52 protein-coding genes and 1 pseudogene (2 of these 53 running past the window's edge) are annotated in these 57,671 nt (G+C 47.9%); 31 read left to right on the top strand and 22 right to left on the bottom strand.

Features of this window, described 5'->3' with window-relative positions; translation table 11 throughout:
* Positions 1 to 651, bottom strand: a pseudogene (locus tag KNV97_RS04975) (LysR substrate-binding domain-containing protein) (it extends 235 nt beyond the left edge of the window).
* 183 nt (positions 652 to 834) lie between these two features.
* Here KNV97_RS04975 and hisC point away from each other — a divergent pair.
* The 9 genes from hisC (at position 835) to nhaD (ending at position 10,962) form a co-directional block, all read left to right on the top strand.
* Positions 835 to 1,908: a histidinol-phosphate transaminase gene (gene hisC, locus KNV97_RS04970; RefSeq protein ID WP_136487046.1), complete on the top strand. Its 1,074-nt coding sequence runs from the start codon at positions 835 to 837 to the stop codon at positions 1,906 to 1,908.
* Positions 1,909 to 1,931: 23 nt separating this feature from the next.
* On the top strand, positions 1,932 to 2,705 hold the full coding sequence (locus KNV97_RS04965; RefSeq protein ID WP_218561683.1) for an ABC transporter substrate-binding protein: 774 nt from the start codon (positions 1,932 to 1,934) through the stop codon (positions 2,703 to 2,705).
* Positions 2,706 to 2,979: 274 nt separating this feature from the next.
* A complete protein-coding gene (slyA, locus tag KNV97_RS04960; protein WP_136487044.1) occupies positions 2,980 to 3,456 on the top strand; it encodes a transcriptional regulator SlyA in 477 nt (158 codons plus the stop codon).
* Positions 3,457 to 3,471: 15 nt separating this feature from the next.
* A complete protein-coding gene (locus tag KNV97_RS04955) occupies positions 3,472 to 4,533 on the top strand; it encodes an HlyD family secretion protein (protein WP_218561682.1) in 1,062 nt (353 codons plus the stop codon).
* Positions 4,534 to 4,545: 12 nt separating this feature from the next.
* Complete coding sequence (locus KNV97_RS04950) at positions 4,546 to 5,589, top strand: DUF2955 domain-containing protein (RefSeq protein WP_218561681.1); 1,044 nt, start codon at positions 4,546 to 4,548, stop codon at positions 5,587 to 5,589.
* A gap of 169 nt (positions 5,590 to 5,758) precedes the next feature.
* Entirely contained in the window at positions 5,759 to 7,072 is a 1,314-nt protein-coding gene (locus tag KNV97_RS04945; protein WP_218561680.1) for an alpha/beta fold hydrolase, read from the top strand.
* Between the two features lie 229 nt (positions 7,073 to 7,301).
* A complete protein-coding gene (locus tag KNV97_RS04940; protein WP_218561679.1) occupies positions 7,302 to 7,631 on the top strand; it encodes a hypothetical protein in 330 nt (109 codons plus the stop codon).
* A 449-nt stretch (positions 7,632 to 8,080) separates the two neighbouring features.
* Complete coding sequence (locus KNV97_RS04935) at positions 8,081 to 9,379, top strand: dicarboxylate/amino acid:cation symporter (RefSeq protein WP_218561678.1); 1,299 nt, start codon at positions 8,081 to 8,083, stop codon at positions 9,377 to 9,379.
* 143 nt (positions 9,380 to 9,522) lie between these two features.
* The gene (gene nhaD / locus KNV97_RS04930) at positions 9,523 to 10,962 is read left to right on the top strand and encodes a sodium:proton antiporter NhaD (protein WP_218561677.1); all 1,440 of its coding nucleotides are present in this window, start codon (positions 9,523 to 9,525) and stop codon (positions 10,960 to 10,962) included.
* Here the strand turns inward: nhaD and KNV97_RS04925 are convergent.
* Together KNV97_RS04925 and KNV97_RS04920 are read right to left on the bottom strand one after the other, a co-directional pair.
* Positions 10,933 to 11,457, bottom strand: a complete 525-nt coding sequence (locus KNV97_RS04925) for a methylated-DNA--[protein]-cysteine S-methyltransferase (protein WP_218561676.1) — start codon at positions 11,455 to 11,457, stop codon at positions 10,933 to 10,935. The genes nhaD and KNV97_RS04925 overlap by 30 nt on opposite strands.
* A gap of 34 nt (positions 11,458 to 11,491) precedes the next feature.
* The gene (locus KNV97_RS04920; RefSeq protein ID WP_218561675.1) at positions 11,492 to 12,862 is read right to left on the bottom strand and encodes an AlkA N-terminal domain-containing protein; all 1,371 of its coding nucleotides are present in this window, start codon (positions 12,860 to 12,862) and stop codon (positions 11,492 to 11,494) included.
* A 271-nt stretch (positions 12,863 to 13,133) separates the two neighbouring features.
* Between KNV97_RS04920 and KNV97_RS04915 the strand changes: the two genes are divergently transcribed.
* Positions 13,134 to 13,571 (top strand): DoxX family protein, encoded by a 438-nt coding sequence (locus tag KNV97_RS04915; protein WP_136487028.1) that lies wholly within the window; start codon positions 13,134 to 13,136, stop codon positions 13,569 to 13,571.
* A gap of 141 nt (positions 13,572 to 13,712) precedes the next feature.
* On the opposite strand, the gene KNV97_RS04910 is transcribed toward KNV97_RS04915, so the two are convergent.
* Entirely contained in the window at positions 13,713 to 14,597 is an 885-nt protein-coding gene (locus KNV97_RS04910) for a LysR family transcriptional regulator (protein ID WP_168797045.1), read from the bottom strand.
* 150 nt (positions 14,598 to 14,747) lie between these two features.
* On the opposite strand from KNV97_RS04910, the gene KNV97_RS04905 reads away from it, so the two are divergent.
* Positions 14,748 to 15,107 carry a DUF413 domain-containing protein gene (locus KNV97_RS04905; protein WP_218561674.1) on the top strand — a complete coding sequence of 120 codons (360 nt, stop codon included), beginning with the start codon at positions 14,748 to 14,750 and terminating at the stop codon, positions 15,105 to 15,107.
* Positions 15,108 to 15,192: 85 nt separating this feature from the next.
* A complete protein-coding gene (locus tag KNV97_RS04900) occupies positions 15,193 to 17,184 on the top strand; it encodes a flavohemoglobin expression-modulating QEGLA motif protein (protein WP_218561673.1) in 1,992 nt (663 codons plus the stop codon).
* Positions 17,185 to 17,353: 169 nt separating this feature from the next.
* Here KNV97_RS04900 and KNV97_RS04895 read toward each other — a convergent pair whose 3' ends face one another.
* A complete protein-coding gene (locus KNV97_RS04895; protein ID WP_136487019.1) occupies positions 17,354 to 17,605 on the bottom strand; it encodes a DUF3081 domain-containing protein in 252 nt (83 codons plus the stop codon).
* A gap of 320 nt (positions 17,606 to 17,925) precedes the next feature.
* Between KNV97_RS04895 and nagB the strand changes: the two genes are divergently transcribed.
* A complete protein-coding gene (gene nagB / locus KNV97_RS04890; protein ID WP_218561672.1) occupies positions 17,926 to 18,726 on the top strand; it encodes a glucosamine-6-phosphate deaminase in 801 nt (266 codons plus the stop codon).
* Positions 18,727 to 18,778: 52 nt separating this feature from the next.
* Here the strand turns inward: nagB and KNV97_RS04885 are convergent, their stop codons facing one another.
* Together KNV97_RS04885 and KNV97_RS04880 are read right to left on the bottom strand one after the other, a co-directional pair.
* Positions 18,779 to 19,189 carry a bactofilin family protein gene (locus tag KNV97_RS04885; RefSeq protein ID WP_136487015.1) on the bottom strand — a complete coding sequence of 137 codons (411 nt, stop codon included), beginning with the start codon at positions 19,187 to 19,189 and terminating at the stop codon, positions 18,779 to 18,781.
* The gene (locus tag KNV97_RS04880; protein WP_218561671.1) at positions 19,093 to 20,040 is read right to left on the bottom strand and encodes a M23 family metallopeptidase; all 948 of its coding nucleotides are present in this window, start codon (positions 20,038 to 20,040) and stop codon (positions 19,093 to 19,095) included. Before KNV97_RS04880 ends, KNV97_RS04885 begins: the two co-directional genes overlap by 97 nt.
* Before the next feature lie 922 nt (positions 20,041 to 20,962).
* Between KNV97_RS04880 and KNV97_RS04875 the strand changes: the two genes are divergently transcribed.
* From KNV97_RS04875 to KNV97_RS04845, 7 genes are all read left to right on the top strand, one after another.
* On the top strand, positions 20,963 to 22,855 hold the full coding sequence (locus KNV97_RS04875; RefSeq protein WP_218561670.1) for a PTS mannitol transporter subunit IICBA: 1,893 nt from the start codon (positions 20,963 to 20,965) through the stop codon (positions 22,853 to 22,855).
* 97 nt (positions 22,856 to 22,952) lie between these two features.
* Positions 22,953 to 24,098, top strand: coding sequence for a mannitol-1-phosphate 5-dehydrogenase (locus KNV97_RS04870; protein ID WP_136487009.1), 1,146 nt, complete (start codon positions 22,953 to 22,955; stop codon positions 24,096 to 24,098).
* A 61-nt stretch (positions 24,099 to 24,159) separates the two neighbouring features.
* Complete coding sequence (locus tag KNV97_RS04865; protein WP_136487007.1) at positions 24,160 to 24,693, top strand: MltR family transcriptional regulator; 534 nt, start codon at positions 24,160 to 24,162, stop codon at positions 24,691 to 24,693.
* 222 nt (positions 24,694 to 24,915) lie between these two features.
* Positions 24,916 to 25,845, top strand: a complete 930-nt coding sequence (locus tag KNV97_RS04860; RefSeq protein WP_218561669.1) for a Gfo/Idh/MocA family protein — start codon at positions 24,916 to 24,918, stop codon at positions 25,843 to 25,845.
* Between the two features lie 122 nt (positions 25,846 to 25,967).
* A complete protein-coding gene (locus KNV97_RS04855) occupies positions 25,968 to 26,147 on the top strand; it encodes a hypothetical protein (protein ID WP_218561668.1) in 180 nt (59 codons plus the stop codon).
* Between the two features lie 230 nt (positions 26,148 to 26,377).
* Positions 26,378 to 27,553, top strand: coding sequence for a M20 aminoacylase family protein (locus KNV97_RS04850; protein ID WP_218561667.1), 1,176 nt, complete (start codon positions 26,378 to 26,380; stop codon positions 27,551 to 27,553).
* A gap of 109 nt (positions 27,554 to 27,662) precedes the next feature.
* Positions 27,663 to 29,174 (top strand): AbgT family transporter, encoded by a 1,512-nt coding sequence (locus tag KNV97_RS04845; RefSeq protein ID WP_218561666.1) that lies wholly within the window; start codon positions 27,663 to 27,665, stop codon positions 29,172 to 29,174.
* Positions 29,175 to 29,200: 26 nt separating this feature from the next.
* Here KNV97_RS04845 and KNV97_RS04840 read toward each other — a convergent pair whose 3' ends face one another.
* Positions 29,201 to 30,145, bottom strand: coding sequence for a LysR family transcriptional regulator (locus tag KNV97_RS04840; RefSeq protein ID WP_218561665.1), 945 nt, complete (start codon positions 30,143 to 30,145; stop codon positions 29,201 to 29,203).
* A 463-nt stretch (positions 30,146 to 30,608) separates the two neighbouring features.
* Between KNV97_RS04840 and KNV97_RS04835 the strand changes: the two genes are divergently transcribed.
* Positions 30,609 to 31,247, top strand: a complete 639-nt coding sequence (locus KNV97_RS04835; protein WP_218561664.1) for a hypothetical protein — start codon at positions 30,609 to 30,611, stop codon at positions 31,245 to 31,247.
* Positions 31,248 to 31,383: 136 nt separating this feature from the next.
* Entirely contained in the window at positions 31,384 to 31,941 is a 558-nt protein-coding gene (locus tag KNV97_RS04830) for a nucleotidyltransferase domain-containing protein (protein ID WP_045610712.1), read from the top strand.
* A 110-nt stretch (positions 31,942 to 32,051) separates the two neighbouring features.
* Here the strand turns inward: KNV97_RS04830 and KNV97_RS04825 are convergent, their stop codons facing one another.
* Positions 32,052 to 33,251, bottom strand: a complete 1,200-nt coding sequence (locus tag KNV97_RS04825; protein ID WP_218561663.1) for an IS4 family transposase — start codon at positions 33,249 to 33,251, stop codon at positions 32,052 to 32,054.
* A gap of 150 nt (positions 33,252 to 33,401) precedes the next feature.
* Here KNV97_RS04825 and KNV97_RS04820 point away from each other — a divergent pair, with 150 nt between their 5' ends.
* From KNV97_RS04820 to KNV97_RS04800, 3 genes are all read left to right on the top strand, one after another.
* Positions 33,402 to 33,782 (top strand): nuclear transport factor 2 family protein, encoded by a 381-nt coding sequence (locus KNV97_RS04820; RefSeq protein ID WP_168797044.1) that lies wholly within the window; start codon positions 33,402 to 33,404, stop codon positions 33,780 to 33,782.
* Between the two features lie 129 nt (positions 33,783 to 33,911).
* Positions 33,912 to 34,367, top strand: a complete 456-nt coding sequence (locus tag KNV97_RS04810; protein WP_218561662.1) for a GNAT family N-acetyltransferase — start codon at positions 33,912 to 33,914, stop codon at positions 34,365 to 34,367.
* A 713-nt stretch (positions 34,368 to 35,080) separates the two neighbouring features.
* Entirely contained in the window at positions 35,081 to 35,611 is a 531-nt protein-coding gene (locus KNV97_RS04800) for a hypothetical protein (protein WP_136486989.1), read from the top strand.
* Positions 35,612 to 36,108: 497 nt separating this feature from the next.
* On the opposite strand, the gene KNV97_RS04795 is transcribed toward KNV97_RS04800, so the two are convergent.
* Both KNV97_RS04795 and yegD read right to left on the bottom strand, forming a co-directional pair.
* Positions 36,109 to 36,594: an aminoacyl-tRNA deacylase gene (locus tag KNV97_RS04795; RefSeq protein ID WP_136486987.1), complete on the bottom strand. Its 486-nt coding sequence runs from the start codon at positions 36,592 to 36,594 to the stop codon at positions 36,109 to 36,111.
* A gap of 177 nt (positions 36,595 to 36,771) precedes the next feature.
* Positions 36,772 to 38,124 carry a molecular chaperone gene (gene yegD, locus KNV97_RS04790; protein ID WP_218561660.1) on the bottom strand — a complete coding sequence of 451 codons (1,353 nt, stop codon included), beginning with the start codon at positions 38,122 to 38,124 and terminating at the stop codon, positions 36,772 to 36,774.
* 309 nt (positions 38,125 to 38,433) lie between these two features.
* Here yegD and KNV97_RS04785 point away from each other — a divergent pair, with 309 nt between their 5' ends.
* Together KNV97_RS04785 and nadE are read left to right on the top strand one after the other, a co-directional pair.
* On the top strand, positions 38,434 to 38,751 hold the full coding sequence (locus tag KNV97_RS04785) for an NIPSNAP family protein (RefSeq protein ID WP_136486983.1): 318 nt from the start codon (positions 38,434 to 38,436) through the stop codon (positions 38,749 to 38,751).
* A gap of 90 nt (positions 38,752 to 38,841) precedes the next feature.
* Positions 38,842 to 40,950 carry an NAD(+) synthase gene (nadE, locus tag KNV97_RS04780; RefSeq protein WP_218561659.1) on the top strand — a complete coding sequence of 703 codons (2,109 nt, stop codon included), beginning with the start codon at positions 38,842 to 38,844 and terminating at the stop codon, positions 40,948 to 40,950.
* Positions 40,951 to 41,014: 64 nt separating this feature from the next.
* On the opposite strand, the gene KNV97_RS04775 is transcribed toward nadE, so the two are convergent.
* Entirely contained in the window at positions 41,015 to 41,284 is a 270-nt protein-coding gene (locus KNV97_RS04775; RefSeq protein WP_136486979.1) for a D-fructose-6-phosphate amidotransferase, read from the bottom strand.
* A gap of 308 nt (positions 41,285 to 41,592) precedes the next feature.
* Here KNV97_RS04775 and KNV97_RS04770 point away from each other — a divergent pair, with 308 nt between their 5' ends.
* Positions 41,593 to 42,072, top strand: a complete 480-nt coding sequence (locus tag KNV97_RS04770; RefSeq protein ID WP_136486978.1) for a phosphate-starvation-inducible protein PsiE — start codon at positions 41,593 to 41,595, stop codon at positions 42,070 to 42,072.
* A 176-nt stretch (positions 42,073 to 42,248) separates the two neighbouring features.
* Here KNV97_RS04770 and KNV97_RS04765 read toward each other — a convergent pair whose 3' ends face one another.
* Positions 42,249 to 44,255 (bottom strand): methyl-accepting chemotaxis protein, encoded by a 2,007-nt coding sequence (locus KNV97_RS04765; RefSeq protein WP_136486977.1) that lies wholly within the window; start codon positions 44,253 to 44,255, stop codon positions 42,249 to 42,251.
* Positions 44,256 to 44,484: 229 nt separating this feature from the next.
* Between KNV97_RS04765 and KNV97_RS04760 the strand changes: the two genes are divergently transcribed.
* On the top strand, positions 44,485 to 45,117 hold the full coding sequence (locus KNV97_RS04760; RefSeq protein WP_136486976.1) for a 3'-5' exonuclease: 633 nt from the start codon (positions 44,485 to 44,487) through the stop codon (positions 45,115 to 45,117).
* A 138-nt stretch (positions 45,118 to 45,255) separates the two neighbouring features.
* On the opposite strand, the gene KNV97_RS04755 is transcribed toward KNV97_RS04760, so the two are convergent.
* On the bottom strand, positions 45,256 to 46,371 hold the full coding sequence (locus KNV97_RS04755; protein ID WP_136486975.1) for a hypothetical protein: 1,116 nt from the start codon (positions 46,369 to 46,371) through the stop codon (positions 45,256 to 45,258).
* A gap of 187 nt (positions 46,372 to 46,558) precedes the next feature.
* Here KNV97_RS04755 and KNV97_RS04750 point away from each other — a divergent pair, with 187 nt between their 5' ends.
* Complete coding sequence (locus tag KNV97_RS04750) at positions 46,559 to 47,425, top strand: glycerol kinase (protein WP_136486974.1); 867 nt, start codon at positions 46,559 to 46,561, stop codon at positions 47,423 to 47,425.
* A 19-nt stretch (positions 47,426 to 47,444) separates the two neighbouring features.
* Here KNV97_RS04750 and KNV97_RS04745 read toward each other — a convergent pair whose 3' ends face one another.
* From KNV97_RS04745 to KNV97_RS04710, 8 genes are all read right to left on the bottom strand, one after another.
* Positions 47,445 to 47,879, bottom strand: coding sequence for a YccF domain-containing protein (locus KNV97_RS04745; protein ID WP_136486973.1), 435 nt, complete (start codon positions 47,877 to 47,879; stop codon positions 47,445 to 47,447).
* A gap of 122 nt (positions 47,880 to 48,001) precedes the next feature.
* On the bottom strand, positions 48,002 to 48,724 hold the full coding sequence (locus KNV97_RS04740; RefSeq protein WP_136486972.1) for a sulfite exporter TauE/SafE family protein: 723 nt from the start codon (positions 48,722 to 48,724) through the stop codon (positions 48,002 to 48,004).
* Positions 48,725 to 49,261: 537 nt separating this feature from the next.
* The gene (locus KNV97_RS04735; RefSeq protein ID WP_218561658.1) at positions 49,262 to 51,214 is read right to left on the bottom strand and encodes a DUF3732 domain-containing protein; all 1,953 of its coding nucleotides are present in this window, start codon (positions 51,212 to 51,214) and stop codon (positions 49,262 to 49,264) included.
* Entirely contained in the window at positions 51,211 to 51,690 is a 480-nt protein-coding gene (locus tag KNV97_RS04730) for a three component ABC system middle component (protein ID WP_021706403.1), read from the bottom strand. Before KNV97_RS04730 ends, KNV97_RS04735 begins: the two co-directional genes overlap by 4 nt.
* Positions 51,690 to 52,808 (bottom strand): hypothetical protein, encoded by a 1,119-nt coding sequence (locus KNV97_RS04725; protein ID WP_050941284.1) that lies wholly within the window; start codon positions 52,806 to 52,808, stop codon positions 51,690 to 51,692. The genes KNV97_RS04730 and KNV97_RS04725 overlap by 1 nt, the downstream gene beginning before the upstream one ends.
* Positions 52,809 to 53,274: 466 nt before the next feature.
* Positions 53,275 to 53,880: a hypothetical protein gene (locus tag KNV97_RS04720; protein WP_021706405.1), complete on the bottom strand. Its 606-nt coding sequence runs from the start codon at positions 53,878 to 53,880 to the stop codon at positions 53,275 to 53,277.
* A gap of 231 nt (positions 53,881 to 54,111) precedes the next feature.
* The gene (locus KNV97_RS04715) at positions 54,112 to 55,017 is read right to left on the bottom strand and encodes a hypothetical protein (RefSeq protein WP_021706407.1); all 906 of its coding nucleotides are present in this window, start codon (positions 55,015 to 55,017) and stop codon (positions 54,112 to 54,114) included.
* Positions 55,018 to 55,157: 140 nt separating this feature from the next.
* Positions 55,158 to 56,696: a hypothetical protein gene (locus KNV97_RS04710; protein ID WP_218561657.1), complete on the bottom strand. Its 1,539-nt coding sequence runs from the start codon at positions 56,694 to 56,696 to the stop codon at positions 55,158 to 55,160.
* Between the two features lie 411 nt (positions 56,697 to 57,107).
* Here KNV97_RS04710 and KNV97_RS04705 point away from each other — a divergent pair, with 411 nt between their 5' ends.
* A protein-coding gene (locus tag KNV97_RS04705; RefSeq protein ID WP_218561656.1) for a LysR family transcriptional regulator crosses the window boundary here: on the top strand, positions 57,108 to 57,671 show its 5' portion. It continues 357 nt past the right edge of the window; the window shows 564 of its 921 coding nt (coding positions 1–564); it begins with the start codon at positions 57,108 to 57,110; its stop codon lies off the right edge, out of view.

Raw genomic sequence — 57,671 nt, 5'->3', positions numbered from 1 at the left:
ATGCTGGTTACTGCGGCTTGATAAGCCGCGCTGACCATGATGGGCCAGCCACAGCTTCCAGTCGCTTTGCTCACTGTTAGCATGCAACCAGGTCATTTTGGTCAGCTGTTCTAACGACAAGGTCTCCTGCCCTTCGGCAAGCAGTTCCGGCCGGCAAATTGGCGTCAGCCGCTCTTCAAACAGTAACTGGCTGACCAAATTTGGCATCTTAGTCGCTTTGCCATACAGGATTACCGCGTCATACCGATCAAAGTCAGGCTCAGGATGATGCTTAATGGTTGAGGTCAATGCCACATCAATTTCAGGATGCGCTTCCTGAAACGCCATCAGCCGCGGCAGCAACCACGAAGTCACACAGCTCGGCGCATTGAGTTTAATACTCGACGGCGTGCTGGAGACATCATCAATCGCCATACGCAAGCGGCGCAAAATATCTTCAGCGTGCGGGACAAACTTCAACCCCTGCTGAGTGAGGCTCAACCCGCGCGCATGACGATAAAACAGTTTTACTCCCAGCAACTCTTCCAACGACTGGATCTGCCGGCTGATCGCCCCCTGGGTCAGATTCAGGGCGTCCGCAGCTCGGGTAAAATTCAGGTACTCAGCCGTGGCCAGAAAGGCCTGCAGGGTTTTGGTAGAAGGAAGATGCATAGTTCGCCTTTAGCCATGATTTTTTATCATGGCTAGTATGTGTTTATTTCGATTCCTTTTACAAATACTTTTTGTTTGAATGAATCATCTGTTGATTAATTTGCAAATAAAATCACTTTAAATGCAATTAACAGCATAAAAAATCATTTAATGCGACTAAATAATAGCAGCCAGAGGGCATTTATGTCATCCATCGCATCTACACTGGCACCAGAGGCCATAAAAAAATTAATACCTTACCAGTCTGCTCGCCGGATTGGTGGCGCGGGTCGGGTCTGGCTGAATGCCAACGAACTGGAGCACGCAGTGCACTACGGTGAATCGTCACAGAATTTCAACCGTTACCCGGATTTCCTGCCGCACGACATTGCCAGGGCTTATCAGGATTACTGCCAGGTCACTTCACCTGTGGTTGCCGTGCGTGGTGCCGATGAAGCGATTGATCTGCTGATCCGTACTTTCTGTCAGCCAGGCAAAGACAAAATCGTCGTCTGCTCGCCGACTTATGCCATGTATGAATTCTGTGCCGATGCACTGGCGATTGAAACCTTGCATGTACCGCTGGTTGGCGATGCATTTGAGTTGGATACCCAGGGCGTTATCGCTGCGGCTAAGCAGGCCAACCTGGTTTTCCTGTGCTCACCAAACAACCCGACCGGTAATCCGCTGTCGCAACAAGCGATCATCGAGATTCTGGAAGGCACGCAGCAAGATGCCCTGGTAGTGGTTGATGAAGCCTATATTGAGTTCGAAATTGACCAGAGCGTGGCAGCACTGATTGCGCGTTACCCGAACCTGGTTGTGATCCGTACGCTGTCAAAAGCCTTTGGCCTGGCGGCGGTACGCTGCGGTTTTATCATCGCCGATGAGAGCGTCATGGAATACGTTGCCAAACTGATTCCACCGTATCCAATGCCGGATTCAAGTGCCACTATCGTACTGGACGCCCTGTCCGAGCAAGGCCTGCATAAAATGCGTACCGTAACCAATCAACTGATTGAAACCCGCGATTGGTTTATCAGCCAACTGGGTCAGTACGATTTTATTGAAAAAATTTACCCGTCCGCGACCAACTTTGTCCTGCTGCGCACTCGCGCCGGAGAAACTCTGTTTGCGTATCTGCTCAAGCAAGGTATCGTGACCCGTAATCAAAGTCATGACCCAGCGCTGAGAGACTGTGTGCGTATCACTATAGGTAGTCAGCACAGCATGCAGGAAGTTGTTGCCGCACTGAACGAATATTCGTCACAATCATAGATGTACAGAAAAGGAATTTACTCATGAAAAAATTTGCTGTTGGCCTGGCTTGTATTGCCACCCTGTTCTGCTCTGCGAGCTTTGCTAAAGAAGTTCGCCTGGCATCCGACTTCACCTATCCGCCGTTTAACTACAAAAACAGTGAAGGTCAGCCGGTCGGTTTTGATATCGAAATCGCCGATGCGCTGTGTAAACAAGCTCAACTGGAGTGTACCTGGGTATCACAAGGCTGGGATTCCCTGATCCCTAGCCTGCTGGCACGTAAGGTTGACGTGATTATGGCGTCGATGCGTATTACCGAAGAGCGCAAGAAGAAAGTCCTGTTTACCAACAAGTATTACCAGACTCCGGCCCGCTTTGCCGCCAGCAAAGACGCGACCTTCACCATTGATAAAGAAGGTCTGAAAGGTAAGGTGATCGGTGTACAACGTGGTACCACCGTTGACCGTTACGTCACGGACAAATTTGCCGATGTGGCAGAGATCAAACGTTACGGCGGCCAGGATGAAGTTTACATTGACCTGCAAAACGGTCGCCTGGATCTGACTATGGCAAACGCCGATCAACTTGGCCTGGCGTTCCTGGACAAACCAGAAGGTCAGAGATTTGAGTTCAAAGGCGAAGCAGTGACTGATCCGGCCTACATTGGCTTCGGTACCGCCCTGGCGCTGAGAAAACAGGACCAAGCGCTGGCAGAGAAGTTTAACAAAGCGATCGCGGAGATTCGCGCCAACGGCACTTACGACAAGATTGCGGTCAAGTACTTTAACTTCGATATCTATGGCGCAGACCTGTAACCGCTGCGGCGCCAAAGAACCGCTTATAAGCACAAGTTCCCTGCATAACTAAGCGTATATTGACCTGATCGATGATGATTAAGCCACGCACTGCGTGGCTTTTTTTATTTCCCTTCAGCAATGCTTATTCATCACCCCGGCCAGATTTCAGCCCAAACCACTTATTCTGCATGCCAATTGGTCTTACTTTTTATTGTGATTTTACTCACAAAATATTTACTTAGCAGGCTAACTAAATTATATTACTTAGCCTGCTAAGTATTTAAGGCCCATTATGATCCAAGACATCAACAATCTGTATGAATTGACCCTGGCCGAAAAGCTCGCCCGCGTCTCCCGCCTGTGGAAGATGGTGGCGGATCGCGAACTGTCTCCTTTGGGGTTAACTCACCCGCGCTGGACCGCTTTATGGAAGCTACAGCGTCTGGGGGACAACATCAGCCAGAAACAATTGGCGGATTCCCTCGAGATTGAACTTGCTTCATTAATGCGTACTTTGAAACAGCTCGAAGAGCAATCACTGATAACCAGACATCACTGCATAAGCGACAAACGGGCACGCATCATCTCGCTCACCGATGAAGGCCGTTTATTGATTCAGCAAATGGAGACGCGCATTCTTCAGGTCCGCCGCCAGCTGCTGAGCGAAATCAATGACGATGAGCTGATGAAGTTGAGCCAGATCCTGGAACAGATCTCTGAAAACGCTCTCGAAGCCCTTAGCACTCTGTCAGACCAACCTTCAATTTAAGAGACATTTAATTCTATGACACCCGATCAAAAATTCGCTCGCTGGATCAAATACTCCTGCATTGGATTTGTTTTCGTCTTCGCGTATTTTCTTATTGCCGACCTCACCATGCCGTTGACGCCACAAGCCTTAGCGACCCGAGTGGTGACTAAAGTGGCTCCGCGTATCAGCGGTCAAATTACGGCGATTCACGTGGAAAACAACCAAGTGGTGCACAAAGGTGACATCTTGTTCGAGATCGATCCGCAGCAGTATCAACTGGCCGTTGACCAGGCTCAGCTCAACCTGGAACGCGTCATGCAGGATAACGATCAGCTGGATGCTTCTATTATCGCCGCCAAAGCCGATGTGGATGCCGCTAAAATCGTGCTTGAACAACGCGAACGTGAATACCGTCGTTTAAACACGCTGTTATTGCGTAACGGGACATCGCGTCAATTACGTGATGACGCTCTGAGTGCCGCGACCGCGGCTAAAGCCAACCTGGCGGCAAGTCGTGCGCGTCTGAAAGAACTGGAAGTCAGCCGTGGTGACATTGACGATGACAAAAACGTCAATATCCGCGTCGCGCAAAACCAACTGGCTCAGGCAGAGCTCAATCTGTCTTATACCAAAATAATCGCAGACAATGATGGCATCGTAACCAACCTGCAACTGGATACTGGTACCTACGCGGCGGCCGGTAACCCGCTGCTGGCACTGGTGGATAACCAAGTGGATGTGATTGCGGACTTTCGCGAAAAGAGCCTGCGTCATTTCGGTCACAACAGCCAGGCAATGGTGGCGTTCGACAGTAAACCGGGTCGGGTTTTCACTGCTGAAGTTGGTACGATTGACGCAGGTGTAAGCTCAGGCCAGTTTGATGCAGACGGCCGTCTGGCAACCCCGACCACATCAAACCGCTGGGTACGTGATGCGCAGCGTATGCGCCTGCACCTGATCATGCACGATGAAGAGCTGCAGAAACTGCCCGCTGGTGCACGTGCGACGGTACAGTTGCTGCCAGAATCTCCGGTTCTGAACTTACTGGCGAAAGCGCAGATCCACTTTCTCAGCACCCTGCACTACATCTATTAATCGGGAGATGGTATGAGACTTTGGGATCATCCATTATCAGGAAATGATTTGCGCCAGTGTCTGCGTATCGCGACCGGCGCCACGCTCGGGTTTACTTTTAATAAAGTCATGGGCTGGGATAACGGGGTGTTTTTTACCGTTACCCCAATGCTGCTGCTCGGTATGATTCCAGTCATCAGTGCCCATGCCGCACGGCAGATGATAGCTTCTGCCGTGGTGTGTGGCCTGGAGGTCGGTATCCTGGGCGGCCTCTTTGGCGGTCACCCGGGCATGATGACCATCATTGCGTTCTTCCTGTTCCTGAGTAAATTTGCCTGCATGTCCAAGGGGCCGCTGTTCCTGTTTGGTGCCAATAGTGTGATTAACCTGAGTATCATGCTGCATTTTGCCAGTTACCCGACGACCGATCTAAATGTTCTGATCACGGATAACATCGTAGCCTGTTTCCTGTCAGTACTGATTGCCTATCTGGTGACCTTTTTAATTCCGGATCTAGAACCGCGTCAGCCACCGCCACGCCCAGCCGAACCGAAAAAGTCGCACCGTCTGCGCCATGAAGCACTGATGGGCTCGGTAATGGCAACACTCTCATTTGTGGTGTTTCAGATTGCCGATCTGCAGGACTCACTGTCTGCCCAGGCCACCACGGTTCTGATGCTGTTTCCGATGCACTGGAACGGCGCTATGGGTTACGCACGTAAACGAGCAATGGGTACAATCATGGGTGTGACCTTTGGTCTGATAAGCCAAATCTTACTGTATGACTGGTCAGATACCCTGCTGTTCGTGATCCCGCTGCTGTGGATTGGCCTGATGATTTTTGGTTATATGCACTGTAAAGAGTCGAGTGGATCCGGTGCCGGTTTCGGCGGTATGACCACGTTAGGCATTCTGTTCGGGCAGTACCTGGCTCCGGATGGCGATTTGGTCTTCAGTGCCCTGTACCGGGTCAGCAGTATTTTTGGGGCGATCGTGATCACCCTGACGGTTGCCTACGCTGTACACCGTATTCTGAACCGTTTTGAAGCGACCCGCTTTGGTCCGGTAGAAAGTTAGACTGAAAGCAACGTAGCGCCAAACATCCCCATGATGCTCTGCAGCCTGTGCTCAGAGCATCATTTTTTTGCGCCCGTTCAGCCTTCTTTATCCGCCATTGGCATCTTAAAACCGTGCTCAGCTATACTAGGTCTTCTATTCCGATGACCAACAAGGATCCCGGTTCGTCATGATGTATCCGACCCAAAGCTTCGTGGAAGCTGGCGTGCGCTATACGCCTCACACCTTTTCTGTCCCTCTGGACTACCAGCAACCGAAAGCGGCTCAAATCCAAATCTTCGCCCGTGCGGTGACCGCCGCCAATGGCAGTGATGAGAATAAACCCTGGCTGGTTTACTTTCAGGGCGGGCCAGGCTTTCCTTCGCCTCGCGCCAGTGCCAGCAGCGGCTGGATGAAACGTGCTCTGCAGCAGTTTCGCGTCTTGCTGCTCGACCAACGCGGTACCGGGCTGAGCAGTATGGTCAATCATCAAACCCTGACTGGCCTCAAACCACGCCAGCAAGCTGACTACCTAAGTCACTTCCGCGCCGACAATATCGTGCGTGATGCCGAATTCATTCGTCAGCAATGGAAGATTGAGCGCTGGGCAATATTAGGCCAAAGCTTTGGCGGCTTCTGCTCCCTAACGTATCTGTCGCTGTTTCCGGACAGTCTGCTACGCAGCTATATCACCGGTGGCGTACCTTCATTGTCACGCCATTCCGACTGCGTTTACCGCGCTACTTTTCAGCGTACCAAAGAAAAGAACGCCGCCTTCTTCACCCAGTTTCCCGAGGCGCAGAAGTTATGTCAACGCATCGCCGATCACCTGCACGATCACGAAGTACTGTTGCCAAATGGTCAGCGTTTTACCGTCGAGCAATTCCAGCAACTCGGTATTCGTTTCGGGATGAGTGACGCGTTTATGCCCACTTACTTCAGTCTGGAAAATGCATTAATTGAGGTTGATGGTAAACCCACCCTGCGCTACGAGTTTCTACAACAGATGATGATGGAGCAAGGGTTTCACACCAATCCTATCTACGCCATCCTGCATGAAGCGATTTACTGCCAGGGCTTTGCATCAAGCTGGTCCGCCCATCGTATGCGCGATGCTTTTGCTGAATTTCACTATCAGCCGGGCAAGCCTTTTCTTTTCACCGGAGAAATGGTCTTTCCGTGGATGTTTGAGCAGTACGTCAATCTTAAGCCACTGCGTAAAGCCGCTAATCTGCTGGCAGAAAAAACTGACTGGGGCCCTCTATATAAAGAGGAGGTACTGGCGCATAACCGGGTTCCGGTCAGTTGCGCGGTCTATGCGGATGATATGTTTGTCGACATGGCTCTCAGTCGGGAAACGTTACGCCAAATCGCAAATTCGCGCGCATGGATCACTAACCAGTATGAACACAATGGGTTACGCGCCGATGGCGAACATATTCTGGATCGACTGATTGAAATGGGCGAACAGACGGCCGCGAATCTCAATCTCGATTTGCTGTAATTGGTAAACAGAGAAACCATCCTCTGCCGGTCACTATACAACTTAGAGTGCAGCCAACACCACTGCCGCTTCAAGTAGGAAGGGGATAATATGGGAATAGCTATTTAGCGGTATCAACTTCGCGCCAGAGGATCACATAAATATTTTTTCATCCTGCAGAAATCTGGTTAACACTTATATAAGGCGGCTCCCTATCCGGGAGCCGCGCCGGGAACCAGAGGAGGAAACCATGGAACAGGTATCACTGACCCAGCAGCTCTACTTATCGCTGATGCAACTGGATGATTTATTGGCGATAATGGATATCAACAGCCCGCAATACCAACAACTTTGCCAACAGCAGGCGGTGTTACGCAGCCAGTATTCGGAATTGGTGGTCAGTGCCGTCAACGATACCAGCCGTATTGAGGACCTGTTGCAGACCATGGAATGTCTGTGTGACGAAAGCCATCGGCTATGTGGTCAGCTGCATCACCGAAATATACAATGCCCGAATATCAATACTATTATCCAGTACGCCGATCAGGTCAGCGAAAGCCTCGATAGTATTACAGTATAGCCCACTCCCTTGCGGCTCGACTTCTCCCCGCCACCCGACCTGATTAAGCACCTCAAATACATCGACCTCATCAATAGATGAGGTCTTTTTATACGCTAAATAGCCAAAATCAGTGATGCCAATCGATTTCAATCGCAGATTGCTGCTTTTATCAGCACTCCAATCCACTGATAAACCAGCTAATAATAAATCAACGGCGACAAAAAACTCCACTTTCCCGCAGTGAAAATTGTTGCATTACTAAACTTATATGTTAACAGAAGGCGATTAATTGCATTTTTTAACTGCTTATTTGTTATATCCCAGTAAAAAACACTGCACCAAAGGTGATACAGATCACGCAAAGGGGGCATTATTGTGAAATTGCTTTTTTATTTTCACTTCTGGCTGCTACTCTCCCGCTCGCTTTGAAATGATGTCGAAGTGGATAACTATAAGGAGTGTTCTTAATGAATACCAAGAAACCTATGTCGCTGACTGCCAGAGTCATTCTGGGTATGGTCGCGGGTATCTTGACCGGGTTTGCGATTCGCGCCCTATTTGCTGACAACGGATTTGTCGACGCATATATTGTTAACGGACTATTTGACGTTGGCGGCAAGATCTTTATTGCCAGCCTGAAAATGCTTGTCGTGCCACTGGTGTTTGTGTCACTGGTGTGCGGAACAAGTTCACTAAAAGATCTGTCAACGCTGGGCCGCATGGGCGGCAAAACACTGGCGTTTTATATCACCACCACTGCCGTGGCAATCACGCTGGCTCTGACTATGGGTGCCATTTTCCAGCCTGGTTCCGGTGCAGACCTGACCGCAGCAAGCAGCTTTAAATCTGCCGATGCGCCGTCACTGGGTCAGGTGATCATCGATATGTTCCCGACAAACCCTATCAATGCGATGGCAGAAGGTAAAACTCTGCAGGTCATCGTGTTCGCGGTTCTGTTCGGTATCGCTATCAGTGCTGCCGGTAAGCCGGGTGAGCGCATCGCGGCTCTGTTTGAAGACCTGAATGAGGTCATCATGAAGCTGGTTGCTCTGCTGATGAACATCGCGCCTTACGGTGTGTTCTTCCTGATGGCAAAACTGTTCACAGGTTTAGGCCTGGGCGCGATCATGAACCTGGCGGAGTACTTCGTGGTTCTGACGGCGACACTGCTTATCCACGGTTTCGTGACTTACGGCGTGATGCTGAAGAGCTTCTCTGGCCTGAGCCCGATCACTTTCTTCCGAAAAATGGAAGATGCGATCATGTTCGCGTTCTCAACCGCATCATCTAATGCCACCATTCCGGTGACGATGGAGACAGCGAAAAACCGTTTTGGTGTCGATAACAAAGTGGCCTCGTTCACTATCCCGCTGGGTGCAACCGTCAACATGGACGGAACCGCAATCATGCAGGGTGTGGCGACCGCATTCATTGCTCAGGCATTCAACATTGACCTGTCGATGGGTGACTACCTGACCGTCATTCTGACTGCGACGCTGGCTTCTATCGGTACAGCCGGTGTTCCGGGTGTGGGTTTGGTCATGCTGGCCATGGTTCTGAACCAGGTGGGCCTGCCGCTGGAAGGTATCGCCCTGATCATGGGTGTTGACCGTCTGCTGGATATGATTCGTACCGCCGTTAACATTACCGGCGACAGTTGTGTGACCTGTATTGTGGCGAAATCAGAAAACGCGCTGGATGAAGCCCGTTTCAACGACCCACAAGCTGGCGTCAAAGAGGAGCAGGTTCACCTTAAAGGTGCCTGATCACTCAACGCACGTTGATCTCTCAAACCCCGCATGCGCGGGGTTTTTTATTGCTTTTACATCAGACAGATAGAGCTATCTCACACTCACGCTGAAAATTTGCTTCTAAAATTTGGTTACTTTCTATCAGTCGGAGAGCTGCCATGTCCCTTTTCAGGCCGGTATTGATTCTGTTGACACTCCTGTTCTCTGCGCAAAGCCTTGCCTCCACCGAACCCGGCGCTTCCCTCGCCCTCACTCAATCCGGGATTGGTTATACCGCTCTGGCGCTGTTTACCGTCGCGTATATTCTGGTGATGCTGGAAGAGTACCTGCAGCTGCGCAAATCCAAACCAGTGCTGCTGGCCGCAGGAATTATCTGGGCCATGATTGGCTATGTATACCAACAGCATGGCGCGACAGAAGTCGCCCAAAAAGCACTGGAATACAACCTGCTCGAATATGCCGAGCTGCTGCTGTTCCTACTGGTCGCTATGACCTACATCAGCGCAATGGAAGAGCGACGCCTGTTTGATGCGCTGCAAGCCTGGATGACCAGCAAAGGATTTAACTTTCGCGCCCTGTTCTGGCTCACCGGTTGGCTCGCCTTCTTCATTTCACCGATCGCCGATAACCTGACCACCGCCCTGCTGATGTGCGCTGTGGTGATGAAAGTGGGCGGACAAAACACTCAGTTTATCAACCTCGCCTGTATCAACATCGTGGTCGCGGCCAATGCCGGTGGCGCATTCAGCCCGTTTGGTGACATCACGACCCTGATGGTATGGCAGGCCGGTCACGTGGCGTTTATGCAGTTTATGGATCTGTTTCTGCCTTCGGTCATCAACTATCTGCTGCCGGCGCTGGTGATGTCCTGGTTTCTGCCAACCGGCATGCCAGATGTTATTCATGAGCATGTCGAGCTGAAACGCGGCGCACGTCGCATTGTCGGGTTATTTATGCTGACCATCATCACCGCTGTCAGTTTTCATGCCCTGTTCCACTTCCCGCCGGTGATGGGCATGATGATGGGCCTGGCCTATCTGCAATTTTTTGGTTACTTCCTGCGTCAAACGCTGGCCGGTTCATTGGCTAAAAAAGCCAAACGGGCCATTGCCAACGGCGATGAAGCTGCGTTGCGGAGGCTGGGCTCAGTGGTGCCGTTCGATGTATTCCGGCGTATCTCCCATGCCGAATGGGACACCCTGCTGTTTTTCTATGGTGTGGTGATGTGTGTTGGCGGCCTGAGCCTGCTCGGTTATCTGGGGCTGATCTCGGAGCTGATGTACAGCCAGTGGGATCCGATGTGGGCCAATATCAGTGTCGGGGTACTTTCCTCGATTGTCGATAACATTCCGGTCATGTTTGCCGTCCTGACGATGGAACCGACCATGTCGATCGGAAACTGGCTGCTGGTAACGCTCACGGCCGGTGTGGGCGGCAGCCTGCTGTCTATCGGTTCCGCGGCCGGAGTGGCCTTAATGGGCGCTTCGCACGGCAAATACACCTTTATCAGCCACTTAAAATGGTCGCCGGTTATTGCGCTGGGCTATGTAATGAGCATACTCGTGCATTTATGGCTTAATCAGGCGCTGTTTGCCTGAACATTGCCAGCTTGCAGTTGGGTGATCAATGCCCTCTAACTCGAGCAGATACGCTTTGCGCTCCACACCCCCGGCATAACCGGTCAGTTTGCCGTTTTTACCAATCACACGATGACACGGTACAATAATCGAAATCGAATTTTTGCCATTGGCCAGCCCGACCGCCCGTACGGCTTTCGGGTTATCGATCGCATCAGCCAGTTGCTGATAACTCCGGGTCTCGCCAAAAGGAATGGTGCCCAGTGCCTGCCAGACCGCGCGCTGGAACGGCGTTCCGGTCGCCGCCAGCGGTAAATCAAACTCACGGCGCTGGCCGGCAAAGTATTGATCGAGCTGACGCATGGTTTCCACCAGAAGAGGAAATGCCGGATTACACTCGCCCAGCTCATCCGGCTGAGTGGTCTGGGTACTAAACCAGGCACCGAGCAGTCCCTGCTTAGAGGCTTGCAATGTCATCGTCCCAAGCGGACTTTGATAATGGGTATATTGATGCATATTACGGCTCCTGCCATCAGATAAAATGAAACAATCACTGGTTCCAGCATTGGAAAGTGGCGTAGCTGCCCCAGGGGGCAACCCGCTCCGCGGTCAATCCGGGGTGCAATGCCAGCGCTTTTTTGACAATCAGGTCCCCGCTCAGAAAGCAGTTAGTGTCGGACTGGCCACGTAATCGCGCATAATCCACCGTCCAGGGACCAATGCCTTTCAGGGCCAGCCATTCATCGACGGCTGCGTGCGGATTTTGCTGCACAAAGCCAGCTAAACGGGAAAGCGTCTCTTTGCGACTTTGCGGCATACGCAGGAAACTTAAATCTGCACTGGCCACTTGCTGTGGGTCTGGAAAATACCACGGACGCGGCTGACGGTAATTGAGCGTTCTCACTAGCAGGTTGAGTTGACCGATCGCCGCTTTAATAGATACCTGCTGCCCCAGAACGGCACGCACACCGGCTTCCCAGGGACTCCACACGCCGGGTATCCGCAGTCCAGGGTGAATCACTAACTCAGGGGCTGCCTTAGCAAGCTGGGCTTCAATCGCCACCATATCCGCATTGAGATCAAACACCCGCCGCCAGATACTGACCAAATAACGCAAATCCCGCAGCGATTCGAGTTCAAATTCAATCTCCATATGGGTATCGGATGCACAACGCGCGGCGAACCAGGCGCGGCTGCCATTGAGCATGACATGGCGCTGATAACGATCAGCCTGCACTTGTTCGATGCCGTCTATCGCCCGTAGCTGATAAAACGCCAGCATATGCTGCCAGTCAAACGGACCACGGTAAGCCAGTGACACCGTATTGGTGGCACTGGCGCTGCCCGGTTCACGCCGCACCTGACTCGGCGTCAGGCGCAGACACTTCTGAAACGCATCATTAAAGCGCCGCGTGCTGTTAAAGCCACAGGCAAACCCGATATCTGTTACCGACAAATGGCTGTGATGGAGCAACTGCTTGGCAAACATCAGTTGCTGATACTGGGCATACTGTTTCGGTGACATTCCCAAATAGGTTTTAAACAACTGGCGCAAATAGCGTTCACTGATGCCGAGCCGTTCCGCTAAATCTGCCAACGATTTGCCCTGCAACGCGCCATGATCAATCAGGCTGATCGCACGCTGGAAGGTCGTTTCGGTTCCCTTCCACGCCCATGATGCGGGCGCGCTATCCGGGCGACAACGCAAGCAGGGCCGGTAACCAGCCTGCAGAGCCTGTGCCTGATGGGCAAAATATTCCACATTCTCTTCTTTCGGCAATGTTGCCGGGCAAATCGGCCGGCAGAAAATACCGGTCGATTTCACCGCGATATAGAAACGACCATCAAAACGCGCATCGCGGCTCATTCGCGCCCGTTGGCATTGCTGAGGCGTCAGTTTAGTTTGGCTGTACAGAGTCATGATTCGGCTTCCTGATACGATATGTCCAGTGTACGACGCACCACACGGAAAACTAGCCATTTTCGGCACTGAATGATCAAAACGGAAAATAACCGATCTCACCCGCAATCTATTAGCCACTGAAAGTCATTCAATTTTTTTGAACTAGTATGTCGATCTAAAGCCACTATCAAAATTGCCTGGCTCATCTAGAATTACTCCATCGGCACGCAGAAAGACTTGAGCGCTGTACACACTTATTTCACATTATCGAATGTTAAGGAACACGACAATGAACGCACTATTAAAAAAACTGATGAGCACTAATGCAGGTTTTGCCCCACTGGCACTGCGTATCCCAATCGGGATCATTTACATGGCCCACGGCTCACAAAAACTGTTTGGCTGGTTTGGTGGTTACGGCCTGGAAGGTACAGGTCAGTGGATGGCTTCAATCGGTATCGAACCTGGTGTTCTGATGGCGTTTCTGGCCGGTAGCGGTGAGTTCTTTGGTGGTCTGTTACTGCTGATCGGTCTGCTGACCCGCCCTGCCGCGTTTGTCACTGCCTTTGCGATGATTGTCGCTATCCTGAGCGTTCACATTGGTAACGGTCTGTTTATTGCCAACAACGGCTACGAATTTGGTCTGGCTCTGCTGGCAGCAAGTGTATCACTGCTGATTTCAGGTGCCGGTAAAGCGAGCCTAGACTCAAGCATCAGCCAAAAATAACGCTGGTGGTGAAACTTCGCGTTGGCACGGGGTTTTATATTTCTAATCCTTGTTGTCTAGCTGAATAATAAGAAACGGGGCGAGTTGTTAACTCGCCCCGTTTTTCTATTTACACGTTTTCTTTTTACCCATCAATCGGGCTTAATTCACTTCACCCGCTTTCTGCAAGCTGAATGCGGTCAGCGGATCAATGTTTTTAACCAAACCTTCAACCTGAGTAATCGCGTCAACCGATGAACTGTTTTTACGGTAGCTCAGGTAGATCGGACGATGCCAGTCTTCGACCCCGGCGACACGATGCAATTGGCCTGAATTCAGGAACGGTTCCACCACTGAAGCGGGCATGTAAGCACTGCCACCTTTTTCCAGAATAAAATCCAGTGCAATGCGCGCCGTTGAGGTGCGCAGAAACGGTGCAGGCGCTTTGGGGTGCCTGTCAGCGTGTTCGGATGCAAAACGTGAGCCCCAGTCGACATAGACGTACCTGTTGTTAAACACGCTGTCTGCGGTGTCCGGACGGGTCGAAACCATCACCAGCACCAAATCGGCGACTTTCTTGCACTGTAGCTCTTCTGCTTTGATCTGGTCAAACGCAAAGCCCATATCCAGGGTACGTTCCAGCAAATTACGGCTCAGCTGCTCACGCCCCATCACTTCAGCCATAAAGCCATAACCGCTGAAAGCGTCAGTGATCACGCTCAAGCAGTTTTGCAGATAAGCATCCCAGATGTTGGGCGTACCGCCAATCGTCAGTTGCAGCGCTTTCCCGTTATCCAGCGACAACTCAAATTTTGCCTGTTGCAAGGTCGCGACCATCACTTCAGCGTAGCTGACCAATCGTTCACCTGCCGAGGTCAGTTTGATGTTGTTCCGGTCACGGGTAAACAGTTGGGTATCGAAATAATTTTCGAGTTGTTTAATTCGCGCACTCACCGCCGCCTGAGTCAAATAAAGATTCTCTGCGGCCCGGCCAAAATGGCGTACTTTGGCCAATTCAAGAAAGGTGCGAAAGACTTTTACGTCCATATTGAATCCTCTGATATTCCTCGTGAAGATTAACAAGGAAGTACAATAATGACGATAAAAAATTTTTGTTTTTCTTTTCTGGATTTTACGCCTAACTTTCGCCGTGAACCACGGCAACGTAATGGTAGCCAATAGACACACGAGGTTGACATGTCTGAGACAGTATTTCGTCTAGGAAAAAAACATTTTTTCGATACTAAGAAATTCCCACGAGGCTTCGCGAAATCTGGTGATTTCACTCTGGGTGAAGAAAACCTTCTGACCCAATATGGTGACACCATGCTGGGTCTGGAATCCGGCGTATTACAACCAGAAAACGCTGAAGAGCAGCGTTTCCTTCAGGTACTGGATAATCCGGATCTGGCCGAAAGCAAAATTGAAAAGGTATGGATGAAGTATGTCCGTCTGTCGCGCGGTCGTAAGCGTTTCCACACGCTGAACGGTCGTAACAAGCCAGATGCGGCAGACGACTATACCGATGATGAGCCAAGCCTGACTGAAGAAGACTAATTTAGCGGGGCTTTGTCGTTACCGCAGCCCCTGTTTCTCACTGACGTTTTCTCACTAACGTTGACGTCTTCTTTAAGGGTCACCCATGGCCAACCCGGTTTCTAAAGTTTACACTTTGGAAGAGATGCTCTCGCTGATTCAGCGAGGGCAACCTTTTTCCGGCGAGCTCGACTCCGCCGGCTGTTTTATCAAGATAGAACAATATCTGCCGGTGGTGTGCACCGCCATTCATGCAGGTAACCGCCTTCGCGCCGAATTGCAGCCCCTGTGCCAGCTTTCCGCTGCGCAGCGTCGTCTGGAAGAGGCGCCGTTTTCCGACCAACTTATCGCCTCCCAGCCCATCACGCTCTGGAGTCTCGACTCGCGTTTTGAGTACGACCTCAATCGTGCCCGCACGCTGAGCACACGCTATAAGTCGGCCTGGAAGCGACCACTCAATGATCGTCAGCGCGCCATCAGTCACGAAAAGCACGCCCAGTTTTACCGCTTGTATGAAGCGCTGATTGCCAAGCTGGAATCCATGTTTGGTATGGTGATTGTGTTCGACCTTTATACCTACCAGCCGACGTCGACCGAGCCGTCCGCGCCGGTATTTAATATCGGCAGCGCACAAATCGATATGCAGCGCTGGGGTAATGTGGTCAAACGCTTTACCAGCGAGCTCGGCAAAATCCAACTGCCGCACATCGAGAGCGATGCGGCAGTTGATGCGGTGTTTGAAGGGCGCGGCTATCTGATAGCGCATACCAATGCCCATTTTGACCGCACTCTGGTTTTGCCGACCGAAGTGAAAAAAGTGTTTCTTGATCCCGACAGCGGCACCGTGTATCCCTTAGTACTCGATGCAATGAAAAGCGGCCTCAAGCAGGCATTCAGCGAAACCAGCGCCTATTTCCAGCGCCGCCATAACCGGCGTCGTACCACCAAAGCGAAAATGCTCAGCTCGTCGATTGAACCGGCGGTACTGGCTATCGACAAAGCGCTGTCCAAGCTGACGCGTAAAGTTGAGACACTCAAGTACATCAACCCGACCAATATGACCAGTGAACGTAAACGCTTTGATGCGGCGCCAAGCCGCTACCAGCCGGACTTTCGCTACAAGCAGTTACCGATTCACGCCAATGAGTTTAAACACAAGCTCTATCAGTTGCCGATCGACACCATTTCCGATCCGGATCTGAAACAGCTGTACAGTTCAGTGGTGAATAAACTCAGTGAAAAGATAGATCTGCTGACCAGTATCGGCCAGGACAGTTTTCTGTATAACTCGCTGCGTTTCTATGGCCGGCCGGATGCCAATGCCATCAGTAATGCCCAGTTCCTGCTCTATGCCAAAACGCTGCCGGAAGAAAAAGGCCCGCAGTATACCGCAGAGCAGGCCGCCGAAGTCATGCTGCAGGCCGCAAAAGCGTGGGGCATGAAATGCAATGTCACGCCGACCGCCTCGCTCGCAGCGCGTGCCATGGTAAGCGGTCAGAAACCGCCGACCCTGTATCTCAACAGTAAAGTGACCTTCTCGCATGCTGAAGTACAGCGTCTGATTCAGCACGAATTGGGCGTACATATGGCGACCACATTCAACGCGCGCAGCCAGCCTTTGCGTATTTTTTCGATTGGTCTGCCGGGAGCAACGGAGTCGCAGGAAGGTCTGGCGATTTTAGCAGAGTACAAAGCGGGCTACATGTCACATGATCGACTGCAAACACTTGCTACCCGCGTGCTGGCAGTGGATTCTATGCTCAAGGAGCAGAATTTCTATCAGACCTTTGATTATTTGGTCGATGAACTGGGCCAGGATCGTGACAGTGCATTTGTCACCACGACACGGGTGTATCGCGGCGGTGGCTTTACCAAAGACCACCTGTATCTGGAAGGATTTCTGCATACCCTGTCCCAGTCACAAAAACGCAGTATAGATAACTTGCTGGTGGGTAAATGCAGCCATGAATATCTGGATTTGATTGATGAACTGGTTGAGCGTGGCTGGTTACTAAAACCAAAACATCGCTACGATGATAAAGGCGTGGAGCCGGAACCGATTCTCAAGTATCTGATTGACTCGTTGCGCCACCGTTAATCCCTGCGGCTGTTAAACGCAGTTAAGCAGCATACCGTCAGGCATCATCACCGTGTACCTAATCTTTCTCCCAAAGCCCCGCAGCGCAAAGTGCCCGGGGCTTTGTTTTACTGCGCACAACCCATTTTTGCTTCTCAGAACAAATGCCGCTCCGCTTTACGACTTCGCATCACTTTCCCAGCATCGCGACTTTCTTGAGGAAAGAGTCACGCAAATGCTCCTGATCGTACTCAAGATGATAGGTATTGTGGAATCCGACTTTCAGCTCTACCCCGTTCCCGCGCAGGTAGACGTTATAGCCGTCATAATCTGAGAACGCTTCAATACCCTCATAAATTTTGCCATATTCGGTTGGGGTCCCGTTCGCCATAACCTTTTCATAAGCGTGCAAAATTTTGGTCGGGTCTAGTTCATTTTTCATCGCTACCGCTCCGTTATTCTGGTTCATATCAAGTATGGATAACGATTGTGTGCTTCGCCAATCCAACCCGGCAAAACAGTCACAACACGCACATTTAATCGAACTTATTTTTACTTGTGAAATTTCACACACGAAAAACAAAAGTTAATGCATAAAAACCGATGGACAGGTTCAACAACGTGCTATTTACGAGCAAAAAGGTAAACATGAAAACATTAATGACAATTTTCGTCTAAAAGGATAGCGAAAAACCAATACTTTTTTTATACTGTGAATTAACCAAGTTCATCACAGCTAATTTTTGCAGTAAGGGTTACAACATGAGACTGATTCCATTAAACAACGCTGCCCAGGTCGGTAAATGGGCTGCCGCACACATTGCGAAACGCATTAATGATTTCCAGCCGACAGCGGAGCGTCCTTTTGTTCTCGGCCTGCCAACCGGTGGCACACCACTACTGACTTACCAGGCACTGATTGAGCTGTATAAAGCCGGCGATGTCAGCTTCAAACATGTGGTAACTTTCAATATGGATGAGTATGTGGGTCTGCCAAAAGATCACCCTGAGTCATATCACTCATTCATGTACAACAACTTCTTCAATCATGTGGATATCCAGCCACAAAACATCAACCTGCTCAACGGTAATAGCGATGACCACGATCTGGAATGTCAGCGTTACGAAGAGAAGATCAAATCTTACGGCAAAATTGATCTGTTTATGGGCGGCGTGGGTAATGACGGTCACATCGCGTTTAACGAACCGGCTTCATCGCTCTCTTCACGTACCCGTATCAAGACCCTGACCCACGATACCCGTATCGCCAATTCACGCTTTTTTGACGGGGATGTCTCACAGGTACCTAAGTATGCGTTGACTATCGGTGTCGGCACGCTGCTCGATGCCAAAGAGGTGATGATTCTGGTGACCGGCCATAACAAAGCGCTGGCACTGCAGGCCGCGGTTGAAGGCTGTGTCAACCACTTGTGGACCGTATCCGCGCTGCAACTGCACGCCAAAGCTATCATGGTCTGCGACGAACCGGCGACTCAGGAACTAAAAGTAAAAACGGTAAAATACTTCTCTGAGCTGGAAGCGGAAAACATTAAGGGCTTTTAAGCCGGATGGATGACAAATACACCAAGCCCCGCCAAAGCGGGGCTTGTTTTTATCAACCTTCTGCAGCGACTTTAACTTCGCTGATGTCGACCAGCTCAGCCACTCTCGGCTGGGAAGCCGAGTGGGTAACGCCATTAAAACGGCCGCCCTGTTCAATACTGAGATCATCGCTGTAAATATGGCCGTTGACACGTCCTTTGCTCAGGATCTCAATTTTGTCAGCATGACAGGTGCCCTCAAACTCACCATTAATGATGACATGTTCGGCAATGATATCGCCGCTGACATAGCCACACTCACTGATGACCAGGGATTTCTCAACCTGGATCTGACCTTCGATTGAACCATCAACCTGAATATTACTTTCTAACCGGAGTTGTCCACTAATTGAGCAACCCTTTGCGATGAGAGTTGTAGCTGAGTGCTGACTCTTAGCTCGACTTTGTTTACTAAAGATTCCCATCGGATACCTCTTACTTTGCTGAAGACCGACTCGAACTCATTGACGCCCCAATCGACAAAAGGTCTTGGGTCTAATGAGCGGCCGACAAATCGAATTTCATAATGTAAATGCGGACCCGACGAGAGGCCGCTATTACCGGAATAACCTATCAGATCACCTTTCTGGATAAACTCCCCGCTTTGCACGGCAAACTTACTCAGGTGTGAGTAAGAGCTGGTAAAGCCATAAGAATGTTGCAGACGCAGAAAGTTACCCGAGCCTTTATTGCTCGGCCGGGTGACCAACACCACGCCATCCGCCGGCGCATATACCGGAGTGCCGATGTTGACCGCAAAATCCTGGCCACGGTGAAACTTCACGTTCCCCGTTACCGGATGAACCCGTTTACCATATCCTGACGAAATTCTGGCTTCGTTAACAGGCGCACCACTGGGGATTTGGGTTAACATCACCATTCTGACTGAAGAGGTGATCGCGGCGGCATCCAGGCGTGATTCCAGCTCGGCACCGCTGTCATCAACACCAAGGACTTTTTCCAGTTCGCCGAGACGATCAGACACCAGCTGCATTTTTTCTTCACGTTCCAGCAGGTCGCTTTCCAGATTGTGTTTGAGCGATTTGAGCGAGACGACTTCTTCATTGAGAGACATCGACTGGCTTTCCAGCTCCTGTTGTTTCAATTTGGCAAAATCGACTTCGCCGACCAGATAGTAAATCGCACCGCCGGTCGCCAACGCACCACAGAGCAGAGCGTAACCTGCCCCTTTGAGGCAGTGTCGATACCATTTGCCAAGATGAAAGTGTCGTGTTCCGTGAATAGACGAAACCGAAACAATGACGTTTTCTTTCATGTGCAAATTCTAATTGTCATTATTGAAAGTGGCAGAATACTAGCAAGGAACGGTCATTGACTGAACTCTTTACCCCTGACGCACTGCGCCACTTCCGCTGTTATTGTTCAGTTTGAGAAGCAGCGCAAAAACCGTTCACACCGTCAACCAAACCCTTTAAATTCAGATTAATAACTGATTAACACTCTTACTGATCTCACAACCCGCTTCCTGCCCGCTCAACCGGCATTGGCTGGTTTAGGGTTCGTGGTGCATCGACTAAGCAGAGCTTGCGGCCACTCTTTTACAGGCGACCCATTTCCGGCACCGATTTAATCGCCTGCCGATACAGGCAAGCGAGCAGAAGATGAGCCAAAACCGTTCCACACCTGCAAACAGCCTCTCGCTTTTTGCTCGCTGTGCTCATGCCGCGCCCAGAGCCTGTCATAGGCCATTGATGAATTAATGAACACATCAAGTATGGTGGTTGCGATCGCTGTAACTTGCCTGTCGTAATTTCGTATCTAAATTACATTTTCATCAACAGGATTATTGCCTATTTATTTCGACTTTTGAAATAAATAGTAATGAGTGATGTAGATCACTTAGCGTTTTTAACCAAGCTAATAAACAAATCATTTCGTGATCTTCGTCACTTTATTTTTATTTTATAAAATATCACAAATGTGACACCAAGCATCAAAAATACATTGCAAAACTTAATTACAGTGTTTTGTAGCAAAATTACATCATAATTAAATGATCATGATCACTAAAAAAGAATTTGGATAACCCTAATTTGGTGATCCTTATCACTAAAAACCCGCCCTACATGCCGACTGAAATTTGTGTGTTAGATTAATTGTGTACTCATTAATCAACGGTTTTTGGCGAAACCGTTACAACAACAAAATTTCATCAGAACATCGAACGGGGAAAACATATGTTATCACCAGAAGCGAAGGTCAAGGTACAGAATTTTGGCCGGTTCCTGTCCAACATGGTAATGCCGAACATTGGTGCGTTTATCGCCTGGGGTTTCATTACCGCATTATTTATTCCAACGGGTTGGTGGCCAAACGAAACACTGGCATCCATGGTTGGTCCTATGATCACTTACCTGCTACCACTGCTGATCGGTTATACCGGCGGTAAAATGGTTGGCGGAGATCGCGGTGCGGTCGTCGGTGCTATCACCACTATGGGTGTTATTGTAGGTACCGATATCCCTATGTTTATGGGTGCAATGATTGCAGGCCCTCTGGGCGGTCTGGCGATCAAAAAATTCGATGCGGCTATCCACGGTAAAGTGAAAAGCGGCTTCGAAATGCTAGTCAACAACTTCTCAGCAGGCATCATCGGTATGCTGTGCGCGATCATCGCTTACCTGGTTATCGGTCCTGCGGTGAAAACGCTGTCAACCGCACTGGCTGCGGGCGTAAACGTTCTGGTTGATACTGGTGTCCTTCCTCTGACTTCCATTTTTGTAGAGCCAGCGAAGATTCTGTTCCTGAATAACGCGATCAACCACGGTATTTTCTCACCACTGGGCATCCAACAGTCTGAAGAAATGGGTAAATCTATTTTCTTCCTGATTGAAGCAAACCCGGGTCCGGGCTTAGGTCTGCTGCTGGCTTACATGATGTTTGGTAAAGGCAGTGCGAAACAATCCGCTGCAGGTGCTTCTATCATCCACTTCCTGGGCGGTATCCACGAAATTTACTTCCCATATGTTCTGATGAACCCGCGTCTGATTCTGGCCATGATTGGCGGCGGTATGACCGGTGTATTCGTTAACGTGATGTTCAACTCTGGTCTGGTTTCACCAGCATCACCGGGCTCTATTTTTGCCGTGCTGCTCATGACGCCTAAGTCAGCCTTCGTTGGTGTGATTCTGTCGGTTATCTGCTCTGCAGCAGTATCGTGTGTGATTGCCTCTCTGCTACTGAAAACTCAGAAACAGACAGCGGACGATGACGACTCGCTGGAAAAAGCGACCAACCAGATGCAGGGCATGAAAGCGACGTCGAAAGGTCAGAGCGCTCCGGCCGCAGACATCGATATGGCAAACGTACGCAAAATCATCGTCGCGTGTGACGCAGGTATGGGGTCAAGTGCAATGGGTGCCAGCTTGCTGCGCAAGAAGGTCCAAGCCGCTAACCTGAACATTGATGTTACTAACCTGGCGATTAACAGCCTGCCTGGCGATGTGGACATCGTTGTTACCCACCGCGATCTGACGGACCGTGCCCGCCAGCATGCCGCCAACGCGTACCATATTTCGCTGACCAATTTCCTCGACAACTCCCTGTACGACAGTCTGGTTGCCAAGCTGATGACAGCCATGGACAGCGGTAACAAGCAGGAAGAGGTTGTGCAAGAAAGCACAGCTGAGCAAGGCGGAACACTGAAACTGTCCAACGACAATATCTTTCTTGGCCTGCAACCAAAGAGCAAAGAAGAAGTGATCAAGTTTGCGGGTGAGCAACTGGTGAAGCTGGGCAACGTCGAGCCTCAATATGTGCAAGGTATGCTGGAGCGCGAAAAACTCGTGTCGACCTACCTGGGTGAATCGATTGCGGTCCCTCACGGCACTATCGAAGCCAAACAGTATGTGAAGAAAACCGGCATTGTTTTCTGCCAGTTCCCGGATGGCATCCAGTGGGGTGAAGAGGAAGACGATATCGCCAAAATGGTGATTGGTATCGCCGCTCAGGGTGATGAACATATTCAGGTTATCACTGCCATCACCAACGCACTGGATGATGAAGAAGCCGTCGAGTTACTCAAGAGCACCACCAATCCGGACGATGTGCTACGGATTCTGAATGGCTAACTCCTAACCACAGCCATGCTCCTTTAAGACGAAGGCCGGTCTCCCCCGACTGGCCTTATTTATTAGATTGCTAATTTTATTGGGTGGAAGAACAGTTATGAAAGCGTTACATTTTGGCGCCGGCAACATTGGCCGGGGATTTATTGGTAAGCTACTGGCAGACGCAAATATTCACGTCACCTTTGCCGATGTCAACGACGTGGTGGTTCAGGCACTGAGCGAGCGTCACGAATATCCGGTCAAAGTGGTGGGTGAGACTTGCGTAGTGGAAACCGTGACCGGTGTGGATGCGATTAACTCAACTGACGCAAAGATTGTCGACTCCATTGCAGAAGTTGATATCATTACCACCGCTGTCGGGCCGACCGTGCTGAAAATCATTGCAGGCACCTTGGCTCAGGGTCTGGAAAAACGCCTCAGTCAGGGTATCACTACACCGCTGAATATCATCGCCTGTGAAAACATGGTACGTGGTACCAGCCAGCTGAAAGAGGCGGTGTTTGAAAAACTCTCCGCACAAGCACGAGCCGACGTTGAAAAACGGGTTGGCTTTGTCGATTCGGCCGTAGACCGCATCGTACCACCGGCAGAAGCCGGTGAGACCGATCCGCTGGCCGTGACCGTTGAAACCTTCAGTGAATGGATTGTCGACGAAACTCAGTTTAAAGGTGAGATTCCGGCTATCGCAGGCATGGAACGCACTGATAACCTGATGGCCTTTGTTGAACGTAAGTTGTTTACGCTCAATACCGGCCACTGCGTTACCGCCTATCTTGGTTGCCTGAATGGTCATAAAACCATTCGTGAAGCGATTGAAAACCCGCAGATTCGTGCCGAGGTTAAACAGGCAATGCAGGAAAGCGGCGAAGTGCTGATTCGTCGGTACGGCTTTGATAAAGACAAACATGCCGCCTACATCGAGAAGATTCTCGGTCGCTTTGCCAACCCTTATCTGGTGGACGAAGTGGACCGTGTAGGCCGCCAGCCAATCCGTAAACTGGGTGCCAACGATCGCCTGGTGAAGCCGTTACTTGGCACCATCGAGTACGGCGTGGACAACCAAACATTATTAAAAGGCATTGCGGCCGCGCTGAAATACACCAACGACAGCGACCCGCAAGCTGTAGAGTTGCAGCAATCTATCCGTGATCAGGGTGTGCGTAAAACACTGGCACATTACACTGGCCTAGATGAACACAGCGTGGAAGTAGAGACCGTTGAGTCGTTATACAACCAGCTTTGATGATGCAGCTAGATTGGAGGGCAGTTTGCCCTCCTTCCTGAGACGTAGCTTAGAATCATATATGGTAGATAAAATTAACGAAACTGAGATCCTGGAACGACTGAACGATGCACCATCAGTACGGGGTTTTTTCATCCAGACCGTCGAAGTATTCAGCGAAGCCATTGACGCCCTGATGCAACGCATCTTTCGTAAAGATAATTTTGCGGTGCAGTCAGTCGTCGGGCCTTTGCTGCAGGACACCGGCCCGCTGGGCAACCTGTCGGTACGTCTCAAATTATTGTACGGTCTGGGCGTTATTCCGGACGATGTTTACCATGATATTGAAAGTGTTATTAAACTGCGCAACCAGCTCAATAGCGATGGTGCCGAGTACAGCTTTACTGATCCCAACATAGTGGCTGCCATTCAGGCGCTCAATCTGGTTAAAAAGATGGGTATGGTCCAACTCAGCCCACTTGACGAGCCGGAAGATGACATTGATCTCGCCTTCTATAACCTGCATCTGCAACGTCAGCAGCAAATCATCAAGTCAGGAATGTCACTGGCGATCATTGAAATCTGTAACACGCTCAATCGTGACAGCCCATTCTGAATGAGTCAGCTCATCAGCCTTCATGGCCGTTCTCGCGGTCACCATTCCGGGTTACATGCGTGCCTTACCGTGGATCATTGACCTAATTTCTCTGTGTTGATCTAAGATCCCAGTGTTGACATAACACCTTCCGGCCTGCTGAACACTACGTCTTTTTCACCTTGTATCGAGCTCTCTCAAGCGTTAGCCTTGATTTTGTTATCAATTCTCAGAGAGCTCATCATGAAAATCGGCCTGATCGGTCTGGGGGATATCGCCCAGAAAGCTTACTTACCCGTTATCGCCCAGTGGCCTGGCGTCGAAGTCATTTTTTGTACCCGTAACACTCAGACTCTGGCCGAGCTGGCCAGTCGCTATCATGTGACACACAGCTGCACTGACTACCGACAGCTCATCGACATGCAGGTCGATGCGGTGATGATCCACGCTGCGACAGCGGTCCATCCCGAAATCGCGGCATTTTTCCTCACCCATGGCATCCCAACTTTCGTGGATAAACCGCTGGCAGACAGCGCTCACGCCTGTGAAACCCTGTATGAAGTCGCCGCTCAGCACCGCCAGCCTCTGTATGTCGGCTTTAACCGCCGTCATATCCCGTTGCTCAATCAGCACCTTGCCGGCGTGCAGAGCGCCGCCCGTGACGATCTACGCGCTCTGCGCTGGGAAAAGCATCGCTACAATCATAGCGGTGATGTCCGTACATTTTTGTTTGATGACTTTATCCACCCGCTCGACAGCGTCAACCTGTATGCCAAAGCGGACATTGAGGATGTGTACATCACCCACCAGCTCGATGCGACGAAACTGGCCCGGGTGGATGTTCAGTGGCAACACGGCCAAACCCTGTTGCATGCCTCAATGAACCGCCAGTTTGGCCAAACCAGCGAGAGGGTCAGTGCGCAGTTTGTCAATCAAGGCTACGAATTTGACTCTTTTGTCGCCGGTAAGCACTGGCAGGCCAACCAGCAGACCACACTGGCGTTAAAGGACTGGACGCCGATGCTGACCGCAAAAGGCTTCGCCCCTATGATTCAGGACTGGCTGAACGTGGTACAAAGCGGCAAGCTCGACAGCGCCGTCGTTAATCGCAACATTGCCAGCCATCAACTGGCGGAAGCAGTATGCCAGAAAATACTCAACCAGATGCCCTGATCTCGATTGCGATGTGCTAACCCTGCTCAGAGAGACGGTCCTGCTGATGCCCGGCCCCAATCGGCTGGTGTCGCCTATACTTAGGTTGCTGTTGATGTCCAACACTCACTCAAGGAGACGGTATGGAGCTACGTAATAAAGCCGGTCAGGTCACTCATCTGGCTGACAACCTTACCCTGAAAGAGGTGCGTGATATGGGGTTTACCATCGACCTGTGCGATGAAACATATGATCGCGAGGAGCATTGGCGCACCCAATCTACCCCGCAAGGTCGTCAGAGAGACTATCCCGACGAATCCTGACCAGCGGCCAAGTTAAAAACGGGGATCACCAAGCCGGGTATAATGCCCGGCTTGTTATTTCAACCCTGTTTATTATAACCCTGTTTATTCCAACCCAGTATAACGGTTTGGTTGCATGCTGATGTTTCTTGGCTGAATCACTATTAGCAACACTAATAGTTTGAGTAGTAATCCGGTTTGTTTGCCATGTTTCAATAGTGTTAAATCCTTCTTAACGAAAGGGGAGAAGCATGAACATTATTGAGGTTTTACAGCCTTGGGTCGCTGAGACTATTAGCATTCGCCATACTATCCACCAGCATCCTGAGCTGGGGTTTGAAGAAAACCACACCCAGGCTCTGGTGGTGGCTGAGCTGCAAAAATATGGCGTGGATGAAATCTGTACCGATTTTGCCAAAACCGGCGTTGTCGGTGTGATTTATGGCCAACTGGGCGACGGCAACACCATCGGCCTGCGCGCCGACATGGATGCGCTGCCCATTCATGAAGAGAACACCTTCGCACACCGTTCCAGCCATCACGGTAAAATGCACGCCTGTGGTCACGACGGCCATACCAGCATGCTGCTGCTGGCCGCACGCTATCTGGCGTCCACCCGCCAGTTTCGCGGTAAAGTGGTGCTGATTTTCCAACCGGCGGAAGAAGGGCGTGGCGGTGCGGAAACCATGATTGCAGACGGCTTGCTGCAACGTTTCCCGCTCGATGCCTGTTACGCTCTGCACAATATGCCGGGCCTGCCGGAAGGCCATTTCGCCTTTAAAACCGGGCCGATCATGGCCAGTTCCGATCGCCTGTTTGTCACCATAAACGGCCAAAGCGGACACGCCGGACTGCCGCATACCACCCAGGATCCATTGCTGGTTGCCACCCATATTTATCAGGGCATCCAGGGCATGGTCAGCCGCCGTTATGATCCGTTCGATCCGATTGTTGTTTCCGTCACCCAGTTGCACTGTGGTGAAACCACCAACGCAATTGCCGATCAGGCGCATATGAATGGCACCTTCCGTACCTTGCGTCAGGAGACGCGTGATAGTCTGGTTGACAACCTGACACAGTTGGTCGAATACAGCGCCAAAGCACAAGGAATGAGCGCCGAGTTTAAACTGGGGCCGATCTCTCATCCGCCGACGGTCAATACCCCGGATGAAACGGCGCTGGCAATTAAGGCCGCTCAGGCCGTGGTCGGCGCCGATAAGGTCAATCCTGGCTGCGAAGCCAAACTGACCAGCGAGGATTTTGCTTTTTTCCTCGAGAAAGTTCCGGGCTGTTATGGCTTCCTTGGCAATGGTAGCGGCGAACACGGCACCCGTTGCGTTGGCCTGCACAACAAAGGCTACGATTTTAACGATAATTTATTGCCGATTGGCGCGGCCTATTTTATTCAATTAGTCGAACAGCAATAGCAGGCTTCAATCATAGCCAATTATTTAAATATCAATCAATTATATAAATAGCAGTAAAATGGACCATGGGGGAATGATTCCCCCATTTTCACACAGGAGTGTACTGACCATGTCGACCGCAATTTCTCAAAAAACGGCGTCGCGGACGTCGATGATTGATCGCATCGAGCGATTCGGGGATAAGGTTCCCCACCCGTTCTATCTGTTTATTTTTCTCTGTCTCGGCGTGATGGTGCTGTCCTGGCTGCTCTCGATCAACGGTGGCAGCGTCACTCACCCGTCCAGCGGTGAAGTGGTGCAGGTTAAAAACCTGCTCAGCGGCGACGGACTGGTGTATATCCTCCAGTCCACAGTCAATAACTTTGTCTCATTCAAGCCTCTCGGCTTAGTGCTGTGCATGATGCTGGCAGTGGGACTGCTGCAGGAAGTAGGCCTGGCCGACAGTGCCATTAAGCACTCCCTGCTCAACGCGCCGCGCCAGTTTGTTACCGCCTCCATTTTTATTACCGGCATTATCGGTAACCTGGCGTCCGATGCCGCTTTTATCCTTATCCCACCGCTGGCCGGGCTGATTTTTGCCGCCACTAACCGCAACCCGATTGTCGGGATTGCGGCCGGTTTTGTTGCGGTCGCAGCAGGCTTTACCGCCAATCTGTTCATCGCCGGCACCGATGTGCTGCTGTCCGGCATTTCAAGCGAGGCGTCAAAAATTGTTGAAGCGGTAGAAGTCAGCCCGGCGGCCAACTGGTACTTCATGCTGATTTCAGTGCCTATTCTGGTGGTGACCGGAACCCTGCTGACCGACAAATATATCGAGCCACGTTTTGCCCACAAAATGCCGGCCAAAGCCGACAATGATGAGATCTCCTTTACCGTCACCGAGCAGCAGAAAACCGCTCTGCGCTGGTCCGGTATTGCTTCGCTGCTCTTTATCGCGGTTTTAGTGGCCCTGATTTGGCCGGAAGACTCTGCGCTGCGTAATGCTGAAGGCGGTCTGGTACCGTCACCATTTCTGAAAGGAATTATTCCGGTCATTATGGCGTTCTTCATCATGAATGCGGTGGTGTACGGCTACAAAGCGGGCACGATTAAAAGCGCCAGTGATGTGCCGGATTTGATGAGCAAAGCGCTGAAAGGGGTCGGTGGCTATATTGTGCTGGTATTCGTGATTGCTCAGTTCATCGCCTGGTTCAAATGGTCGAATCTGGCGATTTACATCGCGGTCAATGGCGCAGAATGGATCTCGTCAGTGGATATGCCTAAGCTGCTGATGATGGCCGTATTTATGATTCTGGCCGGGCTGATGAACCTGATCGTATTCAGTGGTTCGGCACAATGGGCGATTATGGCGCCGGTGTTTATCCCGCTGTTTATGCTGTTGGGCGTTGAGCCACAAGTAACGCAGATGGGCTACCGGATTGCCGACTCCACCACCAATATTATCTCACCGACCAATCCGTATATTCCGATGGTGCTGGCGTTAATCGCCAAATACAACCCCGAGGTGAAGTTTGGCACCTTCCTGGCCATGATGGTGCCGTATGCTCTGGTCCTGTTCTCCGTCTGGGGCGCCTGTTTCCTGCTCTACATGGTTTCCGGTCTGCCGGTCGGTCCGATGTAAACGACCGGCGACGCAAGTTCAGGTCACTAGCATAAAATGGGGACATCTTCGGATGTACCCATTTGCGGATCCGCAGCCAGTAAATTGGAATCGCCGACATGCTGTTTGAGGATCAGGGTGAATTCATCCACCAGAGCGCGTTGCATCTCTTTGCGCGTAATCAGCCCCACCAAACGATACTGAACCGGTTTAACAATCGGAATAAAGCGAATATCCGCACTGTGATTTAAGCCGCCGATGGTCGATGACAAAATCGCACACCCCAGCCCGCTGGCGATCATGCCCAGCAGCGTTGACGTATGCGACGCACTGAATTCCGGATCGTAAGTCAGACCAATGCGTGAAAACGCTTCATCCGCCAGGGTACGCAGGCTGTTGCCCGGACTGACGCCAATCGAGGCAAACTGATGCGCCTGCTCCCAGCTGATGGCATCGAGCTCAGCCAGCGGATGGTCCTGACGACACACCAGGCACAGATAGTCACGAAACAGGAGATCAAAATTGAGATCGGGGTGATTGGGATTGGTGTTAATGCCGATATCGGCCCGTCCTTCCAGTACCGAGTGCGTGATATCGTCGACCCGCTCTTCGATCAGACGAAAAGTAAAGTCCGGGTAACGACGCTTGAGATCATTGAGTGTTTTCGGCGCCAGTGAGGCACACAAAGTATAGAGTGATGACACCACCAGAGACTTGTTGTAGCCATGCTGACGGTCATGATTCTCCTGCACCAGTTTATCGAGACGGTTAACAATAAAACGCGCCTCCTGATAGAGGTGGTTACCCGCTTCCGTCAGCTCGATTTTACGCCCCTTACGCTGATAAAGTTCGCTCGCCAGTTGCTGGCTCAACTTCTTCATCATCTGGCTCAATGCCGACTGGGTAATGTGCACCTTTTCAGCGGCATAGGTAAAATTCTGCTCTTCAGCCAGCGCAATAAACGCTTTGAGCTGACGATAACTGATGTCCATATTCGGTCGCTGTCCCTTCCTCTGTGCAAGCCCGCTATTATACCCGATTTTACCGTACACACGGGCACCATAATTGAGAACAGCAGCAAATCAGTCGAGCACTTCAACCGCACCTCCTGTGAGAGAGGAATAAAGTCTCATACCAAGTATTAAAGATTCATACTAAAATGGCAGCGATCGCAGTCGATACGCTACCATTCTTAAATCGAAATGCCCCCAAACTGTTTAGCTCAAGATTCCTGACCACTTTCTCATGTCATTTCTTGACCTACATATACTAATAGCTGATTATGAGCCTAGTTGAATTCTTATGATTATACAGACATGTTCTGCAATTTATGAGTGGAAGGAAGAATAAGACCTATAGAACAGTATGTTGCTTCTTTGGTTTCTGTATTTTCTGAAAATATTATAAAGACAATGTCTGCTGAAAAGACACTGTTATGCGTATTTTGAGGCAGTTATGGATATTGAAAACTTTTTAAAAAAACGAGTTAAGTTTGCCAATAACTTTCATGAACAAGGTTGTAAACCTTTTCAGGAGGTTATGAGGTTAATTGAACAAGAAGAAGCACCATATGAGCCGGTTTATGATGAATCTGGAGACCCTCAATTTATTCATGAATGGCTCGAAGCTCGCGATGGAGTTGGATCTATTGGGCTAGCGACATTGTCAATGCTGTCGTCTGCTTTACAGTTATATATGAACGCTTGGCTAAACCGAGTAGAGAAACAAAGTTCACCATTCAATAGAAAACAAGGGAAGGGCTGGTTAAATTCTCTTAAAAAGTGCATGCAAGATGAAGGAGTCGATTTTACAAATTGTCCAGCAGACGTAGAAGCAATTGAGCAGCTAGTATTGGCAAGAAATAGAACTCAGCACGCTGAAGATATTACTTCAAATGGGGTTAGCCATATGGCAAAGGAGTTAGCTCGGTTTCCCTCGCCTCTATTTGTTGACCCTGAAGATCCTGCGTTAAGGGCTAACTGGTTCGGTCAACCTAGGGTTTATGCCGGAAAATATCAAATTATTACCATATCCCAAGAAATTGTTAATTTTTGCGAGTGGTTGTTCTCCGAGTATGAGCGAATATACGCATAACAAGCAATTTAAGAGGGATTCACAACGCTTGGCACTTTTGTTTCTACTTCACGTTTAGTGTCTATGGCACAATGCTTTAAGTTGGGTGGAGGCGTTGTTCACCCCTTAATTGGGCGTTATACAAACGGAGGTAACTGTGAGTTTAGAAGAACTTAATCTCGAAAATCTTCCCCTTCAAAATGAGCTGGTTAAATCTGCTTGTTCTGCGTTTATTTCCGAAGACAACGTGGTTGCCGCAGTGTTATTAGGCTCATTGGCTGCAGGTAAGGGTGACCGAGTATCTGACGCTGACATTTTGATTCTTACTCAAAATGAATTCCATAAATCCACACAAGAGTGCTTCTCGGCTTTTGAGCGTGGTAAAGAAATTTTCTATCGTAATCAAGGCTTTCATAACGAGAATGCTTACTTTACAAAATACATTTTCACGGATTTAACCAGCACAGAGATTCATTGCCTAGATCTAAGCGAGCCTTTTGATATCTCCAGACCTTTCAAAGTACTATTTGATAAAATGGGTGCTGTGGAGTCAAGATTAACCGATGCTCCTGCACCAAAGCACGAAGACTTTCCTGTATATACAAATGGTGACCAAGGACTAATCTGGGAACTGCTAGAGTGTATAAAGTGGTTAAGTCGAGGTAAAAATGAACTAGCCAAATCTTACCTTAAGAAATTGGCGGATAAGCTGTAACAGTTTGTATAACAAAGTATTTAAGAGTGATTCGCAACGCTTGGCGTTTTCGCTTCGCTCAAGTATAGCCAAGCGTCTCTCACACCTTAATGCGGCGCTGGCGGATCCCCTCATAATTCACCTAAGCCACAAGTGTGTGTGAGACGTTGATATTCCATCATAGCCCAATGATATTGCGACCCTTTTATTTGGTATCTTCGATGACAACGTACCTCTTTACCCAATCTAGGGATGGATAGTACTCGGCGATGTTTGATAGTGTTGGCTTGGAAGTCATAATGCCATTGAGCTTGCATGGCGATTAAGCCATTCCACCACATGATGATTTCTGCCATTAGCGCCATGAGCAGTAGGATATCGATACGATTCGTACAGCGAGTTCGATTATGGCGCAGTGCCAATCCGTAAGCGGGGCTTTTTAGATCTCGAAACGACTCTTCAATCTGCATTCTTTTGGCGTATAAGCGAGTGATTTTAACGCCATTCAATACCTGATTGGGGATGTTTGTTACTAGAAGCCAAGGCTCTTTTGCACCTCTGTGGAATACTTTTCCTGCTGAATGCTTTTGGCAGGTTCGGCTGTGTCGATGGGGGTTTCTGCCTTTAGGTTGGCTCTTGTATAAATAGGCAAAGCATGTGAGCGGCGAACGCCGTGCTAATTGGCTTTCCCCTAAAAACCGCGGTTTGTCAGTTGCCTGAGGATAGAAGGTCTTGTTCCATAGCCAAGGGGCATCACCACATTTGATCGAGACTTCGCCACGTACGCGTCCCAACCAGAACCAACCTTTGTTGGCGACTTGCCGAAACCATGTATTTCTAAATCCAGCATCCGAGACAATGATGGGAGTGCAGCCTTCGGGCAGGAGCGTTTGAAGCTTATCGAGAAAGTATTGATGGCTCTTTGGAGAGTTGTAGTTTTTGTATTCAAACGCTTGCTCATAAAGCGTGATGGCTCGACCTTTAACGGCAACTGAAGCGCGCAATGTCATATAACGTAGCTGCTCGCGAACATCTGACCAATCAACGAGCACCACAGGAAAAGGGTTGGCACGGGTAATAAAGGACGCATGCCACTTATAAATGGTGTCTTTTTCACGGTGTAGGTTGCGATTACCGAGCAATCGGTCGATGCGTTTAATCGCATGCTTTACGGTGGTATCGGTGTCGAGTGCGCGCCCAATTTTGGTCAATGTGAGATCAGAGCCGTCGAGTACAGTTTTGGTTGCAAGCATCAGAGATTTCAGTCGTTTTTTGTGAATGTCGGGGCATTGATTCTCGAGAGTTTGCTGTAGAATTTGAATGTCGCGCATCGTTAGGGCTCCCTATTAAATCCATTTAATCAGGTGTGTTTTTGGCGAAATTCATTAGATCAGAATGAGCGATGCGCGTCTACTCATTGTTTTATATAGAAATTATGAGGGGATTCGTAAGAATGCGGCGTTAGGTGCTTGGAGAAAATCATGAACTCAAAGGAAGTCGTCCTAGCTTTTTGGGATGCGATGAAAACAAACGACTTTGCTAAAGCAAGCGAGTGGCTTAGCCCTGGCTTTGAGGGTTTCTGGCCGCAGTCTGGTGAACTCATTATTGGCCGAGACAACTTTACGGCTATCAATTCCTATTACCCAGCGAATGGTATTTGGGAGTTTACAATTCACTCTGTAGTTTGCGATGGTGAAACAGTTGTCACTGATGTATCAATTACAGATAGCGTCCAAAAAGCACGAGCTATAACTTTTCATACCGTTGAAAATGGATTGATAAGTAAGCAAAAAGAGTTCTGGCCAGACCCAATGGAAGCACAGGCATGGCGGGCAAAATGGGTCAGATTGGTGCAAGATTAAGCTACGGACCTAACAAACAATTTAAGAGTGATTCGGCACGCGTGGCATTTTTAGTATGCATTGGCTTTAATGGTTAAGGTGGTATGCGGCAACATCGGTATTGCGTGCCTCACACCTTAATTGGGCGTTATGAGGCATATGGATATTCAACTAATACAAATAGAAAGTGATGAATTTGAAAGTCTGTTTTCTGTTGTGAAACAGGGACTTTATTCGCATGTTGATGCCGTCTTTGGTTGGTGTGATGAGTTTCAGGTAAATCGTTTACAAAGTGACTATGAGCCGCATTGGTTTCACTGGGTTTACCTGCATGAGACGCGAGTTGGAATGCTATGCTTCAAGCCTTACGATAATGCACTTCATGTACATTTACTCATTGTGTTCCCAGAATTTCAAAATCAAAAATTGGGTGAAAGCGTCATGAATATGATTCACAAAAGAGCGCGAGATCAAGGGCGTAGTCACGTAACCTTATCAAGCTTCACTAGAAATAAGTCAGCGGTAAGGTTTTACAAATCTCTCGGCTATAAGGTGACTGAATGCGATGAAAACTTCCTTTCTTTGTCGCTTCAAGTTGCCTCATAACAAGCAATTTAAGAGGGATTCTCAACGCTTGGCATTTTTGCTTCTACTTCAATTTTAGTGTCTACGGTACAATGCTTTAGGTTGGGTGGTAGCATTGTTCCCCCTTAATTGGGCTATGCGCCAAGGAAAAATATGCCCGAATAATGACTTCAGACAGTGTTTTTTATATGCAACTGTTGGATAATTCGTCGAACTAAAATGTTATTATGATAAGAGTATGAAGAACCTAAAATCGTTGTTACCGTTATGTTTAATCCTGCCACTCTCTGGCTGTGTTGCTCCAACATTAAAGTTAGTAAATCATGTAGGGCCAATAACGTATGACGCACCTTCAGAATATAGTTCCAAACAAACTGAACAGGGGCTTATCGTCGTAGCTTTTCGAAGTGTTCATCGCTTCCTTCCGGATACTCAAGCTGACTATCAAGAGTGCGCGGATGTCTTGAACTCAGTCGCTAACAAGTATGAACCTGTAGCTTGGAACGCCGTTAATATTACGGCTCATGAATACAACGGTGTAACCGGTATTGCCAACACAACGTGCACTTTCACCTATAAAACGGAAGTTTAGAGATGGCAGCGAGTAAGCGCATAACAAACTATTTTAAGAGTGATTAGCAACGCATGGCATTTTTACTATGCGTTGCACTTAGTGATTAAGGTGGTATGCGGGAGCTTCTGTATTGCGTTCCTCACATATATGGTAGGAGTCTATGAACAATAAAGCGTATCAATATGAAAGAATCGAAATACCAAATAGCAGTGTACTCGATTCGGCTGAACAGTTTTACGACGGTGCTGAGTTTTTGAGGCAGTTACCGCCAATGTCCGGCGTTTTACTTCCTATGATCACCAATGCTGCACTCGCTATCGAATTGTATATTAAATCACTGTGTGTCCGTTCAATTATCAAAGATTATAAAAATTTTGGAAATGGCGTGTATGGTGGAAGAGTTACTGAAAAACCCTTAACAACAGGTCATTATTTAAGCTCATTACTCCTTAATGTTGGCGATGAAGTTATAGACAACATAGAATCTTTACATGCTGAGGGAGCAATAGAATATTCATTCTCCGAGTTGGTACAACTTGTCAAGCCTTACGATAAGTTGTTTGTGGAAGCGCGTTACGCTTATGAAAATGATGCTCTTTCAAATTTGGATATTACAGGTCTATTTCATTGTTTAACGACACTTCGTTTTACTATTCAAAAGATAACTAGAATTGAGCGAGTTTTGGCATAAACAAATAATAAGGATTAAACGCTACGTAGCCAGTGCTTGATCCCGATTATTGAATAAGCCCGATGTCTCTATATAAATAAATCTGCGTGCAAGTTTAGCCGTACCAGCGTCTTGTTCTGCTCCAGTCATACTCAACACTCTCGTAAGCGATTTTTTCCATACTTTTATTAATTCATGCTTTGTTAAGTTAGCAATATTTCTAAAACGGAAATGTCCAGAAGTAAGCTACAACGAGTATGATACTTTACTACTCGGCTGTAGCTCGATTCGGGCGTAGTAGTAGCAATTAGTATGAATCTTTATTGTTTAGTCATGTTTAATCTAAAACGGTACCAGCAGGGCTTCTTGATTGTTCAGTATGAAACTTTATTCCTCTCCTACACCTCCGTTGCGAACCTAATAAGGACACGCACCGTTCACTGCGTGCAGCTACAGCGGCTCAGACTGAGCGATAAAGAAAAACCGGGTCCAGGACCCGGTTTGATTTTAACTAGCCGTTAGTGGAAAAGCTCGGTACCAAAACGCAGTTTTCGGCTGTGGCTGAACTCCATCAGTTGGTTGAAAGCGTCTTTGTCGAGGCGAATCAAGGTCTCATGGTCTCCGGACTCCAGATAAACATGATCCAGTTCCATCAGCGAGGAATCACACACCATATTCATGTGGTATGCACTCCCCAGCGGTGGCACTGCGCCGCGATCGCAGTCGTCAAACATCTGATAGATATCGCGTTCCTTCACCAAATGGTACTTGGCTTGGAACTCGTCGTTCAGCACCGACAAACTGACTTTAGCATTCGCCGGTAATATGGCCATTAAGTGTTTGCCATCATGATCTTCCAGTACCACGCCTTTCGCCAGATGCATCGGTTGAACAGCAGCAGCATGAGCACTGTGCAGAGAACTGTTGCTATGGCGATGCACAATCCTGCGATACGGAATGTGGTGATCTTTTAAATAATGGTCCATTCGGGTATGTACAGTCATACTCACCTCCGCATGTCCTGTCCCCGTATTGAGTATAGAAAAAGACCCTGTATTTAGCAGGGTAAAAAATAGCGCGTCCAATCAGATCAACTGACTGCATATCAATAAGATATGAATGTCACCGCATACAAAAAAGCCTTCCGAAGAAGGCTTAATATCGACACGGTATCGTAACAGTCAGGCAAAACATACCTGCGCCCAGCGCGCTAAACCTGCGGTGACCGAACCAAAGTAGTTCCCACTTACCACAGGCACAGTCGGTAATACTTGCTCAACCCCGGCACGCAGAATCGGTGACCGCGCAGAACCACCGGTCATAAAGATGGCATCCGGCGTGACACCGCCTTGTTGTACCGCCTCGCTAACCAATTCAATCATCTTACTTTTCGGCGCTTCAATCGCTTCGATCATCGCATCGCGCTGCACCTCTATCTCGAGTTGCTCAGCAAGAACCTTGAGCTGTGCCGTTACACTCGCCTGCTCTGACAAAGCAATTTTGACCTCTTCGCCTTTTTTCACCAGGCTGTAACCCAGAGTGTCATGATACACCGCAAGCAGGCGGGCCAGTTTCTCCGGCTCACGCGCTTCTTTGTGCAGACGTTTCAGATCAGCCAGATTTTCACGGGCGAAGAATTTGCTCTGCGCGCTGACATCATTAATCGCAATCGGATTCCAGAACTGAGTAATCGGCATTTCCAGTCCGGATTGTGTCTGGCTGCCATAGCCAAACGGCGCCATCAATTGCTTGAAGGTCAGATGGATATCCAGATCGTTCCCGCCAACCCGCTGCCCGCTGTGGGCAATCAGGCTCTCAGTGCGATCTGCTTTACCACGCCAGGTTGGTCCCATCTGAATCAATGAGCAATCGGTCGTACCACCGCCAATATCGACTACCAGTACCGTCTTGTCTTCATTGAGAGTCGCTTCATATTCCAGCCCTGCCGCCACCGGTTCAAACTGGAATTCAACACTGCCGAAACCTGCCCGTTTAGCAGCTCGGCGCAGGATCTCTTCCGCCTGACGGTTAGAATCTTGCCCCCCGCGGCCATGGAAGTTAACCGGGCGGCCAATCACAGCATCACGGATTTCTGCCTCACTGCGCATTTCAGCCTGGCGCTTGATGTTGTCCATCATGGCGCAGACCAGGTCTTCGAAAAAGCGCAGCTGGATATCATGCAGGCCCATCGCACCCAGAAAAGATTTCGGCGATTTAACGTAGTAAACCTCATGCGGATCAGACAGATAAAGATCCAACGCAGCCTGACCAAATACCAGGTCATCCGGCTGCAGGTCGATATCTTCATCGCGGTTAGCCGCTACCGAACGACGCAGCAACTGCTCACCCAGCGTATCCAGCGGTTTAATCTGGCGATGGCGAAACAGATGTTCCGAGACACTATCCCGGGTCGGTGCCGCCAGGGTTGAGGGGATATAGAGACTGTCACCTTCCACAGCGATCAGTTCCGGCTCTGTCCCCTGCATTCTGGCGACCGAACAGTTGGCCGTACCGTAGTCAAACCCTATGAACATCTGCTAACTCCTACTCTTGTACCAAAAAGGCCGGCGATACTACCGCATGCGCAGGACGAACTCCAGTGACGCTTGAACCAGCACAAGGATTTTCCCCTGCTCAGGCAAACCGAGTTCTCTCCTGAGGCCAACAGCGTCGATTTCTAAGAGCAAAAGAGTCCTGTCGTTAGCTCCGGTGCAACCGGCAGGCCTATGCGCGACTCTCGCTTAGCTGTCACCCTGCATTGCTTGAATTTCCGCCCCATTGCCCAAACGTAAACCGATAAGCACTTCATTACTTATCAAATAAGCACTTACCAAGGAGGCACAGTGATCACCTGTCACGTCAGATACGTTATCGACCCGAAAAAAATCGCTCAATTTGAACGGTATGCGCGGATGTGGATTCCGCTGGTGGAGAAGTTTGGTGGCACACACCATGGCTACTTTCTACCGGCCGAGGGCGCCAACAATATTGCTCTGGCCCTGTTCTCATTTCCGTCCTTAGCCGCCTATGAACAATATCGTCACGACTCCGTCGCCGATCCTGACTGCCAGGCCGCTTTTGAGTATGCCGAGCAGACAGATTGCGTACTGAGTTATGAACGTAGCTTCCTGCGTCCGTTGCTGGCGCAAGACACAAAATAACATCAGTGCCTGCGCAACGTCGGTCTGCATCATATACACTTTGCAGAGGCTATCGCTAAGCCCTTATTGCGAAACAAGAAAGGATTCACTATGACCACACTGCGCATCAGTTCCTGTTCTCTCAACCAGACTCCAATGGACTGGAGTGGTAATCTGGCCAACATAAAACAAGCCATTGAACTTGCCCATCAGAGCGGTGCGACGCTGCTGATCACGCCTGAACTGTCGATATCCGGTTACGGCTGTGAGGATTTCTTCCACAGCCCGCATGTCGCCCGGCGCGCCCTTAAAAGTGTCGGCGCTCTGGCCCGCTTCATCCCGCGCAGTATGGCGGTCTCCGTCGGCCTGCCGGTGATGATCAACAACCGCATTTATAACGCGGTCGCCCTGGTGACCCGCAAAGGCATTCACGGCATGTCGTTAAAACGCAATCTGGCAGCCAATGGCCTGCACTATGAGCAGCGCTGGTTCACGCCCTGGACCGGCAGCAAAAACAGCGCAGTGCAACTCGACGGGATGCAAACAGCAACACCGATTGGCAACCCGGTTTACCAAATCAACGGGGTAAAAATCGGGTTTGAAATCTGTGAAGATGCCTGGGTTGCCAACCGCACTTCAGAGCGCTTTTTTAACCAGGGTGTCGATGTCATCGCCAATCCTAGCGCCAGTCATTTCGCGATCGGTAAGTTTCGAACCCGTAAACGCCTGGTTGAAGAGTCCAGCCGCGTCTACTCCGCTTGCTACGTGCTGTCGAATCTGTCCGGCTGTGAATCAGGCCGAGCTATCTACGATGGCGGGGCTATGATTGCGGTCGACGGAATGCTGGTTGCCAAAGGAGAGCGTCTGCACATGAGTGATGTGGAAGTCATCTGTGCCGATGTCGATTTGTCACGCAGCCGTATTGGCCAGATCAGTAACAGTCAGCGCTACTTTGAGGTGCATGATTTTGATTCCGAGCAGACCATTGAGGTTGGATTAAGCGACAGCGAATTGATGCACAAACTGACACCGACACCCTTGAACCAACCCTGGGAGGAGAGCGAACACGAAGAACATGAAGAAGCGTTGCGAGCCATCTCCCTTGGCCTGCGTGACTGGCTGAAAAAAACCGGCACTGACGGTTACGCCTTGTCGCTCAGCGGCGGCGCCGATTCCGCCCTGGTCGCCAGTAGTGTGTACTGCTCCGTGGTGTTTGAACTAAGAGAACGCATCGCGAAAACCGCAGCAGGCAGCCAATGTCGGTTACCAGCACATCTGAGTAAATTTCTCACCAGCCAGCGCATCAGCGAATTTGACAAGTACTCAACGGGCGCAGATTGCCAGCAAGTCGTACTGAAAACCGCGCGCGCCATCATGGCCAATATGCTCACCACCGCTTATCAGGCCAGCGCCAACAGCGGGCCGGTTACCCGGGAAGCGGCGCAGAAAGTCGCACAATCTTTTGGCGCAAAGTTTCTCAGCCTGGATATCAGTGCAGCAGTCGATAACTACCAAGCTATGGTAGCCAAAGCCACTGCGCTGGATCTCAACTGGGAGGAACATGATATCGCCCTGCAAAATATTCAGGCACGGGTGCGTTCTCCGAGCATCTGGTTTATCGCCAACCTCGAGAACAAGTTGCTGCTGACCACCAGCAATATGTCTGAAGGCGCGGTCGGTTACTGCACCATGGATGGCGATTCATCAGGCGTGCTGGCGCCCATCTGCGGCGTCACCAAGACGCGTATTCTCAAGTTACTGTTGTGGCTTGAGCGCCACGGCTTCTGCTATCAGGATGGTCAAACCATGAAGCTCAGTGCCTTGTCCTACATTAATAATCAGCGTCCGACCGCTGAGCTTCGCCCGGGAGAGCAGCGCGATGAGGACGACTTAATGCCGTTTGATGTCTTGGATCGCATGGTATTTCTCACCCTCGAAGCCGGGATGCCACCCCGTGATACTTTTGAAACAATGACCGAAGAATTTACCGCGATAGACAAATCGCTGATGGCTGATTACACCGTGAAGTTTTTCAAATTGCTGTTTCGCAATCAGTGGAAACGCGACCGACAGGCACCGGGGTTTCATATTGAAGTCAACAGCCTGGATCCGAAGACCTACAAGCGTTTTCCCCTGCTTAGTTCTGGCTATCAGGAAGAACTGGCCTACCTTGAATCCGGTCAGTACCAGTACTTGAGGTTAGATCTGCCGGGGCTGTAAAGCCCTCTGAATATGACCTTTGATCCCGACAGCAAAGGTCATATTGTCCGCGGCAGGAAAGGTATTATGACTGCTTACTTTTCATCAGCAGAAAATCTTCCACCGCTTGCACCACTTCGGCCCGGTTGATGTATTTCCCGATGAAATAGGGCGGAATAAAAAACACCAACAGATAGAAAGATTCATGCAATAGTAATGAGGCATGGCCTGAATCATGATGAAGATAGGCAAACAACGCAGTCAGATCCAACAACAGACTAAACAATGCCAGCACCGTAGAAAGAATCAAAACTAACCCCAGCAGATCTCTGAGAAATACTTTGAATGTGGTCATCTTTACTCCCTCAAATAAACCAATCCCATCCAACCTACTCCTGTTCCAGCGGCTATTTTTTGATTTAAAATAATATTTATATTTGAAGCCATGCAAAATTAGATTGACTAACTGCTGCAATTTCATCCGCCGAGAAAATATTCCATCCACTAAGAAGTCACAACCGGTATGATCACTGCGCTGCAATATCCGTACGCTAGCCTGCTCAGGCCAAAACCTAATCCATCGGCTGAATTATCAATAAATCTCGCCAATCCAACCCAGACCTCTTACTATGGCATTAATGTTAATGATATGGATGTAAAGCAATGGAATCGTCACTATCGAAAAAATTCACCCAGCTGTTTCTAAAGGTTTACCATATTATCGAGGCCGTCTTACTGGTCGCGATAACACTGGCGACGTTATTCGCCATCGCCAATGAATTTAAGCATATCTTTACTGCCCAGGCGGTATTGTTAACCGATATTCTGCTGATGTTTATCTATCTGGAAGTGCTGACCATGGTGCACCAGTTTGTCTCGCACGGTAAAATACCGGTTCGCTACCCTATCTATATCGCGATCATGGCTATCGCTCGTTACATCACTCTGGGGATGAAAGAGATTGATGGGGTATTTATTGTCTGGCTGTCTCTGGCCGCGTTGATTCTGGCGCTGGCAACCCTGGTGATCCGAGTGGGTCATCATTACTGGCCGTATAAACCGACCCGCAGTGGTTTCGCCGCCTACTTTGATAAACCGGACAGCGAAGTCACACCGCCTAATCCGGACAAACGCTCATCCTGATATCCTGTTATCCGGAATAAGATACAAAAGCGCCCGGACTTATGCTTTGCGTCCGGGCGTGTTTACAAGGTTCGTTATTTCATTCCTGTCTAGTTTTTCGTATAGCGTGAATTCTGCCTTACCTTGCTGGCTGCTGCCATGTTCTGCTTCGCATCACTATCCGCTCTTCATCCTGTTTACACTCTGAATTTCGACACTTGTTCATCCAGTTCACGGTACAAATTCGATAATGCTCTAAACTGGCGATGAATCTGTTTGGACGCCTGGTCAACCCCATCGGTCTGGTCTTTCATGGCGATCATGTTCTTGTTGATGTCATTCGATACCGTCGCCTGCTCCTGAGTCGCCAACGCAGTCTGTTCCGACAATTCACGTACATTGTTCATCGACCGGCTCAGTGCATCAAACACCTCAACAACCTGGTTAAAGCTATCGACGGTCTGGCTGGCATTTTCCTTACTCATTTTAATGCTGGTAAAAGCCTCATTGACGCTGTGTGTCAGGTGGCTGATCATCTCTTCAATCTTGTTGGTGCTCTCACCGGTTTGCGTGGCCAGGGCGCGAACTTCATCCGCCACCACCGCAAAGCCCCGCCCGTATTCACCGGCACGCGCCGCTTCAATCGCAGCATTCAGAGCGAGCAGATTGGTTTGCTCAGCAATTCCGCGAATAACCTCCAGTACCGATGAAATAGACACTGAATTGTTCTCCAGATCCTGGGCTTTATTCATGGTCACTTCGATATTACGTACCAGCTCGTCAATACTTTTGTGCGATGAACTGATCACGCCCCGCCCCTGCTGAATATGCTCGGTAGCATGGCTCGATTCATTGGAAGTCTCAGACGCCACATTCGCCATCTGCTCATTGGACGCCGACATCTCGCTCGCCGCACTGACAATCGAATCACTGGAGTCAACCAACACCGGGGTAATCTGATTCACGGTATCAGCGACTTTTTCCAGCTCATGGGTCGAGTCCCCCACCGCCGCGCTTTTTTCCTGAATAATGCGCATGATCCCTTGCAGATTAATAACAAACTGATCGAATTCCCGTGACAGATCGCCCAGTTCGTCTTTGGATTGCGAATTGATCCGCGCAGTCAGATCGCCGTCTCCCTCAGAGATCTCCTTAATCCGCCGTGATACGCTGTTGACGTTTTCGGTGATGCGCTTGGGCATGTAATAACCAATCCCGAACGCAATCACAAAACCAACGGCAACAATGATGAGCGCCAGACGCTGGTAACTCGCCACTTCCTGTGCGGTTTCCTGTTCAATCAGACGGGCGTGCTGGCGAACCGCTTCTCCGCCCCTGTCCAGCAAATCACGAATGGCAGCAAAACTCTCCTCACTCTGACTCAGGATATCCTGATGCTCCGGCGATAACGCCAAAACTTTCGAATCAAGCAAGGCTTCGCTGCGCTTAAACCAGGCAGCAAAAATCTCGTTAAACCGGGCATACGGCCTGACATAATCGGGCTCATTGGACATCAATGTCATGTAAGATTGCACCCGCCCCATTGCTTCTAACGCATTCTGCTCAAATTCTTCACGGTTTTGAGCCTGATCTCCGATATGGGTCAGCGCTTTCTGCTGAGCCAGTCTCGCCTGATAAAGATCGCGGTCAGCATTGAGCACTTCGGCAACGGCCTCCAGATAGCGCTTCATCAGCTCATAGTCAACGACAGCACCATCTGTTGCAACTGCGTGAGCCCTGAGCTCTTTTTCAGCCACATCGAGTAAATGGCGTAACGAGTAAAAGTCTTGATCGATGGACTCCATTTGAGCAATCAAAGTCTGATTGGTGGTATACATCTGGTTGAGGCTATGGCTGCTTGCCATCCAGGTCTGATACAAGCCTTCAAAATTGCTAAAAGGCGCAATCAGTTGCGGTTCATCTTTGAGTAATTGACGAAAGCGCTGAAAGCGGTCAAAAACTTGCTGAGCATTCTCATCAAACACTTTTTGCTGCTCGGCGCGATTACCATAATTGGATAACATTTCCGCCTGGGCCAGCCGCGCCTGATAAATATCCCGGTCAGCATTCAACACGGTGGCGATCGCTTCAAAATAAGACTTAGCCTGCTTATCCATCGCGCGTTCTTCTATTTTAGTGATGATCTGCATAAAGCCGACCGCCGCCAACACCAACACCGCCAAAATTAAGATGGGTATCATCATCTTCAACCGAATTGAGTGAACTCGCATGCCAACCCCTTCAAGGAAATAAAATTAGTATAAAAACTCGCCGTTATTTTCGAATTGAGTGTAGTTAGACATATGTGACTTATCAAATATATAGATAGCGTACAACACATGGTTAAATCGGATTGGGTCGCCGGCAATACCTAATGCCAACCAGCGCGTGATTCAGTATAATTTGCGGTTTTCTCCTGACCGGATATTTACCATGTCTCACCCTGCTCATTCCGTTATCGTGCTCGATTTTGAAACCACCGGCCTCTCACCGAATATGGGTGATCGCGCCATCGAAATTGGAGCAGTGAAACTGGTGGATGGTGAAATCAGCGCAACATTCCAGCGCCTGATGAACCCCGGTGTTCGGATCAGCGGCTTTATTGAAAGCTATACCGGTATCAGTAACGCCATGCTGAGCCAGGCAGAGAGTGCAGCAGAAGTGATGGCGGAATTCACCGACTTTATCGGTGACAGTCCACTGGTAGCCCATAACGCCAGTTTTGATAAGCGTTTTCTGGATGCAGAGCTGGAACGGATTGATACCCGCTATGGCGGTCAATTTGCCTGTTCAATGCTGATAGCCAGGCGCCTGATTCAAGACGCACCTACCCACAAACTGGGCGATTTAGTCCGCTTTAAGCAGATTGAAAATGACGGTACCTTTCACCGTGCGTTGGCGGATGCGCAAATGACAGCGCGTTTGTGGCTGCTGATGCTGGACGAACTGAATGTAGCCGGCGTGCATAATCCCAGCTTTGCTCTGATGCAAACTATTGCTACCACCAGCAAACCGTCTATCCCTGCCCTGCTCAGACGCAGCGCAGGCTTATCAGCCACCGATTGATTGGCAGTCAGAGCGTGCAGAGCGGTCATCGCAGCGACATGCACTGCGATGCCTGACTGGCATTTTATGGGGTTAAACAGGAATGATAAGACGGAACACGGGATGTTCATTACATCCCGCCGTTCTAGAATGAAAAACTCAGCAAGACAACGTTTTGCGCCCCCAAAGACGTTTAAACCAGTGCCAGGGTAACCAGATCAGAGCCGCCAGGACGATAAACAGCATGAGCAACCAGTGTGGTAACTGCAGCAACCATTTGGCCAGCAGCCGCAACAAATCACCTTTATAGGCGAGTTTTGCTGCCCGGCTGACATACTTGGTAAATCTGACCGCACCGAGATTATCCAGCACTCTCAACCCGCGCTGGCCGAATGTCGCCGCCAGCATTATCGTGCTTTTACCCAGTTGCGGCGCCCGATGGGCCATCTGCAGCGCCACATCGCCACCCAGGCGATACAGCATGGCGCTGTGCTCGCCGAAGGTCTGCACAAATCGAGCCATTCTGCTCAATTCGGCCTGATTACCGGTACGACTCAGCAGCCGCAGCCCACCACTTGTATTGGCCAGCACGCTGACATCCCCCAACAACTCAGAAACACCAGCCAGGCTTTTTGACTGCCGGGCCAGTTTAGCTTCACTGGTCAGGGTTTTAGCCAGCCAAGGCGGTAATTTGCCTACTTTTCTGGCCGCTTTGAGTGTGACCAGCGCACTTTTACTGGCGCTGCTGGCCAGCAACACCGGAGTCGCAGCGCCGGCGGTTTCTAACGTACCAACACCACTCATGATTTGAGCGGCACTGGCGAGCAGTCCGAGCGACGCCAGTGCAACCAGAGTGTCATCCACTTCTTCGCCCCGAACAAGATTCAATCCCTGTCGGGTCAAATCACGTACATCACCAATCACAAGAAAATCCGTCACTACCGCCGCGGTCAGACCAATGGTTTCATCACTGGTTCCGTCCACTAATCCCTGCTGCAATTTCGCCAGTTGATAGCGCCATTCACTGCGGGTATCTGCAATACTGGCCGCCAGAGACTGGGCTTGGGGATCGGAGCTGACATAATCATACTGCATAAAGAAGCCGAGATACTCAGCAGCCTCTGCATAATGCTGTGCGGCTACCAATTGACGAGTGTATGGCAGAGGGTCCATGCGGGCCATGGCGAGCACAGCAAGCTGCGCCTGCTGCCACATGACGGCGGCCGACACCAGTGCCAACAACAGTAACATCACTTTTCCTGCTCGTTTGATCATCCGCGTACCTCTCACCACACTAACGCCATGCTACCAATCAACCCGGCCAAACGACAATCACCTCGCGCCAGCACAGGCTGGTTTACAATGTAAATCATTCAACCAGCTCACAATTTTCCTACACTAACCTGAGAGCGCAATCAACGCGGGTTACACTTACAACAACACATCAGGCAAGGCGGATTCTATGGCAGACAAACTTTCCACTTCAGCGCTGGCGAAACAGAGAAATCTCGATGCCAAGCAGTTGTTCGCCGATTTGAAAAAAGCCGGCTACATCAACCGTTGTGAAGATCAGTGGATCTTAACCGACCTCGGCGCCAAATTCGGTGGCGAGTACGCCCGGCACCCTAAATTCGGACCTTTTATCGTCTGGCCGAACAATTTGCTCATCGATCTGAGCGCCACCAGCGGACAAACCATGAGCGCGACGCAGGTGGGTGACTATTTCAAACTCAATCCGAAGAAAATCAATCAGCTGTTCAGTGAGCTGGGCTGGATGACAAAAAACGATGCCGGCTGGATTGCCACACCATCCGGTTTACGAGTCGGAGCGCAGCAGAGAGAGGATAAAGGTTCTGAGCAAAAGTTTGTCGTCTGGCACGACTCTATCCGCCACAACCCGCATTTACGCCAGTCGGTGATTGAATTTCTCGGTCAGGACGCCAATGAACATGCGACGGATCAATCGTACGCCAGTTTTCGCCACAAGTTTGCAGCCAAACACCGCACACTGGACGGCCATTACGTGCGTTCGGTCGGAGAGCTGTTGATCGACAACTGGCTCTATCTGGCTGGTTTAGTGCACGCCTATCAGCGCCCGCTGCCGATTGAACAAAATGTGATGAGTGACTTTTATCTGCCGGCCGGGAAGGTGTACATCCAGTACTGGGGCTCCGACGGCGCTCCCACTGAGGAGACACACCGCCAGCAAACCCGCGCTTTATATACTGAACATCAATTCAACCTGATTGAAATTGATCCAGATGAAGTGCAGCAGTTAGACGATATTCTACCTGCACGGCTGCGTACTTTTGGTATTCACGCTTATTGAGCGATCCGCTCACTGAGAGTTAGCGGCGCTGACCATATCTGGCGCGCATTGCGACCTCTTTTGGCACCACCGTCTGACCAATCGGCGCCAGGGAAATCACCGCCAGTTTGAGATGTTGCAGCGCAAACGGAATACCGATGATGGTAATGAAACACGCCACGGCTGAAGCCAGGTGGCCCAGCGCCAGCCAGATCCCCGCCAGCAGAAACCAAATCACATTACCAATCACACCAAATTCGCTGGTACCGATATCGTATTCACCACTCAGTTCACGCCGTGAAATCGCCTCCTGACCGAACGGGAAGAAGGAAAAGGTCCCGATCACAAAACAGGCCCGTCCCCAAGGGATTCCGATAATGCTGATAAACGCCAGCAAGCCGAAAAACCACCACGCCAGGCCCATCACCACGCCGCCGCATAAAAACCAGATAATGTTACCAATTGCTCTCAGCACTGACTGTTTACCTCTCTGTCATCAAGATTGTTGTTCGTCTTTTCATTGTAGGCGAGTCATCGATTATCCGGGAGTATGATTAACACACGATGAACGCCAGAAGGTACACGTAGAGTAAACACTTACATCAGGCCTTTCATCAGCGCGGTCAAGCCACTCAGTAAACACAATACCAGCGCGCCGGATCGGATTTTTTCTTTCGGCAGCGTCTGAGTCGTTTTGCGCGCCAATACGTAACCGAGCCACGCTGACGGGATAAGCGGAATCGTGATCAGTAAGTGGTGCACGGTCAGAAAGCCGGTCGGGATCTGAACCAACAGTGAGATGATGGAACTGAAAACAAAAAAGGCCGATAAGTTGCCGCGCAACTGATTGGCTTCCTGATGCTGCAACAGCAAAGCCATCGGCGGACCACCAATCGCGCTGCTGGTACCAAAAAAGCCCGAGAAGAAACCGGCAACGCCCATCCTGGCCGGAGTCGGCTCAATTCGAAACGGCAGCAGGCTGACCGCTACCGCAAACAGTACCAGCAGTCCAAGCCATAAAGTCAGTACTTCTGTGGAGACCCACACCAGCAGCATTCCGCCGGCAATCGAGCCCGGAATACGACCGATCAGCGCCATTTTCAGACCGCCGATGGAAATATTGCTGCGATGTTTGAATGCACTCAACAGCGAAATAAACAGTGCCACCAGACAAATCGGCGCTGGCACATAGTCAGGCGACACCATGATCAGCAGCGGTGCAGCAACAATCGCCAGGCCAAATCCAATCGCCGTTTGCACAAACGAACCGACAAAGATAAGAAACATAGCAAGAAGTACCGTACTGCTGAAATAGTCCATGATGATGCCTTTTTATAATCAGAATAAACTGCTGTTAAGCCGCGAACGCTAGAAAGAAATGAAAAAAGTCATGCTGTTGCATGACTTTTGAACGTTAACAGGTTAATGGATTTTCGCAATAAAAACGTGTCGCATTGAGATTTATTCAGTGCCGTTCATAGCCTGAGACACCCGTTTTCCTGTTAAAGCGCCCACCTGTGGGAGAGGAGTAAAGTTTCATACTAAACAGCCAAGTAACCCTGTTCGTACCGTTCTAAATGATACGTAACCCCAAAAAAGGATTCATACTAATTTCTACAACCAAGTCTGAATCGGGCTACCGCTGAATATTAAAGCATCATACTGGTTGTCTTCATCATCCGTTGAAAAACGTTTCTGGACATTTCCGTGTTACGATATCTGGTGAATGTCGGACTCTCAGATAAATTTTGCTTGGGTAAAAAGAAAGATCTGACCCCGAGTATTGTTAGCCTTTATGTCATAGATATCATTAGCAATAATATTAAGGTCAAACGTTACTGCTTGACCTTAGTAAAATTATATCAACTTTTGACCATTTGAAGACCATCTATATCTAACATACTGATCAAACTCAGGTTCATCTGCATGTTCTAAAACTATAATCTGTGGCTTAAACCCAATTTTTGGATCTCTTTCAAGTTCATTTAAGAATCGTTCAAAAACCTTGAATATATTTATTACTTGTTTAATATTCTCATCAACTTCTTCTTCACCCAATAACTCTTGCTTATTATTAGAAGAAAACCTTCTTGTTACTTTTGGAAAATATACCTGACTAGGTTGGTCTAGAAATAATATTACTGGTATTACAGAATTTGAGCTTGAGGTTAATTTTAAAATTGACAAGAAAACCGCTAGATGACAAGCTAACCAGTTCGCACCACTACCCATTTCTGATAGTAGTATTTCTTGATTTTTAAAGTAATAAGCGAACGTGAAATCTTCTGTTTTGAATTTCATTTCACCATTTCGTAAATCATCTTCAAAATCTAAGTCTTTTTTAAGCTCATTCATTGTCTCATTGATAAGTGCATTAGCCTCGGAAAATTTATGTTCAAGACCATAGCCTCGAATCAGTCTGATACAATTTTCTAATTCCTCTTTCATAGCTGGAAGATCGTGGTTAGATTTTTCTAACTTTTGCCCTTCAATAAAGAATTCTAAGGTGTTCTCTATCCTCCCACGAATATTATTTAGTGAGTCCCTTATATCTAGATTATTTTTAACTTTGAATAATTTTCTTAATTGTCTTATTTCATTATCTATATTAGCTACGACCTGTTTTTGCTTGTCTCGCTTTAAAAGTAATGAGTTAAGAGATTTAGAACTGTCCTGTTTGTAACTACCAATTCGGGACAGTTCATCAAGAAGTAGCGCTCTAGAGCGCTTAACCTCTTCCACTTTAGAAACAACACTAGTTACTGGTGCGCTACATAACGGGCAACTAACACTGTTTTTAGGTACTGACTCATCTTGCGATACTTCAGCAAGGCGTGCCATCGAGTTGGAGTAATCTATTGACTCCTCCTCATTCGCCTTAATAAGACTTATCAATTGATTACATTCATATAAAGACGTTAGCTCTTTATCTTTTGCTTTCTCTAAGGCATTTAGCTGCTTATTGAAATCAACATTTTGCTCTGCATTCAATGGTACAGAAGGCAGGTTTTTCGCTAAATTTTTCAGCTTTCCTAGTGATGCATCTTCATCCAAAAATTTAAGATTTAAAACTCTATAATACTGCCTAATTGGTATAAGTAATTTTTCTCTTTTTTCTTGAATACCTAGCAGAGCTTTCTTTTCTTCTATCTCTATCTTTTTTATTTGCTTTTCTAAATCTTCAGATCTTTTCTTCAATCTGTAGTATCTGCTATCAACCCAACCCATAAATATAGGAAATTGATCAATTACTGTTCTACTTTTAATGAAGTTATCAAACCTATAAAACAAACTATGCTTGTTAGCTATTAAGTTTTGATGCTGAAAGAATAGTGAAGTAGCATTCCGAATCGAGACTTTCCCTTTCTTAAGTTTATAATCGTCATCATCATTCAATGATGTATCTTCAACCGATAATCCTAAGTGCTCTTCGAAATCCTTTTGAACTTCGAATTTAGTTCTAGTTTTCTTGGACTTAAAATAGTTAGAGTTAATTTTATTATCAACATTGAAATCAGCCGAATATTCAACAGAAAAATAACACTTTGTTGGCTGATTATTTGAGCGTCCAATGATTATCTTTTTATTATTGTGTTCAAATACGCAACAGAATATATCTGTGAAATCAGTAACTTTTCCCACAGGGATTGTAGAGCGATTCGAAAACAAACAAAAATCTACAATCTCTATTAAAGCACTTTTACCTGTTTTAGAGTCACCTGTTATTATGTTTAACCCTCGGTCAAAGCCAAGACGTTTCAAATCACCATCATGACCAATGAGAATTATATTTTTTAAAAAAGCTTTCATATATTTGTGACCTTGGATTTCAGAAGAACATTAACATATCCTTCTTTCGAAAAAATAATACCTAAGTTATAAGATGCCTTTATAAATTCTTTTTTATAGTCATTTGTTATTGATATTTCTTCTAAATCATTTCCATTCAAAATAAAAGAATTGATTATAATTTCACAAATTGAACTGAGGTAGATTATTCCACAATTTGTTACAGACTTTGAGTATTGAACTTTATCATTTATCAAAAACAAACGTTCTTTAATTTCATCATCCTTTAGAAATGCAGTTTGAAAAGTACTACTAACATTAGACCTATTTAGTTTCGCCCTTAAAACATCATCCATAACAAAAGGAACAACAAGATAAATCAACTCAAACTTCGCGCCTCGCTCATCAACTCGTCTAGCTCCTTGAATAAATGAATATAGTATTTCAGCAACAAAAGAGGGAGAATACTTCAAATCTCTAATAACCTGAGGATTCATTAGTCAATATCCTCTTTATTATATTTCCAAGTATAAGCGGTGTTATTAATAGCCTCGTGTACTTTACCTCTCATGAAGTAAGGTTTCGTACCACTTACCTCAGGCACTTCTAACACCGAACTATTATGAAATTCAAAATATGCTTTACAAGCTGCCTTGTTAGATTTGGATGAACCTAAATCTTCATAATCTATTTCGTAAGAATATTGTCTTTTATATCCTGTAGCTTTCTCTACTGCATCTACTAAATAGTTATCAATAATTTCGGGCATAATGTCTGGTTTAAGATCTACAAGGCTCTCTTCACTGTTTTTAGCTTTGAAGTAATCATTGAGAGCAACACCTCTATCTCTGCCTTTCAAACCAATATCTCTATACTCTAATAAAAACAAGTAACCGTCAGCATTCTGCTGCTCCGTATCATACTCCGTGCGGTCTACAGGAAAAGGAATGCTATCTCCACTCCACCTGTTAACCTGAAACTGGAAAGCATCATCAAAATCATTGATATTAACCTTCCAATGTCGGTGGTCTACAATTGCACTTTTATTAACGTATGAGTATATCCAATGGAAAATGCTTTCTCTGTATGGCTCTAACACGCACTTCAATTTGCGAGCTTCCAATAAGCTCTTCCATTTATCTTCTACATGTTCCCGAGATTGATCAATTGTAAATCTAGACAATATGCTCAATAGCTCGGCATCCGATGCATCTTCAAAAATTTTGTCATAGAGAGGCTTAACTGAAGATGATGGTACGTGAGACTTTATGATATTGAGTTTTTCATGAGCACTTCGTGTGTTCCAACCATGAAATATTGAACTCTCGGAAATGAAAGATGTCGTGTGTAACACAATTTGCTCAAACATAGAGGAGTCTTCAACCACCAAGTTCTTCAAAGTGTTCCAGAAATCTTTTGAGTTACTAGCTAAGTTATGCTCTTCTACGTGGTGTTTTACCTCTGTGAACGTCTTACCATCATAGACATCCCCAAAGCACTCTATCCAGATAGTCTCATTGGGTTTTGCATCAAAGCACTTCTCAATGGCGATTAAGACTTGGTAAACATAGCCTAAATACTTTGGTGTAGCGTTGTTGGCAAAACCTTCTGTCATCCTGTCGATTACTCCTAGATTCACTCTCATTAACTTCGCGCACTGGGAAAAACTCGCGATCTCGTTATGTTCTCGAAACCAATTTCACCACCATGCTAGATCGAAGCAAATAAAATCACCATAGTTACCATACGGTTAGAAGGGATTAATTTTGTACAAATACTCCATGAATGCAAGTAAAACCTGTTGAATATTGAGCGGTGTAGTTACGAGACTTAGTAAAAAGGTTACGCTCGTACAATTTTTACACCATTGAAGGGCAAGCTATTAAAACTCACGGGGTCAGGTCTTGCCTTTTGTCTCTTATTACTTTTTGTATATCAAAGTTGACTGAGTATCATTTTGTGATTTGGAGGCGCAACTCATTTGGGGCAGAAATGTTTCAGCCCGAACAGGATGAAACGAAGATGGACAGAACTGTTTTAGGACGTAACATAAAGTCGCCTACATCAGATTAGAAAAAATTTCAATCGAAGTCGTCTCGATTTAGGCTTTCACGCGCCCTTTTAATGAGTTTTTCTACGTGTTCTTCCGAAGACTTGCGCTGAGACAAATAGGCTTTGTGCTCTTCGGAATCCTCGATGTCCAAAAAAGGTAGCTCCTGGTTAGACAAGTGATAATTTACGTGCCAATATGCTGTAGCCGCATTTATATATTGTGCTTTTAATAAATCTCCCCACCTTTCTATTGCTTCATCTGACAAATTTGCAACCGTGTTAGAATGCAATTCTTCGATTCGATTTATTCCTAAATTTACAGATTCAACGCAAGAATCTATTAATGACAAAGATTTCCTTTGAGCTGAACCTAACTTAATAGCGATGTCAGAATAGTGCTTTTTAAATATAGGATTAGATAGCTTTAGTGGAACGCCTGAATCTATACCATTCAATGCGTAGATTTGAATACTTCTTTCATATGATCTACAAATCAAGAGCAATCGATACTTAATATCTTCCAGTTCTTCAAGAATCGCCACCTCCAAGGATGAAACTTTTCGCCTTTGAATATAAAAATCGAAAAGCTTACCTATTGCTACCCCTAAAATGATATATGCAATTTTTTCGTACATAGCACTGACCTGACCCCAACTTTTTAGTCCACGGACAAGTTGTTTTTTTTATCAACTAAACACATAATGAGGCATTAGATAAATTGAATCAAACTGAAATTACTAGAAGTATTATGAGTGATGATCCTGAGAAGGTTTAGGGCATTTCTGACTTACGAAGTGTCAACTGTGAAGGTTCTGGACAAAACCGTCACAGGTTTGCAGTCAGACTTAAGCGCTTTGTATGGGTTTTTAATCTAAGCGCATATTAAAAAACCTCACCTTCAAAATAGATATGTATGGTAGGTGCTCCTCATCGTGATAGGTGTAATCACCACTACTTTGTAGCGTCGAATTGAAGTTCGAACAAAATAACTGGACTCCTGAACGATAAACTCGCTTCTGATTTCTATACCCATTCATGACAACATTCTTATAACCATTTTCAAGATCTGTTACCAACTTTGACCACTCGCAGATTTTCGGATCAACCACGTCTTTTCCTAAACTACCATTTCCAGCCATATCTATCGCAGCTTGAACTAGATCGCAGCCTGTAACCATCTCTGACGTTGTTTTATGTTTTGGCCAAGTAACGTGAAAGGGAAATAACTTATTTGTATTTTTTATCCAGAGTTGGTTCTTGGGCATTAACAGAAACTTAGAGCAATCTGGTAGCCCTTCGATATTGGTTCCACCTAACGTATATGAACCAATTACCCTTGAGGAGTTTTGTACACCTGCCCTGATAGTTAAAGGTTGATGTCTATCTAACTTTTCTAGAAGCTTTCTTTCTTTCGCTGTAGACGCACCACTGTCAATTTTTTTAAATTTCGAAGTATTCTTAGCCTGTAGTAGTAACGCTTTTTTTGAGAATACTACTCCCTTGGCGTTACATTCCTCGACAATATACAGTAAGTCTGCCAGCTCACATTTTACTTTCTGAGTATTAGCTATTCCATGAGCCTGCGGCGTGCCATCAATCCAAATGGAGCTTACCTCTACTCCTCCTGCAACTTGATGTTGCTTTGCTATTTTTTTAGCCAAATATGCTAATAATCTTTTCCCATGTAAATGCTGCAAAGCCCAACGTTCTAGGGAACGCCCTGTTTTATTCTTATATATTTTACTCCAGTAACGCCAATGAGCTTGGTGCATAAATCCTCCTTAAACCTAACGCCCCGTAACGCAATACTGAAGCCGCCGCATGCCGCCTTAATCACTTAAACCACTACACTAATGACTTACCAATACGCAGGCTTCACTGGCAATATCGAGCGATTCAATACAAAATTTGATCATTTTAACTCTAAAGTTTCTTTTGTGGCTTCATCTCGAAGACCTAAGGCATAAGTTTTTGTCAGCTTTTTGTCTTCGTAAGTTATACCGCCAATTAAACAAGCTTTTGCAACTCTAGTGTATTCTTTTCTAATGTTTTCGTAGTTATGGATTGTCCAATGAATAATCACTTTTCTTAACGAGTAATACTCCTTCCTATAGTTGTCTTTAGTAGGTATTTTTACACCGAATATATTTAAGCAGAATCCCAGAATCCTAGCTGATTTGAAATTGGGTAACTTTTCCATTCTCCTGATTTCATCGTATATCAATCGGTAGTATTTCTTTAAAATGTAATAGCTAGCCTTACTATCTCTGTGACCGATAAAATCGCTCCAACAAGAGTTATGCTGAATTGACCAACATGTGTCCTCATCAACACTAACACATGCAGCAGCAAATGTTAGCTCAAACATCAATTCGGATACCAAGTCATATAAATCAATTGATTGGAATCTTTCCTCTTTCCTTTTCCGTAGCTTGTGAGGTGTAAAAACTGCAACAGACGGATGGTTTTCTATTAGGTTTATCACAGACGTGACAAACTTTACTGCCACTCTGAAGTTTTTATAGCAATCAAGATCATAGTAATTATTGGGGTTACTGTTGATTTCATATAGATATGTGCTGTTGTCTTTTATTTTACTGAAGGCGTTATTTATTGCGTATGAATGTCTCCACCACCATCCTTCGTTTAGATAAGACTCAATTGCTGTTAGAGCTGAGTCACAATACACTTTAAATTGTTCATGTTTTAGGTAGAAAAGTGGTAAATCAGCATCTAGAGGGGAAGCAAACTGTCGATTTAAGGCTTCGAGCTTTTCTATGTCTCCAAGCATGGAAATACTTAAAGGCTTTATGTACCCAATAAGCCCAGAGCTGAAACCATCTCCTTCATGGTGCAAGAGCGAGTTTGAGTTAAGTATTGCAGCCGTTGCGGTGTTCTTAGTAAATTGACGAAATGGCAGTGTCTGGATATTTTCTGCTGTCATGCTTTCGTATAATTCGATTATGAGGTTTGGATGATATTCTGCAACAACCTCACAAAATCTTTTGTTTCCTATAAGTAGTATGATGTCATGAGCATAATCCTTGCATTCGCCCTTAGAACCAGATGCGCAAGTTACTATACGGCTAATCGAAGGTGTAATTTCTGAGGCAACCTCTTTAAGAACATCTGCATTCCCCTCTAAGATTCTCGCATACAGTTGATGCATGAACTGTTTGTAGTTGTTCTTCCCAAATTTAGGAGGAGATATAAAACCAAAGTAAGCCCACAAACTAATGATCATGAGGAAAAGTACAGCAAAGATTGCTTGCCACATACTTTGGCTTAGATTGAAATCAGGAGTAAGCCAACCTAAATTGACCCATAACTCTGATATAAGAACTCCGATACCAATAAGAGGTATGATGTAAAAAGAGGTTTTGTAGAGTGATATTGGTGCAACTGCTATACGAAATTTATAGCGTTCCCCCCGTAATTGTGTAGACCACAAATAGTAGTGCTAGAGCGGAAATAAACGATGAGAAGCCGAATATAGAGTCAGAAGAACTCCCTGCGGGAACAAAGCATATCCCTAATAGCTCTCTAGTACACATTCACGTCACCTGATAGATTTGAATTGTACACATATTACTCGCCAATTGACTGAAAGTTAAGCTTTATGAGAGAGTTACGGTATTGACCAATTCCTTGAAGGCAACTCCAATGAGGTTTTTATTGGTTCCGAGATCGAACTGCCCGTCTTCGGATAACTTCAAATATGGCAAATTCAATATACTGATTTGAATAAGCGTTTGCTCTAACACAAAACGGGGCAGAAACAATTCAGTACATAAGGTAATCTGTATACAATTGGGTACATTGAGTCAATAATGACGACATTGATGTCTAAATGGTTAGCTTAATGTCTACATTCAATTCAGATGAATCTCTTCGTGGTATTACAAACTTTGTTGTCGCTGCCAATTCTTCTAGCTTTACTGAAGCCAGTGAAAAACTGGGGATCACAAAATCCGCCGTTGGGAAAAGTATAGCCCGATTGGAGGAACGGTTGGGCACTAAGCTTTTCCATCGTTCAACAAGGAAACTCAGCCTGACTGGTGACGGTGAAGCTTACCTTACCAGTTGCACAACAGCGTTAGAGATTCTTGATTCAGCGGAAAACTCCCTAAGCCGACGCCAAGATAATCCTTCGGGGGTCATCCGTATTGATATGCCCGCTTTTTTTGGCCGTCACCTGATGATGCCCATTCTGACAAACTTCTCTCAACGATACCCAGAGATCCGATTTGAGATGTCGTTCAATGACCGTTTGGTTGATCCTGTCGAAGAAGGTTTAGATCTGGTTTTGAGATTCAGTGAACTAAAAAGCACTAATGAACTGAAGTCTCGCTGTCTAAGTGACCAACACCTCTATTTATGTGCTACTCCCGAGTACCTTGAGCAATATGGAAAGCCAACACACATC

Source organism: Vibrio ostreae (genome assembly GCF_019226825.1).
GTDB lineage: Bacteria > Pseudomonadota > Gammaproteobacteria > Enterobacterales > Vibrionaceae > Vibrio > Vibrio ostreae.
Note: the sequence above shows the minus strand (reverse complement) of the source record. Positions and strands in the feature narration are given on the sequence as shown.

Coding starts and splice junctions, on each gene's coding strand:
- nadE (WP_218561659.1), top strand. CDS start 38,842: ATGACCACACTGCGCATCAGTTCCTGTTCTCTCAACCAGACTCCAATG.
- KNV97_RS04820 (WP_168797044.1), top strand. CDS start 33,402: ATGAACTCAAAGGAAGTCGTCCTAGCTTTTTGGGATGCGATGAAAACA.
- KNV97_RS04935 (WP_218561678.1), top strand. CDS start 8,081: ATGAATACCAAGAAACCTATGTCGCTGACTGCCAGAGTCATTCTGGGT.
- KNV97_RS04940 (WP_218561679.1), top strand. CDS start 7,302: ATGGAACAGGTATCACTGACCCAGCAGCTCTACTTATCGCTGATGCAA.
- KNV97_RS04875 (WP_218561670.1), top strand. CDS start 20,963: ATGTTATCACCAGAAGCGAAGGTCAAGGTACAGAATTTTGGCCGGTTC.
- KNV97_RS04850 (WP_218561667.1), top strand. CDS start 26,378: ATGAACATTATTGAGGTTTTACAGCCTTGGGTCGCTGAGACTATTAGC.
- KNV97_RS04965 (WP_218561683.1), top strand. CDS start 1,932: ATGAAAAAATTTGCTGTTGGCCTGGCTTGTATTGCCACCCTGTTCTGC.
- KNV97_RS04865 (WP_136487007.1), top strand. CDS start 24,160: ATGGTAGATAAAATTAACGAAACTGAGATCCTGGAACGACTGAACGAT.
- hisC (WP_136487046.1), top strand. CDS start 835: ATGTCATCCATCGCATCTACACTGGCACCAGAGGCCATAAAAAAATTA.
- KNV97_RS04845 (WP_218561666.1), top strand. CDS start 27,663: ATGTCGACCGCAATTTCTCAAAAAACGGCGTCGCGGACGTCGATGATT.
- slyA (WP_136487044.1), top strand. CDS start 2,980: ATGATCCAAGACATCAACAATCTGTATGAATTGACCCTGGCCGAAAAG.
- KNV97_RS04825 (WP_218561663.1), bottom strand. CDS start 33,251: ATGCGCGACATTCAAATTCTACAGCAAACTCTCGAGAATCAATGCCCC.
- KNV97_RS04855 (WP_218561668.1), top strand. CDS start 25,968: ATGGAGCTACGTAATAAAGCCGGTCAGGTCACTCATCTGGCTGACAAC.
- KNV97_RS04750 (WP_136486974.1), top strand. CDS start 46,559: ATGGCAGACAAACTTTCCACTTCAGCGCTGGCGAAACAGAGAAATCTC.
- KNV97_RS04895 (WP_136487019.1), bottom strand. CDS start 17,605: ATGAAAAATGAACTAGACCCGACCAAAATTTTGCACGCTTATGAAAAG.
- KNV97_RS04950 (WP_218561681.1), top strand. CDS start 4,546: ATGAGACTTTGGGATCATCCATTATCAGGAAATGATTTGCGCCAGTGT.
- KNV97_RS04920 (WP_218561675.1), bottom strand. CDS start 12,862: ATGACTCTGTACAGCCAAACTAAACTGACGCCTCAGCAATGCCAACGG.
- KNV97_RS04840 (WP_218561665.1), bottom strand. CDS start 30,145: ATGGACATCAGTTATCGTCAGCTCAAAGCGTTTATTGCGCTGGCTGAA.
- KNV97_RS04870 (WP_136487009.1), top strand. CDS start 22,953: ATGAAAGCGTTACATTTTGGCGCCGGCAACATTGGCCGGGGATTTATT.
- KNV97_RS04880 (WP_218561671.1), bottom strand. CDS start 20,040: ATGAAAGAAAACGTCATTGTTTCGGTTTCGTCTATTCACGGAACACGA.
- KNV97_RS04760 (WP_136486976.1), top strand. CDS start 44,485: ATGTCTCACCCTGCTCATTCCGTTATCGTGCTCGATTTTGAAACCACC.
- KNV97_RS04730 (WP_021706403.1), bottom strand. CDS start 51,690: ATGAATCCTCAGGTTATTAGAGATTTGAAGTATTCTCCCTCTTTTGTT.
- KNV97_RS04905 (WP_218561674.1), top strand. CDS start 14,748: ATGTCTGAGACAGTATTTCGTCTAGGAAAAAAACATTTTTTCGATACT.
- KNV97_RS04945 (WP_218561680.1), top strand. CDS start 5,759: ATGATGTATCCGACCCAAAGCTTCGTGGAAGCTGGCGTGCGCTATACG.
- KNV97_RS04725 (WP_050941284.1), bottom strand. CDS start 52,808: ATGACAGAAGGTTTTGCCAACAACGCTACACCAAAGTATTTAGGCTAT.
- KNV97_RS04925 (WP_218561676.1), bottom strand. CDS start 11,457: ATGCATCAATATACCCATTATCAAAGTCCGCTTGGGACGATGACATTG.
- KNV97_RS04955 (WP_218561682.1), top strand. CDS start 3,472: ATGACACCCGATCAAAAATTCGCTCGCTGGATCAAATACTCCTGCATT.
- yegD (WP_218561660.1), bottom strand. CDS start 38,124: ATGTTCATAGGGTTTGACTACGGTACGGCCAACTGTTCGGTCGCCAGA.
- KNV97_RS04795 (WP_136486987.1), bottom strand. CDS start 36,594: ATGACTGTACATACCCGAATGGACCATTATTTAAAAGATCACCACATT.
- nhaD (WP_218561677.1), top strand. CDS start 9,523: ATGTCCCTTTTCAGGCCGGTATTGATTCTGTTGACACTCCTGTTCTCT.
- KNV97_RS04915 (WP_136487028.1), top strand. CDS start 13,134: ATGAACGCACTATTAAAAAAACTGATGAGCACTAATGCAGGTTTTGCC.
- KNV97_RS04720 (WP_021706405.1), bottom strand. CDS start 53,880: ATGTACGAAAAAATTGCATATATCATTTTAGGGGTAGCAATAGGTAAG.
- KNV97_RS04775 (WP_136486979.1), bottom strand. CDS start 41,284: ATGACCACATTCAAAGTATTTCTCAGAGATCTGCTGGGGTTAGTTTTG.
- nagB (WP_218561672.1), top strand. CDS start 17,926: ATGAGACTGATTCCATTAAACAACGCTGCCCAGGTCGGTAAATGGGCT.
- KNV97_RS04770 (WP_136486978.1), top strand. CDS start 41,593: ATGGAATCGTCACTATCGAAAAAATTCACCCAGCTGTTTCTAAAGGTT.
- KNV97_RS04835 (WP_218561664.1), top strand. CDS start 30,609: ATGGATATTGAAAACTTTTTAAAAAAACGAGTTAAGTTTGCCAATAAC.
- KNV97_RS04800 (WP_136486989.1), top strand. CDS start 35,081: ATGAACAATAAAGCGTATCAATATGAAAGAATCGAAATACCAAATAGC.
- KNV97_RS04755 (WP_136486975.1), bottom strand. CDS start 46,371: ATGATCAAACGAGCAGGAAAAGTGATGTTACTGTTGTTGGCACTGGTG.
- KNV97_RS04765 (WP_136486977.1), bottom strand. CDS start 44,255: ATGATGATACCCATCTTAATTTTGGCGGTGTTGGTGTTGGCGGCGGTC.
- KNV97_RS04900 (WP_218561673.1), top strand. CDS start 15,193: ATGGCCAACCCGGTTTCTAAAGTTTACACTTTGGAAGAGATGCTCTCG.
- KNV97_RS04810 (WP_218561662.1), top strand. CDS start 33,912: ATGAGGCATATGGATATTCAACTAATACAAATAGAAAGTGATGAATTT.
- KNV97_RS04860 (WP_218561669.1), top strand. CDS start 24,916: ATGAAAATCGGCCTGATCGGTCTGGGGGATATCGCCCAGAAAGCTTAC.
- KNV97_RS04715 (WP_021706407.1), bottom strand. CDS start 55,017: ATGCACCAAGCTCATTGGCGTTACTGGAGTAAAATATATAAGAATAAA.
- KNV97_RS04910 (WP_168797045.1), bottom strand. CDS start 14,597: ATGGACGTAAAAGTCTTTCGCACCTTTCTTGAATTGGCCAAAGTACGC.
- KNV97_RS04735 (WP_218561658.1), bottom strand. CDS start 51,214: ATGAAAGCTTTTTTAAAAAATATAATTCTCATTGGTCATGATGGTGAT.
- KNV97_RS04885 (WP_136487015.1), bottom strand. CDS start 19,189: ATGGGAATCTTTAGTAAACAAAGTCGAGCTAAGAGTCAGCACTCAGCT.
- KNV97_RS04740 (WP_136486972.1), bottom strand. CDS start 48,724: ATGGACTATTTCAGCAGTACGGTACTTCTTGCTATGTTTCTTATCTTT.